59 protein-coding genes (2 of these 59 only partly in view) are annotated in these 57,671 nt (G+C 38.8%); 46 read left to right on the forward strand and 13 right to left on the reverse strand.

What is annotated here, in order from left to right:
* The 5 genes from pdhA to AC1D0Y_RS09270 form a co-directional block, all read left to right on the forward strand.
* Positions 1 to 742, forward strand: partial view of a pyruvate dehydrogenase (acetyl-transferring) E1 component subunit alpha gene (pdhA, locus tag AC1D0Y_RS09250; protein ID WP_013056054.1) — the 3' portion only. Its footprint begins 374 nt before the window's first position; the window shows 742 of its 1,116 coding nt (coding positions 375–1,116); its start codon lies off the left edge, out of view; it ends in the stop codon at positions 740 to 742.
* Positions 743 to 745: 3 nt separating this feature from the next.
* A complete protein-coding gene (locus AC1D0Y_RS09255) occupies positions 746 to 1,723 on the forward strand; it encodes an alpha-ketoacid dehydrogenase subunit beta (RefSeq protein WP_013056055.1) in 978 nt (325 codons plus the stop codon).
* Positions 1,724 to 1,825: 102 nt separating this feature from the next.
* Positions 1,826 to 3,127, forward strand: a complete 1,302-nt coding sequence (locus AC1D0Y_RS09260) for a dihydrolipoamide acetyltransferase family protein (RefSeq protein ID WP_028407941.1) — start codon at positions 1,826 to 1,828, stop codon at positions 3,125 to 3,127.
* Positions 3,128 to 3,130: 3 nt separating this feature from the next.
* Positions 3,131 to 4,543, forward strand: a complete 1,413-nt coding sequence (gene lpdA / locus AC1D0Y_RS09265; protein WP_028407942.1) for a dihydrolipoyl dehydrogenase — start codon at positions 3,131 to 3,133, stop codon at positions 4,541 to 4,543.
* Between the two features lie 249 nt (positions 4,544 to 4,792).
* Entirely contained in the window at positions 4,793 to 5,035 is a 243-nt protein-coding gene (locus AC1D0Y_RS09270) for a hypothetical protein (protein ID WP_028407943.1), read from the forward strand.
* A gap of 49 nt (positions 5,036 to 5,084) precedes the next feature.
* On the opposite strand, the gene AC1D0Y_RS09275 is transcribed toward AC1D0Y_RS09270, so the two are convergent.
* On the reverse strand, positions 5,085 to 6,605 hold the full coding sequence (locus AC1D0Y_RS09275; protein ID WP_028407944.1) for a glycine betaine uptake BCCT transporter: 1,521 nt from the start codon (positions 6,603 to 6,605) through the stop codon (positions 5,085 to 5,087).
* 393 nt (positions 6,606 to 6,998) lie between these two features.
* On the opposite strand from AC1D0Y_RS09275, the gene AC1D0Y_RS09280 reads away from it, so the two are divergent.
* A complete protein-coding gene (locus AC1D0Y_RS09280; protein WP_013056059.1) occupies positions 6,999 to 7,124 on the forward strand; it encodes a GapA-binding peptide SR1P in 126 nt (41 codons plus the stop codon).
* 38 nt (positions 7,125 to 7,162) lie between these two features.
* Here the strand turns inward: AC1D0Y_RS09280 and AC1D0Y_RS09285 are convergent, their stop codons facing one another.
* On the reverse strand, positions 7,163 to 8,638 hold the full coding sequence (locus AC1D0Y_RS09285) for an aminotransferase class I/II-fold pyridoxal phosphate-dependent enzyme (protein ID WP_028407945.1): 1,476 nt from the start codon (positions 8,636 to 8,638) through the stop codon (positions 7,163 to 7,165).
* A 531-nt stretch (positions 8,639 to 9,169) separates the two neighbouring features.
* Between AC1D0Y_RS09285 and AC1D0Y_RS09290 the strand changes: the two genes are divergently transcribed.
* Positions 9,170 to 9,439 (forward strand): UPF0223 family protein, encoded by a 270-nt coding sequence (locus tag AC1D0Y_RS09290; RefSeq protein WP_013056061.1) that lies wholly within the window; start codon positions 9,170 to 9,172, stop codon positions 9,437 to 9,439.
* A 49-nt stretch (positions 9,440 to 9,488) separates the two neighbouring features.
* Here AC1D0Y_RS09290 and AC1D0Y_RS09295 read toward each other — a convergent pair whose 3' ends face one another.
* Complete coding sequence (locus AC1D0Y_RS09295) at positions 9,489 to 10,124, reverse strand: YktB family protein (RefSeq protein ID WP_328240914.1); 636 nt, start codon at positions 10,122 to 10,124, stop codon at positions 9,489 to 9,491.
* A gap of 267 nt (positions 10,125 to 10,391) precedes the next feature.
* Between AC1D0Y_RS09295 and AC1D0Y_RS09300 the strand changes: the two genes are divergently transcribed.
* A complete protein-coding gene (locus AC1D0Y_RS09300; protein WP_013056063.1) occupies positions 10,392 to 10,577 on the forward strand; it encodes a hypothetical protein in 186 nt (61 codons plus the stop codon).
* A gap of 195 nt (positions 10,578 to 10,772) precedes the next feature.
* Positions 10,773 to 11,579: an inositol monophosphatase family protein gene (locus tag AC1D0Y_RS09305; RefSeq protein WP_016763440.1), complete on the forward strand. Its 807-nt coding sequence runs from the start codon at positions 10,773 to 10,775 to the stop codon at positions 11,577 to 11,579.
* Between the two features lie 108 nt (positions 11,580 to 11,687).
* On the opposite strand, the gene AC1D0Y_RS09310 is transcribed toward AC1D0Y_RS09305, so the two are convergent.
* Complete coding sequence (locus tag AC1D0Y_RS09310) at positions 11,688 to 11,873, reverse strand: YlaF family protein (RefSeq protein WP_016763441.1); 186 nt, start codon at positions 11,871 to 11,873, stop codon at positions 11,688 to 11,690.
* 113 nt (positions 11,874 to 11,986) lie between these two features.
* Between AC1D0Y_RS09310 and typA the strand changes: the two genes are divergently transcribed.
* Complete coding sequence (gene typA, locus AC1D0Y_RS09315; protein ID WP_028407947.1) at positions 11,987 to 13,825, forward strand: translational GTPase TypA; 1,839 nt, start codon at positions 11,987 to 11,989, stop codon at positions 13,823 to 13,825.
* Positions 13,826 to 13,985: 160 nt separating this feature from the next.
* Positions 13,986 to 14,303 (forward strand): YlaH-like family protein, encoded by a 318-nt coding sequence (locus AC1D0Y_RS09320; protein WP_013056067.1) that lies wholly within the window; start codon positions 13,986 to 13,988, stop codon positions 14,301 to 14,303.
* 24 nt (positions 14,304 to 14,327) lie between these two features.
* Here AC1D0Y_RS09320 and AC1D0Y_RS09325 read toward each other — a convergent pair whose 3' ends face one another.
* Both AC1D0Y_RS09325 and AC1D0Y_RS09330 read right to left on the reverse strand, forming a co-directional pair.
* Complete coding sequence (locus tag AC1D0Y_RS09325; protein ID WP_050690670.1) at positions 14,328 to 14,762, reverse strand: hypothetical protein; 435 nt, start codon at positions 14,760 to 14,762, stop codon at positions 14,328 to 14,330.
* A 1-nt stretch (position 14,763) separates the two neighbouring features.
* Positions 14,764 to 14,964 carry a YlaI family protein gene (locus tag AC1D0Y_RS09330; RefSeq protein WP_013056069.1) on the reverse strand — a complete coding sequence of 67 codons (201 nt, stop codon included), beginning with the start codon at positions 14,962 to 14,964 and terminating at the stop codon, positions 14,764 to 14,766.
* A gap of 185 nt (positions 14,965 to 15,149) precedes the next feature.
* Between AC1D0Y_RS09330 and AC1D0Y_RS09335 the strand changes: the two genes are divergently transcribed.
* Positions 15,150 to 15,605 (forward strand): pyridoxamine 5'-phosphate oxidase family protein, encoded by a 456-nt coding sequence (locus tag AC1D0Y_RS09335; RefSeq protein ID WP_028407949.1) that lies wholly within the window; start codon positions 15,150 to 15,152, stop codon positions 15,603 to 15,605.
* Between the two features lie 26 nt (positions 15,606 to 15,631).
* On the opposite strand, the gene AC1D0Y_RS09340 is transcribed toward AC1D0Y_RS09335, so the two are convergent.
* The gene (locus AC1D0Y_RS09340) at positions 15,632 to 16,231 is read right to left on the reverse strand and encodes a YhcN/YlaJ family sporulation lipoprotein (protein ID WP_013056071.1); all 600 of its coding nucleotides are present in this window, start codon (positions 16,229 to 16,231) and stop codon (positions 15,632 to 15,634) included.
* A gap of 216 nt (positions 16,232 to 16,447) precedes the next feature.
* On the opposite strand from AC1D0Y_RS09340, the gene AC1D0Y_RS09345 reads away from it, so the two are divergent.
* Entirely contained in the window at positions 16,448 to 17,776 is a 1,329-nt protein-coding gene (locus AC1D0Y_RS09345; protein WP_013056072.1) for a PhoH family protein, read from the forward strand.
* Here the strand turns inward: AC1D0Y_RS09345 and AC1D0Y_RS09350 are convergent.
* Positions 17,773 to 18,153, reverse strand: a complete 381-nt coding sequence (locus tag AC1D0Y_RS09350; RefSeq protein WP_477707518.1) for a peptidyl-prolyl cis-trans isomerase — start codon at positions 18,151 to 18,153, stop codon at positions 17,773 to 17,775. The two genes, AC1D0Y_RS09345 and AC1D0Y_RS09350, sit on opposite strands and share 4 nt — an antisense overlap.
* Positions 18,154 to 18,437: 284 nt before the next feature.
* Between AC1D0Y_RS09350 and AC1D0Y_RS09355 the strand changes: the two genes are divergently transcribed.
* The 3 genes from AC1D0Y_RS09355 (at position 18,438) to pyc (ending at position 23,621) form a co-directional block, all read left to right on the forward strand.
* Positions 18,438 to 18,704 (forward strand): Fpa/YlaN family protein, encoded by a 267-nt coding sequence (locus AC1D0Y_RS09355; RefSeq protein ID WP_370506486.1) that lies wholly within the window; start codon positions 18,438 to 18,440, stop codon positions 18,702 to 18,704.
* Between the two features lie 143 nt (positions 18,705 to 18,847).
* Complete coding sequence (locus AC1D0Y_RS09360) at positions 18,848 to 20,038, forward strand: FtsW/RodA/SpoVE family cell cycle protein (RefSeq protein WP_028407951.1); 1,191 nt, start codon at positions 18,848 to 18,850, stop codon at positions 20,036 to 20,038.
* Between the two features lie 133 nt (positions 20,039 to 20,171).
* Positions 20,172 to 23,621, forward strand: coding sequence for a pyruvate carboxylase (pyc, locus tag AC1D0Y_RS09365; protein WP_477707519.1), 3,450 nt, complete (start codon positions 20,172 to 20,174; stop codon positions 23,619 to 23,621).
* Positions 23,622 to 23,660: 39 nt separating this feature from the next.
* Here the strand turns inward: pyc and AC1D0Y_RS09370 are convergent, their stop codons facing one another.
* Positions 23,661 to 24,563, reverse strand: a complete 903-nt coding sequence (locus AC1D0Y_RS09370; protein ID WP_098332291.1) for a COX15/CtaA family protein — start codon at positions 24,561 to 24,563, stop codon at positions 23,661 to 23,663.
* 504 nt (positions 24,564 to 25,067) lie between these two features.
* Between AC1D0Y_RS09370 and cyoE the strand changes: the two genes are divergently transcribed.
* The 6 genes from cyoE (at position 25,068) to ctaG (ending at position 31,052) form a co-directional block, all read left to right on the forward strand.
* Positions 25,068 to 26,006, forward strand: a complete 939-nt coding sequence (gene cyoE, locus AC1D0Y_RS09375; protein WP_060745783.1) for a heme o synthase — start codon at positions 25,068 to 25,070, stop codon at positions 26,004 to 26,006.
* Positions 26,007 to 26,143: 137 nt separating this feature from the next.
* Positions 26,144 to 27,199 carry a cytochrome c oxidase subunit II gene (gene coxB, locus AC1D0Y_RS09380; RefSeq protein ID WP_028407955.1) on the forward strand — a complete coding sequence of 352 codons (1,056 nt, stop codon included), beginning with the start codon at positions 26,144 to 26,146 and terminating at the stop codon, positions 27,197 to 27,199.
* A 34-nt stretch (positions 27,200 to 27,233) separates the two neighbouring features.
* Positions 27,234 to 29,099 (forward strand): cytochrome c oxidase subunit I, encoded by a 1,866-nt coding sequence (gene ctaD / locus AC1D0Y_RS09385; RefSeq protein ID WP_013082312.1) that lies wholly within the window; start codon positions 27,234 to 27,236, stop codon positions 29,097 to 29,099.
* Positions 29,099 to 29,719 carry a cytochrome c oxidase subunit III gene (gene ctaE, locus AC1D0Y_RS09390; protein ID WP_013056081.1) on the forward strand — a complete coding sequence of 207 codons (621 nt, stop codon included), beginning with the start codon at positions 29,099 to 29,101 and terminating at the stop codon, positions 29,717 to 29,719. The genes ctaD and ctaE overlap by 1 nt, the downstream gene beginning before the upstream one ends.
* 4 nt (positions 29,720 to 29,723) lie before the next feature.
* Positions 29,724 to 30,056, forward strand: coding sequence for a cytochrome c oxidase subunit IVB (ctaF, locus tag AC1D0Y_RS09395; protein ID WP_028407956.1), 333 nt, complete (start codon positions 29,724 to 29,726; stop codon positions 30,054 to 30,056).
* A gap of 57 nt (positions 30,057 to 30,113) precedes the next feature.
* The gene (gene ctaG, locus AC1D0Y_RS09400) at positions 30,114 to 31,052 is read left to right on the forward strand and encodes a cytochrome c oxidase assembly factor CtaG (RefSeq protein WP_063611553.1); all 939 of its coding nucleotides are present in this window, start codon (positions 30,114 to 30,116) and stop codon (positions 31,050 to 31,052) included.
* A gap of 36 nt (positions 31,053 to 31,088) precedes the next feature.
* On the opposite strand, the gene AC1D0Y_RS09405 is transcribed toward ctaG, so the two are convergent.
* Positions 31,089 to 31,448: a YugN family protein gene (locus AC1D0Y_RS09405; protein WP_013056084.1), complete on the reverse strand. Its 360-nt coding sequence runs from the start codon at positions 31,446 to 31,448 to the stop codon at positions 31,089 to 31,091.
* A gap of 185 nt (positions 31,449 to 31,633) precedes the next feature.
* Between AC1D0Y_RS09405 and AC1D0Y_RS09410 the strand changes: the two genes are divergently transcribed.
* From AC1D0Y_RS09410 to AC1D0Y_RS09425, 4 genes are all read left to right on the forward strand, one after another.
* On the forward strand, positions 31,634 to 32,053 hold the full coding sequence (locus tag AC1D0Y_RS09410; RefSeq protein WP_013056085.1) for a CBS domain-containing protein: 420 nt from the start codon (positions 31,634 to 31,636) through the stop codon (positions 32,051 to 32,053).
* Positions 32,054 to 32,243: 190 nt separating this feature from the next.
* A complete protein-coding gene (locus AC1D0Y_RS09415; protein WP_477707520.1) occupies positions 32,244 to 33,260 on the forward strand; it encodes a CAP domain-containing protein in 1,017 nt (338 codons plus the stop codon).
* Between the two features lie 84 nt (positions 33,261 to 33,344).
* Positions 33,345 to 34,121 (forward strand): sporulation protein YpjB, encoded by a 777-nt coding sequence (locus AC1D0Y_RS09420; RefSeq protein WP_060745785.1) that lies wholly within the window; start codon positions 33,345 to 33,347, stop codon positions 34,119 to 34,121.
* A 64-nt stretch (positions 34,122 to 34,185) separates the two neighbouring features.
* Positions 34,186 to 34,863 carry a zinc metallopeptidase gene (locus tag AC1D0Y_RS09425; protein ID WP_013056088.1) on the forward strand — a complete coding sequence of 226 codons (678 nt, stop codon included), beginning with the start codon at positions 34,186 to 34,188 and terminating at the stop codon, positions 34,861 to 34,863.
* A gap of 29 nt (positions 34,864 to 34,892) precedes the next feature.
* Here AC1D0Y_RS09425 and AC1D0Y_RS09430 read toward each other — a convergent pair whose 3' ends face one another.
* Complete coding sequence (locus tag AC1D0Y_RS09430) at positions 34,893 to 35,759, reverse strand: YitT family protein (RefSeq protein ID WP_013056089.1); 867 nt, start codon at positions 35,757 to 35,759, stop codon at positions 34,893 to 34,895.
* 312 nt (positions 35,760 to 36,071) lie between these two features.
* On the opposite strand from AC1D0Y_RS09430, the gene AC1D0Y_RS09435 reads away from it, so the two are divergent.
* The 19 genes from AC1D0Y_RS09435 (at position 36,072) to AC1D0Y_RS09525 (ending at position 53,866) form a co-directional block, all read left to right on the forward strand.
* Positions 36,072 to 36,401: a nucleotide pyrophosphohydrolase gene (locus AC1D0Y_RS09435; RefSeq protein ID WP_013056090.1), complete on the forward strand. Its 330-nt coding sequence runs from the start codon at positions 36,072 to 36,074 to the stop codon at positions 36,399 to 36,401.
* Between the two features lie 13 nt (positions 36,402 to 36,414).
* Entirely contained in the window at positions 36,415 to 37,215 is an 801-nt protein-coding gene (gene dapB, locus AC1D0Y_RS09440; protein ID WP_060745786.1) for a 4-hydroxy-tetrahydrodipicolinate reductase, read from the forward strand.
* A 12-nt stretch (positions 37,216 to 37,227) separates the two neighbouring features.
* Positions 37,228 to 37,626, forward strand: a complete 399-nt coding sequence (gene mgsA / locus AC1D0Y_RS09445) for a methylglyoxal synthase (protein WP_013056092.1) — start codon at positions 37,228 to 37,230, stop codon at positions 37,624 to 37,626.
* A 10-nt stretch (positions 37,627 to 37,636) separates the two neighbouring features.
* Positions 37,637 to 38,347 (forward strand): bacillithiol biosynthesis deacetylase BshB1, encoded by a 711-nt coding sequence (bshB1, locus tag AC1D0Y_RS09450; protein WP_102813967.1) that lies wholly within the window; start codon positions 37,637 to 37,639, stop codon positions 38,345 to 38,347.
* The gene (bshA, locus tag AC1D0Y_RS09455) at positions 38,348 to 39,475 is read left to right on the forward strand and encodes an N-acetyl-alpha-D-glucosaminyl L-malate synthase BshA (protein ID WP_028407960.1); all 1,128 of its coding nucleotides are present in this window, start codon (positions 38,348 to 38,350) and stop codon (positions 39,473 to 39,475) included. It abuts the gene before it with no gap.
* Between the two features lie 15 nt (positions 39,476 to 39,490).
* Complete coding sequence (locus tag AC1D0Y_RS09460) at positions 39,491 to 40,684, forward strand: CCA tRNA nucleotidyltransferase (protein ID WP_477707521.1); 1,194 nt, start codon at positions 39,491 to 39,493, stop codon at positions 40,682 to 40,684.
* On the forward strand, positions 40,669 to 41,658 hold the full coding sequence (locus AC1D0Y_RS09465) for a bifunctional biotin--[acetyl-CoA-carboxylase] synthetase/biotin operon repressor (RefSeq protein WP_028407962.1): 990 nt from the start codon (positions 40,669 to 40,671) through the stop codon (positions 41,656 to 41,658). Before AC1D0Y_RS09460 ends, AC1D0Y_RS09465 begins: the two co-directional genes overlap by 16 nt.
* A 271-nt stretch (positions 41,659 to 41,929) precedes the next feature.
* The gene (panB, locus tag AC1D0Y_RS09470) at positions 41,930 to 42,763 is read left to right on the forward strand and encodes a 3-methyl-2-oxobutanoate hydroxymethyltransferase (protein ID WP_028407963.1); all 834 of its coding nucleotides are present in this window, start codon (positions 41,930 to 41,932) and stop codon (positions 42,761 to 42,763) included.
* A gap of 1 nt (position 42,764) precedes the next feature.
* Positions 42,765 to 43,622 carry a pantoate--beta-alanine ligase gene (gene panC, locus AC1D0Y_RS09475; RefSeq protein ID WP_477707522.1) on the forward strand — a complete coding sequence of 286 codons (858 nt, stop codon included), beginning with the start codon at positions 42,765 to 42,767 and terminating at the stop codon, positions 43,620 to 43,622.
* Positions 43,623 to 44,006 carry an aspartate 1-decarboxylase gene (gene panD, locus AC1D0Y_RS09480; protein ID WP_028407965.1) on the forward strand — a complete coding sequence of 128 codons (384 nt, stop codon included), beginning with the start codon at positions 43,623 to 43,625 and terminating at the stop codon, positions 44,004 to 44,006. It begins immediately after the preceding gene.
* A 202-nt stretch (positions 44,007 to 44,208) separates the two neighbouring features.
* A complete protein-coding gene (gene dinG / locus AC1D0Y_RS09485) occupies positions 44,209 to 47,010 on the forward strand; it encodes an ATP-dependent DNA helicase DinG (RefSeq protein WP_217599216.1) in 2,802 nt (933 codons plus the stop codon).
* A gap of 88 nt (positions 47,011 to 47,098) precedes the next feature.
* Positions 47,099 to 47,896, forward strand: coding sequence for a ComEC/Rec2 family competence protein (locus tag AC1D0Y_RS09490; RefSeq protein WP_060745789.1), 798 nt, complete (start codon positions 47,099 to 47,101; stop codon positions 47,894 to 47,896).
* A gap of 188 nt (positions 47,897 to 48,084) precedes the next feature.
* Entirely contained in the window at positions 48,085 to 48,255 is a 171-nt protein-coding gene (locus AC1D0Y_RS09495; RefSeq protein ID WP_013056102.1) for a YpmA family protein, read from the forward strand.
* A gap of 11 nt (positions 48,256 to 48,266) precedes the next feature.
* A complete protein-coding gene (locus AC1D0Y_RS09500) occupies positions 48,267 to 48,755 on the forward strand; it encodes a cell wall elongation regulator TseB-like domain-containing protein (protein WP_477707523.1) in 489 nt (162 codons plus the stop codon).
* A gap of 133 nt (positions 48,756 to 48,888) precedes the next feature.
* On the forward strand, positions 48,889 to 50,073 hold the full coding sequence (locus AC1D0Y_RS09505; RefSeq protein ID WP_060745790.1) for a pyridoxal phosphate-dependent aminotransferase: 1,185 nt from the start codon (positions 48,889 to 48,891) through the stop codon (positions 50,071 to 50,073).
* 157 nt (positions 50,074 to 50,230) lie between these two features.
* Positions 50,231 to 51,523, forward strand: a complete 1,293-nt coding sequence (gene asnS / locus AC1D0Y_RS09510; RefSeq protein ID WP_028407969.1) for an asparagine--tRNA ligase — start codon at positions 50,231 to 50,233, stop codon at positions 51,521 to 51,523.
* Between the two features lie 336 nt (positions 51,524 to 51,859).
* Positions 51,860 to 52,567, forward strand: coding sequence for a DnaD domain-containing protein (locus AC1D0Y_RS09515; protein WP_028407970.1), 708 nt, complete (start codon positions 51,860 to 51,862; stop codon positions 52,565 to 52,567).
* Positions 52,568 to 52,707: 140 nt separating this feature from the next.
* The gene (gene nth / locus AC1D0Y_RS09520; RefSeq protein ID WP_060745791.1) at positions 52,708 to 53,379 is read left to right on the forward strand and encodes an endonuclease III; all 672 of its coding nucleotides are present in this window, start codon (positions 52,708 to 52,710) and stop codon (positions 53,377 to 53,379) included.
* Positions 53,366 to 53,866, forward strand: a complete 501-nt coding sequence (locus AC1D0Y_RS09525; protein ID WP_060745792.1) for a YpoC family protein — start codon at positions 53,366 to 53,368, stop codon at positions 53,864 to 53,866. The genes nth and AC1D0Y_RS09525 overlap by 14 nt, the downstream gene beginning before the upstream one ends.
* Before the next feature lie 35 nt (positions 53,867 to 53,901).
* On the opposite strand, the gene AC1D0Y_RS09530 is transcribed toward AC1D0Y_RS09525, so the two are convergent.
* A complete protein-coding gene (locus tag AC1D0Y_RS09530; protein WP_477707524.1) occupies positions 53,902 to 56,754 on the reverse strand; it encodes a transglycosylase domain-containing protein in 2,853 nt (950 codons plus the stop codon).
* 63 nt (positions 56,755 to 56,817) lie between these two features.
* Positions 56,818 to 57,417: a Holliday junction resolvase RecU gene (recU, locus tag AC1D0Y_RS09535; RefSeq protein WP_060745794.1), complete on the reverse strand. Its 600-nt coding sequence runs from the start codon at positions 57,415 to 57,417 to the stop codon at positions 56,818 to 56,820.
* A gap of 73 nt (positions 57,418 to 57,490) precedes the next feature.
* On the opposite strand from recU, the gene AC1D0Y_RS09540 reads away from it, so the two are divergent.
* A protein-coding gene (locus AC1D0Y_RS09540; RefSeq protein ID WP_060745795.1) for a DUF2515 family protein crosses the window boundary here: on the forward strand, positions 57,491 to 57,671 show its start. The gene runs 812 nt beyond the window's last position; only the first 181 of its 993 coding nucleotides appear in the window; its start codon is at positions 57,491 to 57,493; the stop codon falls past the right edge of the window.

Below are 57,671 nucleotides of genomic sequence, written 5' to 3' on the forward strand. Positions count from 1 at the left end.
TCGTGGTCATTTCCACGGTAACCAAGCGCCAGAAGGTGTAGACGTACTTTCTCCACAAATCATCATCGGTGCACAAATCGTGCAAACTGCTGGTGTGGCACTAGGTCTTAAAAAACGCGGTAAAAAAGCAGTAGCGATCACTTATACAGGTGACGGCGGAGCTTCACAAGGTGACTTCTACGAAGGTATGAACTTCGCAGGTGCATTCAAAGCTCCAGCAATCTTTGTTGTACAAAACAACCGCTTTGCAATTTCAACACCAGTTGAAAAGCAATCTGCAGCACGTACAATCGCTCAAAAAGCAGCGGCTGTTGGTATCCCAGGCGTTCAGGTAGACGGTATGGATGCACTAGCAGTATACGTTGCAGTAAGCGAAGCTCGTGAGCGTGCAGTAAACGGTGAAGGTCCAACTTTAATTGAAACATTAACTTACCGTTATGGTCCACATACAATGGCTGGTGACGATCCAACTCGTTATCGTACAGCTGAGCTTGACACTGAGTGGGAAAAGAAAGATCCACTTGTTCGCTTCCGTAAATTCTTAGAAGCTAAAGGCATCTGGAATGAAGAAGAAGAAAATAAAGTAATCGAGCAAGCTAAAGAAGATATCAAACAAGCTATTAAGAAGGCTGACGATTATCCAAAACAAAAAGTTACAGATTTAATGGAAATCATGTACGAAACTATGCCTTCAAACTTACAAGAGCAATATGAAATCTACAAAGAGAAGGAGTCGAAGTAAGCCATGGCGCAAATGACAATGATTCAAGCGATTACTGATGCGTTACGCACAGAAATGAAAAACGACGAAAACGTATTAGTTTTTGGTGAAGACGTTGGCGTAAACGGTGGAGTATTCCGTGCGACTGAAGGTCTTCAACAAGAATTCGGCGAAGATCGCGTATTCGATACGCCATTAGCTGAATCTGGTATCGGTGGTCTTGCTGTAGGTCTATCGACTCAAGGTTTCCGTCCGGTTCCTGAAATTCAATTCTTTGGTTTCGTATACGAAGTACTTGATTCTGTATCAGGTCAAGCTGCACGTATGCGCTACCGTTCTGGCGGTCGCTGGAATGCACCAATCACATTCCGTTCACCATTTGGTGGAGGCGTTCATACACCAGAACTTCACGCTGATAGCTTAGAAGGTATCGTAGCATCTCAACCTGGTTTAAAAGTTGTAATCCCTTCAACTCCATACGATGCAAAAGGTCTTTTAATTTCATCAATTCGTGATAACGATCCGGTTGTATACTTAGAGCACATGAAGCTTTACCGTTCATTCCGTCAAGAAGTACCTGAAGAATCATACACAATTGATTTAGGTACAGCTGATGTGAAACGTGAAGGTACAGACGTAACGCTTATCGCTTACGGTGCAATGGTACACTCATCATTAAAAGCAGCTGAAGAACTAGAAAAAGAAGGTATCTCTGCTGAAGTAGTGGACTTACGTACAGTTCAACCTTTAGATATCGATACAATTCTTGCATCAGTTGAAAAAACTGGTCGCGTAGTAGTAGTTCAAGAAGCTCAAAAACAAGCTGGTATCGCAGCTAACGTTGTAGCTGAAATTAACGATCGTGCAATCTTAAGCTTAGAAGCACCAGTATTACGTGTAACAGCACCGGATACTGTGTTCCCATTCTCTCAAGCTGAGGGCGTATGGTTACCAGACCACAAAGATATCGTTGAAACAGCTAAGAAAGTACTTGAATTTTAATTAGCATTTTACTGTGATAGAAATCAGCTTTGTGCTGATTTCTGTCTTAGATAAAATAAACACTAACAAATTGAACGCAACTAAGTAGGAGGGTGAAGACACGTGGCATTTGAATTTAAACTGCCGGATATCGGTGAAGGTATCCACGAAGGTGAAATTGTAAAATGGTTCGTAAAAGCTGGAGATGAAATTGATGAGGATGATGTACTAGCAGAAGTACAAAATGACAAAGCTGTTGTTGAAATCCCATCTCCTGTAAAAGGTAAAGTATTAGAAGTAAAAGTTGACGAAGGTACAGTAGCTACTGTAGGACAAGTTATCGTTACTTTTGATGCTCCTGGATACGAAGACTTAAAATTCAAAGGTGACGATCATGATGATGCACCAGCAGAAGAAGCTAAAGAAGAAGCTTCAACTGAAGAAGTGACTGAAGAAGCAACAGCTCCTGCAGCACAAGCTGATGTTGATCCTAACCGTAAAGTAATTGCTATGCCTTCAGTGCGCAAATATGCTCGTGAAAAAGGTGTAGACATTAAAGCTGTTCCTGGTTCAGGTAAAAACGGACGTATTGTTAAAGATGATATCGATAGCTTCCTATCTGGTGGTTCTACAGCTACAGCAACTGCTGAAGCTCCAGCTAAAGAGGAAACTGCTTCAGCTGAACCAAAAGCAGCAGCAGCACAAGCTATTCCTGAAGGCGACCTACCAGAAACTCGCGAGAAAATGAGCGGTATCCGCCGTGCAATCGCAAAAGCTATGGTTAACTCTAAACACACTGCTCCACACGTAACATTAATGGATGAAATCGATGTAACAGCTCTTGTTGCTCATCGTAAAAAATTCAAAACAGTTGCAGCAGATCAAGGTATTAAATTAACATTCTTACCTTACGTGGTAAAAGCGTTAACTTCAGCACTTAAGAAGTTCCCAGCTCTTAACACTTCAATCGATGACTCTACAGATGAAGTAATTCAAAAACATTACTACAACATCGGTATCGCTGCTGACACTGAAAAAGGTCTTTTAGTACCAGTTGTGAAAAATGCTGATCGTAAATCTGTGTTCGAAATTTCTGATCAAATTAACGACCTTGCTGGAAAAGCACGTGATGGTAAATTAGCTCCTGCTGAAATGAAAGGCGCTTCTTGTACAATCACAAATATCGGTTCTGCTGGTGGACAATGGTTTACTCCAGTTATCAACCACCCAGAAGTTGCAATTCTAGGTATCGGACGTATCGCTGAAAAACCAGTTGTACGCGACGGTGAAATTGTAATTGCTCCAGTATTAGCATTATCACTAAGCTTTGACCACCGTATTATCGATGGCGCAACAGCTCAAAACGCTCTTAACCAAATCAAGCGTTTATTAAATGATCCAGAATTATTATTAATGGAGGCGTAATAAATGGTAGTAGGAGATTTCCCAATCGAAACTGATACTCTTGTCATTGGTGCTGGCCCTGGTGGCTACGTTGCAGCAATTCGTGCAGCTCAATTAGGTCAAAAAGTTACAATCGTAGAAAAAGGTACTCTTGGAGGCGTATGCTTAAACGTTGGTTGTATTCCTTCAAAAGCATTAATCGCTGCAGGTCACCGTTTTGAACATGCTAAACATTCTGAAGACATGGGGATTATCGCTGAGAACGTAACAGTTGATTTCTCTAAAGTTCAAGAATTCAAAAACGGCGTTGTAAACAAACTTACTGGCGGTGTTGAAGGCCTTCTTAAAGGTAACAAAGTTGACATCGTAAAAGGTGAAGCTTACTTCGTTGACAGCGAAACTGTACGTGTAATGGATGAAAATTCAGCACAAACGTACAAATTCAAAAATGCAATCCTTGCAACTGGTTCTCGTCCAATCGAGATCCCTGGATTCAAATTCTCTGAGCGCGTAATCAACTCTACAGGTGCATTAGCGCTTAAAGAAGTTCCTAAAAAATTAGTTGTAATCGGCGGAGGTTACATCGGTACTGAGCTTGGTACTGCTTTTGCTAACTTCGGTACAGAAGTTACATTTGTAGAAGCTGCTGATGAAATCTTAGCTGGTTTTGAAAAACAAATGAGTTCACTTGTTAAACGTAACCTTAAGAAAAAAGGAAACGTTGAAATCTATACAAAAGCAATGGCTAAAGGTGTTGAAGAAACTGCTGACGGCGTACAAGTTACGTTTGAAGTAGGCGGAGAGTCAAAAGTAATCGATGCTGACTACGTATTAGTTACTGTAGGTCGTCGTCCTAACACTGATGAGCTTGGTCTTGAGCAAGTTGGCGTTAAAATGACTGACCGTGGTCTTATCGAAATCGATAACCAAACTCGTACATCTGTAAGCAACATCTTTGCAATTGGTGATATCGTAACTGGGCCACCACTTGCACACAAAGCTTCTTACGAAGGTAAAATCGCAGCTGAAGTAATTGCTGGCGAACCTGCTGAAATTGACTACTTAGGAATTCCAGCAGTTGTATTCTCTGAGCCTGAGCTTGCATCTGTAGGTTATACTGAAGCACAAGCGAAAGAAGAAGGGTTAGCTGTTAAAGCTTCTAAATTCCCATTTGCTGCTAACGGACGTGCACTTGCACTTAACGCTGCAGAAGGCTTCTTGAAGCTTATCACTCGTAAAGAAGACGGAGTAGTTGTTGGTGCTCAAATCGCTGGACCTAGCGCATCTGATATGATTGCTGAGCTTGGTCTTGCTATCGAAGCTGGCGTAACAGCTGAAGATATCGCATTAACAATTCACGCTCACCCAACATTAGGTGAAATCACAATGGAAGCTGCTGAAGTAGCTATTGGAAGCCCAATTCACATTGTAAAATAATGTTTTTAAAAAGCTGATGCGTATGCATCAGCTTTTTTTTTGAAGAAAACGTTTTTCATAAAGTATCAGATGCTTGTCAGACAGTTTTTGTTGATGATGAGTAACTCCTTTAGAGGAAACGTGTAAAAAGCGCTGAGGCAGTCTTAAATGAGCTCTAGATGCATACATATGAAGTGGGACGTGCTTTCCTTATAGGTAGATAAAAAAATTGCTCTTTTGGATAACGAATGAAAAGGCGGCGAAGGAGCTATGAAGACGTATTTTGTTTGGAGCTTACACATTGTTATTTGGGTGGGTTATTCACTGGTTGAATTGCTATCAAAACGTGATCAGTTGACATCTAAAATTATTTTATTTTTAGTATTTGCTTATTTAGCTTACGGCATAGCAGAAATGAACGTCAAATCTAAAAGACTGGCGCTTATGATGACGGGTATGACTTCAGCTGTCTGCTTGACATGTTATCAACTAATTTTATTTTGTACAGCGTAAGATTGCATAAAAAAAGCGTTAGCTTATATAAGCTAACGCTTTTTTTGTCTTACACAGATTTCTTTTCTCTTTTTAATGCGCCTTCTTCTTTAAATGCTTTCATTAATGAGAAGACGGTTAGCACCAGCACAATTGAGAATGGAAGTGCTGCTATAATCGCAGCTGTTTGGAGCGCATCCAAACCACCTGTCCAAAGCAGAATGATTGCTGTTAACGATTGAATTAATCCCCACGTAAGTTTAATAGAGCCTGAAGGATTTAGATCACCATTTGTTGTCTGCATTCCTAAAACAAATGTAGCTGAGTCAGCTGATGTAATAAAGAACGTAGCAATTAAGCAAATAGCGACAATGGACATGAACGTACCAAATGGAAACTGTTCAAGTACATAGAATAAAGCAACTTCTGTTCCTTTATTGTTGATAACATCCATAACAGGAAGATCCTTAAAAAAGTCTAAGTAGACCCCAGAACCTCCGAATACAGCAAACCATAATCCACCAAATACGGTCGGAACAGCTAGTACACCAATTAAAAATTCTCGAATGGTTCTGCCTCGTGAAATACGAGCAATGAACGTACCAACGAACGGTGCCCAAGCGATCCACCATGCCCAGTAGAAAATTGTCCAATCTTGAACCCAGGTGCTGTCATCAAACGGGCTCAATCGAAAACTCATTGACGGCAAGTTTTGAATGTAGCTGCCAATGGTTGTAACGAATAAGTCCATAATAAAGTTGGTTGGACCTGCAAATAACAAGAACAACATTAGCAGAATAGCTAAAACAATATTAATGTTACTCAAATACTTAATACCTTTGTTCAGCCCCGTCTGTGCTGACAGCATGAACAAGAACGTCACGATAATAATAACAATTAATTGAGTCGTGAAATTATTATCAATACTTGGCGACAAGTAAGAGGCTCCACCGGTAATTTGAATAGCACCCAGTCCTAGAGATGTTGCTACCCCAAAAACAGTTGCAAATACGGCGATGACGTTTATGATCGTTCCAAGAGGTCCATCAACACGTTTGCCTAATAGTGGACGTAAAATATTACTGATGATGAACGGGTAACCTTTTCTAAATTGAAAATATGCAAGGGCCAGTGCAAGAACGGAATAAATAGCCCAAGGATGTAAGCCCCAGTGGAAAAACGAATAACGTAGAGCAGCGCGAGCTGATTCTGCTGTACCGCCTTCACCAGAAGGTGGAGTATGAAAATGATTGATTGGTTCTGAAACACCCCAGAATACAAGTCCAATCCCCATACCAGCACTAAATAACATGGCAAACCACGAGATATAACCATACTGAGGTTTTTCGTCAGGTTTACCTAGTTTAATATTTCCGTACTTTGAAAAAATTAAGTACAGCGTAAAAACTAAGAATAATGTAGCTGCTAATAAGTAGTACCAGCCAAATTTCTCGATGATAAAACTATGTATTGCCGATGTGACAGGTGTAAGCGCTGCGCTTCCTAGCACAGATTCTGGAATAACACCCCATACGATAAATACTGCAGCAATAATAACCGAAATGATAAAAACAGGAGTCAGTTTTTTCATCGATTATCGCTCCTTTCCTATTCTATTTTACATAACATAGTTTCTCATATAACCTTTTTAGGTATACATGAAACCATATGGTTATACATTCTAGTAAAGTTTGCATGAAATGTCTACCCTATTAGTAAGAAAAAACGGCAAGAGCTCCAATTCTTATTTTTCGTAATTATTTTAAAGTGCGGAAATAGATGTGAAAGTAGACATTGTTTTTTCATATGAATAGAGATGATGCTAAGCATTCAGATTTTTGAAAACAAATATAACATTTATGAGAAAAATATTTTTAATGTGACATACTAATTAGTTGTTGACATATTTAATGTGACATAATAATATAATATCAAGAGTTGTAAAACGCTTACAAAAAAAGACGGTTAAAGGGGAGTTTACACAATGGGAACAATCGTATGTCAAACATGTAACTGCACAATTGATCATTTCGAAGATGAGAAAGTGACGCGATTATACTCAACATGTAAAAGCGGAGAATGTCAAAAAGCAGATGAAGATTTAGATTAATTCAATAAAAAAAAGGTGCGGAACTTCGCACCTTTTTTTTATTGAATTGCTTTATGCTCTTTAATGACACGAAATGTTTTTAATTCAAAGTCTTCCGGACCCTGCACGGGTAAACCTGCCTCTAAGTTCGTTTCAATATAGGTTAAATTTTCCTCAGTGATGATTTCCCCAGGAATAAAAATAGGAATACCAGGAGGGTAGACCATCACAAATTCCGCAATAATACGGCCTGCCGATTCATGAAAAGGTACCACTTCGGTTTCAGCGTAAAAAGCATCGCGAGGTGTTAAAGCCAATACAGGAATATCAGGCAATAAAATAGCGGGTTTTGCCGTTGTCTCAGAAAGATTATGGAATTTTGCAGATAGCTCACGCAGAGCTGTGACCAGACGTGACAGATCTTCTTCTGTATCTCCAGGCGTGATAATACATAAGATATTATAAAGGTCAGACATTTCAACTTCGATATTATGAGCTTCACGCATCCATTTTTCTACGTCATAGCCCGTAATTCCTAAATCTGAAACAGAAATAATTAGCTTAGTAGGGTCTAAATCATACGTAGCTTTTGTCCCTAAAATTTCTCTGCCTATACATCGGATATGCTCAATTGTATTAATTTCTTTTCGTGCTTTTTCAGCAAGAGAAATTGCACGTTCAGCCAGCTCTTTCCCTTCTGTAGCTAAACGTTTTCGTGCAACATCTAAAGAAGCCAGCAGCAGATAAGATGTTGATGTTGTTGTCAGCATGCTTAAAATAGACTGTACACGTTTTGGAGAAATTAAGCCTTCGCGTATGTTTAGAATTGAACTTTGCGTCATAGAGCCACCTAATTTATGCACGCTTGTTGCTGCCATATCTGCACCGGCCTGCATAGCAGACAGAGGCAAATCATCATGGAAGTGAATATGAACGCCGTGAGCTTCATCAACAAGTACAGGTACTTGATACGAGTGGGCAATTTCTACGATTTTACGAAGGTCTCCCGAAATTCCAAAGTAAGTTGGATTGATAACAAGCACTGCTTTTGCTTCAGGGTGCTGCTTCAAGGCTTTTTCTACAGAGTCCGATGTGATACCGTGAGAAATGCCAAGCTTTTCGTCAATTTCAGGATGAATAAAAATAGGCGTAGCTCCTGAAAAAACAATCGCACTCATAACAGATTTATGCACGTTTCTAGGAACGATAATTTTATCTCCAGGCCCACATGTCGCCATAACCATTGCCATAATTGCTCCGCTCGTTCCTTGAACAGAGAAAAAAGTATGGTCAGCACCAAATGCTTCTGCAGCTAAATCCTGTGCTTGTTTGATAATGCCTTTTGGCTGGTGAAGGTCATCAAGAGGACCGATATTAATTAAATCAATGGATAAAGCATCATCGCCAATAAATGAGCGGAATTCAGGATCCATTCCATTTCCTTTTTTATGTCCAGGGATATGGAATTGTGTTGGATTTTTCTTAGCGTGATTAACCAATCCAGTAAATAATGGAGTTGAAAATTGAGAAGACAACTTTGCTATACACCTCTTTTATCATAAATTGTCAGTCCCTCTAAGCAAAGCTTAGAGGGACTTTGATTGTTTTTTTATCAAATTACAGCATTCAATTTTATATACCCAAAACTAGTGGCTGTTGAATTCTACATATTAAAATATCGGATCTTTTTTCTATAAAAGAAATTCAACAGAAATTCTACTCGGCAGTTTTCTTGATTTTAACCATTATATAAATGAATGAAACGTGTATGTTTACTACTGTTTGATAATATAAATACAATTTTTAGTTAAAAAAATACAAGTAATTGTAAACTGCTTATTACTCATTATTTTATAGTTCTTTATGTTTTGAAAATCCCCATAAAACAAAAGAATTATAGCACTTATTAACCCATTTGCAAAGATATTTTAAAGAGAAAATAAAAAGAAAAAAAAGGAGAAATTCTTTTGTGTGAAAAGAGAATAAATTTTGTGTACATTATAGATTGTGATAGAGTTAAGAATATAGATATACATAGATTGAAGAAATAAATGGAGTGATGAGAAGTGGAATATCAATACCCTATCTCCCTTGATTGGAGTACAGAAGAAATTATTGATGTAGTGAAGTTTTTTGAAAGCATTGAACGCGCTTATGAAAAAGGTATTGAGCGTGATCATCTAATGGCAGTCTATCGCCGATTTAAAGAAATTGTGCCAAGTAAAGCAGAAGAAAAAACAATCTGTAACGATTTTGAAGACCAAAGCAAATACTCTTCTTATCGAACGATTCAAAAAGCAAAGGCTGCTTCTTCTGGAGACATCATAAAAATGTAAAAAATGGAGCCAAGCTTGGCTCCATTTTTTTTATATCAATTCGTTAAAATTATGCATATGCTTTTTTAGTTAGTTCATATAATGGAGTTACCGTATGAAATGTTTGTTCAATACGAGCTATCCATTCTTCGCCGTTCATTGCAATCGCTTCTTCTTTTGGAATCGTAATGCCGCATAGGATCTCAGCTTTTTTAACCGTCTCTAGACGTTCAAACAAACTCTCTAAGTCTTCAGAAGATAAGTCGCCCATTTTTTCACTATCAGGTTTTGTATGATCTTTCGACCAAACAAACGAGGCTGGGATGTGTTGACGAATCTCCTCAATGTTTTGTTTTAGCAGCTTTCCAAATTGTTCTTTAATAGGTGATTCGTAAATGACGGCGAACCACACAAAGACGTGTGTTTCCCAAAGGCCAACTTGAAAATGAGGGAGCTTTTTATACCCGCGTTTACTATTAGCAAAGGCTACCCACGTATCTGCTGGCGGGTTAACTGTTCTTCGTGCATGTTTGGCAATGTGTATGAACATTTCATCTCCACAAAGTGAAGAAAGAGTAGGAGCAAAATGATTGCTCAATTGTTCGAATTTTGGGCGTATCGTTGTCTTGATGGCTTCCATACGTGTATCAAGTCCCTCGATACGGAATACGTTAAAGTCATCTTGTGAAAATCCTGAGAATGCCATGTGAAACCTCCGTTTTTTAGTGAATATGTATAGCTGCTGTGCATCTATGCAAGTAAGTATGATTTACGCGAAGATTCTACCACATGAAAAGCATAAACACCAATTAATTCGCATATGCTTGTCAAAACGTGTCTATCATTTTTTTATAGGTAATCACACAATTTAGTTACATGAGATTAGGTTTCGACATAGACTATATCAATCAAAATATCTGAAAATTTAGTTTTCTATAAGCGGGTTCAATAATTTGAGAGGGGTGTTTGAAGAATGAAACAAGTGGTGAATATGTATAAGAAGAATGATGGACAAAAAAGATTAGGTGTAATTCGTTTGGAGTTAGATTACGAGTTAGCGACATTATATGAAGCCATGATGGAGAATAATGAGGAACAAAAACAAAAATGTAAGCGAAAGCTCGAGAAACTTCGTGAAGAAATGATATCTCTTCAGTAGCAGATACGGGAATAAAATAGAACAAATAAGGGTAAACTGTAAAAAAGGATTAAACTGAATGAGCAGATTCATAAGTGGTAACAGAGCACGTGGGAGAAGAAGCGGCAGTTCTTCTCCCACGTGCTCTGTTAATTGACATCTTGCAGAGGTTTTTTTAAGCTTAAATAAGAGACGTATTTTTGAGGGGGAATTGAGATGACGCAACGCTGGAAAGAAATCGATACATACGTTAAAGAGTGGCTAAAAGAAGCTGGACAAAAAATTCAACAGTCGTTTAGTAAAGAACTTCTCATTCAAACGAAATCGAATCCAAATGATTTAGTAACAAATATGGATAAAGAAATTGAACAGTTTTTTATCTCAAAAATCAATGAAACCTTTCCGGAACATCATATTCTCGGAGAAGAAGGATATGGAGAAGAGCTTGAATCAGAAGAAGGAACGATTTGGATTATCGATCCAATCGACGGTACGATGAACTTTGTTCATCAGCAGCGAAATTTTGCTATTTCCATCGGTATATTTGAAAATGGTGTAGGACAAGCAGGTTATATTTATGATGTTATTCATAATGAGTTGTATCATGCTTTAAAAGGACAGGGCGCGTTTATGAATGATATCCAATTGCCGAAACTTGAACCTGTACCAGTTGAACAAGCTATTATTAGCCTAAATGCAACATGGGTGACGGAGAACCGCCGTATTGATCCTTCCGTATTAAGTCCGCTTGTGCGTAAAGTAAGAGGGACCCGTTCATATGGATCCGCAGCTATTGAGCTTGCTTACGTAGCGGCTGGACGCTTGGATGGATACATTACTTTACGTTTGGCTCCATGGGACTTTGCTGCCGGTAAAGTATTGATTGAAGAAGTTGGAGGAGTTATGACGGATTTAGAAGGAAAGCCGTTAGAGATTCTTGAAAAAAGCAGTGTATTTGTAAGCAAACCAACATTACATGACGAAATCTTTCGTACGTACCTTGAAGGAAAGTGGAATAAATAAAATAGAAGTGAAGACTTACGTGTAGTCAAAGAATTTTGTGATGAAAAAACGTCATGAACCATTTTGATGTTGCAAATGGCCATGACGCTTTCAATCATCGCAAAAAAATTACAGCTGCCCTTTTTCTCGCATTTTTTTCTTAGTCGTAAAGCCAAGGCCCATTACAACAATTAAAGCTGCGATAGCTAAAATGACCCCGAGAGCGCTTCCTTCTCCGATAAATATGCCGATTGACATAATTGCTGCAGTTGCGATAAATGCATATAAAACAAATACCCACTTAATGTTTCTCATGTTGATTCCTCCCATTTATAACGGATATTTATAGTGTACAACAAAATCATTCTGCAATTCTAGAGTTAGTGTGATATAATAGCTTAGTTATTACAAGCATAGGAGTGAAATGCGTGAACATTCGTAAAGATTTACGTAATATTGCCATTATTGCCCATGTAGACCATGGGAAAACAACGTTAGTAGATAAATTATTACATCAGTCCGGAACATTCCGTACTAATGAGCATGTTGAAGAACGTGCGATGGATTCAAATGACCTTGAGCGTGAGCGTGGAATTACAATTTTAGCGAAAAACACAGCTATTAATTATAAAGATACGCGTATCAACATTATGGATACGCCGGGACATGCTGACTTCGGTGGAGAAGTTGAGCGTATTATGAAAATGGTAGACGGTGTTCTACTTGTAGTAGATGCATACGAAGGATGTATGCCTCAAACTCGCTTTGTATTGAAAAAAGCATTAGAGCAAAACTTAACGCCGATTGTTGTTGTTAACAAAATTGACCGTGACTTTGCTCGTCCAACTGAAGTAGTTGATGAAGTAATTGACTTATTTATTGAACTAGGTGCAAGCGAGGAACAAATTGAGTTCCCTGTTGTTTATGCTTCAGCAATCAACGGAACAGCTAGCACGAATCCTGAAAAGCAAGATGAGAACATGTCATCTCTATTTGACTCAATCATCGAGCACATTCCAGCACCAGTAGACAACAGCGATGAACCACTTCAATTCCAAGTGGCAATGCTTGACTACAATGACTATCTTGGTCGTATCGGTGTAGGCCGCGTATTCCGCGGAACAATGAAAGTAGGCCAGCAAGTTGCATTAATGAAGCTTGACGGTACGGTAAAACAATTCCGTGTAACAAAATTATTCGGTTTCCTAGGCTTAAAGCGTGTTGAAATCGAAGAAGCAAAAGCAGGAGACCTGATCGCTGTATCAGGAATGGAAGACATCAACGTAGGTGAAACAGTATGTCCGTTTGACCACCAAGATGCACTGCCAATTTTACGTATTGATGAACCTACTTTACAAATGACGTTCTTAGTAAACAATTCACCGTTTGCTGGTCGTGAAGGTAAATTTGTTACATCTCGTAAAATTGAAGAGCGCTTAATGTCTGAACTTGAGACGGATGTAAGTTTACGCGTGGAAAATACTGATTCACCGGATGTATGGGTTGTTTCAGGACGTGGAGAACTTCATTTATCTATTTTAATTGAAAACATGCGTCGTGAAGGATATGAGATTCAAGTATCAAAACCTGAAGTAATCGTTCGTGAAATTGATGGCGTTCGCTGTGAGCCAGTTGAACGTGTGCAAATCGACGTGCCTGAAGAACATACGGGTTCTATTATGGAATCAATGGGTGCTCGTAAAGGTGAAATGGTTGATATGATTAACAACGGCAGCGGTCAAGTTCGTCTGATCTTTATGGTTCCTGCACGTGGTTTAATCGGTTATACAACTGAGTTCTTATCGTTAACTCGTGGATTCGGTATCATTAACCATTCATTTGATAGCTACCAACCAATGCAGCAAGGTCAAGTTGGAGGTCGCCGTCAAGGTGTGCTTGTTTCTATGGAAAGCGGTAAATCATCTACTTATGGAATTCAAGGCGTAGAAGACCGCGGTACAATTTTCGTTGAGCCAGGTACAGAAGTATACGAAGGTATGATCGTAGGAGAACACACTCGTGAAAATGATATCGTTGTTAACATCTGTAAAATGAAGCAAATGACGAATATGCGTTCTGCTAATAAAGATCAAACAACAGGTATGAAAAAACCTCGTATTATGTCTTTAGAGCAATCACTTGAATATTTAAACGAAGATGAATATTGTGAAATCACACCAGAATCTATTCGTCTACGTAAAAAAGTTCTTGATAAAAATGAACGTGAAAAAGCAGCGAAAAAGAAAAAATACGCTGACACGAAATAATAAAAAAAGTAAGTCGTTAGCTCTATTTGCTAGCGGCTTGTTTTTTATCTATTATATCAGAATTTTCTATTTTTTGAAAGCGTTTTATAAAGAAGGAATTTGGAAAGGAAAAAGGTGGCTTATATCGAATAATGTAAAGTAAGGAATAGGGGGAAGAAATATGGATGTAAAAGAACACCTTTCATTTTTTGCAGCTTTGTATCAAGTAGATGAACATGCAAAAATAGGAATGTGGCTGTTATACTTTACCATTTTAGGGCTATCTGTTCTCGTGTACAAACTCGGGTTTGCAAAGAAGCTGCCGCTTTTAAAATCTGTGGTTATTTATCTGTTTTTAGCTTTTGGATGTACGATATTAACGTTTTTAGGCATTTTTTTACCTGTAGCTGAAGGGCTTGTGGTTGCAGCGCTTGTGTTGATTATTTATAAAATACGGCTGTATCAGGCTAAGAAGCAAAACTCCACGTTGGGTTCATAAAACTACATAAAAAGACGCTTGTAGCTACAAGCGTCTTTTTAGTATGATATAGCCGAAGACAAGAGCGGCTGCGAAAATTAAATGGCCAGCTGTCCAATAAAAAATCGCTACTGCATCATCCACCGCAGGCGTAGGCTTGAGCGCAAGCAGCGTCAACGGAAAATACAAAGGAATGGTTGGAAGTGTTAATAAAAAGGAACACAATACGATTTTTCGAATAGACATATTATTTAATTTACCTACTATGTAAACAAAAACGATCCCAATTGCAGCGGCAATGAGTAAATGAAAAACAAACTCTACCCATTCAGGCCATTGAATAGGGCCAATGATAGGAATAAAATCAACATTTAATAAAAGGGTATAAACTTGTTTGCCGGTTAGCCACTCTATCCATTTTAAACATAACCCAAGGATAATCCCGCTTAACATGCCAATACTTATTCCTAATCGGAGCACCTTACCAATCCTCCTCTGTCTTTTTCGACTCATATAGTTTAAAGTTACCAGTAGCTATGCGTTCTTTTGTTCGTTTTTCAATCCGTTCAGAACATTCATTGCACATATATGTATGGATAGGACGGTTGCGCAGTCGTTTTGCCACAAGCGTTTCATCCTCAATTGTTTCAATTTTATCGCACATGACACATTGTACTCTCATTTCTATCACCTCAACTTCTCTATACATCATTCTAGCCGAAAATTCTTGTTTTATAAAGTTTTTTTGCGGTGCTGTCTTTCAGTAGAAAAGAAACGATAGGAAAACATTCCTAAAGAAGCAGGTAATTTTGCTTGTTAGCTCGAAGATAGTAACTAGTAAGTACATAAACAGTAGGAGGGATGAAAATGGCCAACGAAGTCGAGACTCAACTAGTAGATGCATTATACGATGAGCTACAGACAGAAAGATTTGCAACCATTTCAACTATTGATTTTGAAACAAACGGTCCAAATGTTAGTGCCATTTCGTGGTTAGTAGCTCCGACTAAACAAAAAATTCGATTTGCCGTAGATGTCAAATCGAGGATTGTAGAAAACATTAAACATACGAATAAAGCAGTGGTAAATATTCTTGCTAATGAATCATGCTACTCAATCAGCGGAATAGCTGAGGTAGTGCAAGAAAAGTTAGAAGGAGTAGCTTTAAAGCTGACGCTAATTGAACTAGATATTAATGAAGTAAGAGACGTTATGTTCTATGGTTCTAAGATTTCAGTAAACCCTTCATATGAAAAGACCTATGATCCAGTAGCAGCTGCTAAACTCGATAGGCAAGTAATTGAAGCGATAAAAAAAGCTTAGCAGCAGCCTGCCGCTAAGCGACTTTCTTATTCGTTTTTTTGAAGATGATTATTAGATTGTTTTTCCTGCTCATTCTTTAAATTTTGCTCTTGTTTATTATTTAATTTTTGATTATTTGTATCTGTTGAGCTAGGATTTCGGCGGATTTCTTCTGCAAATTCAGGCATCACTCGGTTTACAATGGCTGCTAATTCATCTAAAAACCCTGTAACCGGACGACCTTTGCGAATTTCATTTCCAATTTGTTTTAGCCGAGCGACCGTATCAGGATCTGCAATAACAACAGAATTAGCGCCGTACGGATCAGCTTTCAGACCTTCGGCAACTGTATATTTGATGGAACTTACTTCTGAACGATCAATATCTTTGCCGACGTCAATGCCTACGATTGCATACTTACCGAGCACAATGGCAGTAGCATCATTTACATTCGGAACGCTTGAAGCCAGTTCAACTAAATGAGCTGATATTTCATTAGCAGTACGCTTGTGAGAGCGTTCAGGAGATGAATTTTTAACCTGTACAATTCGATCTGTTTTTTGCCCTTCTTCAACGTCTGCTTGGTTATTGTTGCAGCCGGTTAGTGTAATAAAACATAAGCTAATGGATAGAAAAAATTTGTTCATGTGGGAGACTCCTCCTTATGAATGACTCATTTTTTGTAGTAATTTGTATTTAGTTTCTAATAGTTCTTCTATCTTTATACACGTGTTCATATATTTAAAGAAAATGGTCCGTCCATTTAAGGTCACTTCACACATGTGCGTTACATAGTATATAAATGGATGGGTGCCTTGTTTCACTCCTTACAGGAAAAACAATCGGAGTAGGAGGCTGAATTATTGGGAAAAATTTATGTATTAGATACGAATGTTTTATTACAAGATCCGCATTCAATTTTTTCATTTGATGATAACGAAGTAGTGATTCCGGCCGTTGTGCTAGAAGAAGTTGATTCGAAAAAAAGAAATATGGATGAAGTCGGACGAAATGCAAGGCAGGTATCCAAACTCATTGATAACTTGAGACAACATGGAAAGTTATATGAGAAAATCCCTTTAGAAAATGGGGGCCATTTGCGAATTGAACTCAATCATCGCTCTTTTCAACAGCTTCAAGAAATCTTTGTGGAAAAAACAAATGATAATCGAATTTTAGCTGTTGCTAAAAATCTATCTCTTGAAGAGGAAACAAAAGAAGATGGACGTGAAGTGATACTAGTGAGTAAAGATGTGTTGGTACGTGTGAAGGCTGACGCAATCGGCTTAAGAGCAGAAGATTTTTTAAGTGATCGAGTAGTGGAGTTCAATAGTATTTATACAGGCTTTTCGGAAGTCTATATTGCAAAAGAACTGCTGAGTCAATTTTACGAAAAAGGAGAACTGCTAACGTCTCAAATTGCGAACCACTCCTTTTTTGCAAATCAATTCTTAGTGATGAAAGATGCATTTGGGGGATCCGGATCAGCAATCGGCATTGTCGATCAAACAACAACAAAAGTAAAAAAGCTTTTATTTGAATATGATCATATCTGGGGAATCAAACCTCGAAATGTTCAGCAAATTATGGCTTTAGAACTTCTTCTTAGAGACGACGTTCAACTGGTCACGTTAATTGGAAAGGCAGGTACGGGTAAAACGCTGCTTGCTTTAGCTTCAGGACTTATGCAGACGGAAGATCTAGGATGTTTTAAAAAGCTACTTGTAGCTCGTCCAATTGTTCCTTTAGGGAAAGATATTGGATTCTTGCCAGGAGAAAAGCAGGAGAAGCTTCGTCCATGGATGCAGCCAATTTACGATAACCTAGAGTACTTATTCAACACTAAAAAGCCTGGAGAACTGGATGCGATTCTAGCGGGGCTCAGTTCAATAGAAGTGGAAGCCTTGACGTATATAAGAGGCCGAAGCATTCCGGAACAGTTCATTATTATTGATGAAGCGCAAAATTTAACGAAGCATGAAATTAAAACAATTTTAACAAGGGTAGGGGAAAAGAGTAAAATTGTCCTTATGGGAGATCCGGCTCAAATTGATCATCCTTATTTAGATGAGTATAACAACGGATTAACGTACGTAGTCGAAAAGTTTAAAGAGCAAAAAGTATCGGGCCACGTTCGGTTAATCAAAGGAGAGCGCTCAGGACTGGCACAATTAGCAGCTGATATTCTTTAAAAGAAGCGGGGCGCTTCTTCTAATGAAAAAGAAATCAGCGCGTCTTTTGTTTTAAATGAAACGTTGGTAGCTTCTTCAGTAGGTGAAGCGTTAGCTAGAAAAGGTGCAAATAAAATGCCGAATGTCCCATTTACTAGCTCCTGTTTTTTGAATTTCTTTTCAGTTTTTAACGTAGGAGGAAAGACGGCTCCCTCTTGAATTTCACGGTCCCAATGCTTGGAAACAGCCTTTGTGTACGCTTCTGTCTCGTCTTTTTGCTCCGGTGGATGTTCAAAGAAAACGTCCATATCGAGCTTGCGGTCATCGAAAATCCACACGCTTGGGTCGAGTGTCAGCGTATATTTTACTTTTCCTTTTAACATAATAATTGAATTCATTATAAATGCCCCCTTGCTAAAAGTATAAGCGCTTTCTACTTATTTGTCACTTTGATGAAAAAATTTAGTTGAGAGTGATTCTCGTATGATATAATGTAAGGGTCAACGAAAGTGCGAAATTTCCTACATCTATGGTAACGGTTTTGAGAAAGTAACAGTATAAAAAAGACGGCCAGCCTCACGGACATGTTTATCCTTGCTTTTTTGGAGCATAGCCTTTAAAATTGAGAGATAGATTAGGTAATCGCTCGCGAACGGAGGGATTGAGTTTGACGCCTGAGACAATGATAGATCATCGTGAAAAAGCGTATGCGTTGTTAAAAGCTGATGCAGATAAGATTTTGCAATTAATTCAAGTTCAAATGGATAACTTAACAATGCCACAATGTCCTCTTTATGAAGAGGTTTTAGATACACAAATGTTTGGTTTATCAAGAGAAATTGATTTTGCAGTTCGTCTTGGTTTAATTGATGAACGTGTTGGAAAAACATTGCTAGACCGCCTCGAGCGTGAACTTTCTGCACTGCATGAAGCGTTTACAAAAAAATAAAAATCACGCGATCGAAACTCAAACTATATATAAACGTAGTTTGAGTTTTTTATTACAGGTGGTTGAAATTTCCTAATTTACTCAAATTTGTACATAAAAGATGAAACGAAACAGAAACACGTCATTTTTAAAGGAAGAGGGTTATGGTAAAAAAAATATTTAGGCATTTTGACTATTCAATTGTAATTCCAGTGCTGCTTCTTTGTGCGGTTGGACTAGTTATGGTTTACAGTTCAAGTATGATTGTAAGTATTACAAGATATCATACGTCAAGCGATTTCTTTTACAACAGACAAAAAATGTGGCTTGCTTTTACGCTTGTATTGTTCATTTTAACAATGCTAACACCTTACAAGCTGTATCCTAAAATACTGCCTTATGCGATTCTGGGCATTTTTGTACTGCTTTTGCTTGTGTTTGTAATGGGGCATACGAGTAACAATGCCCAAAGTTGGCTGCAGCTTGGCGGCGCAAACATGCAGCCGGCTGAGTATGCCAAGCTTGTTGTCATTTTATACTTATCGTATGTTTTGTCTAAAAGGCAAGAGTATATTGACAACATCAAAAAAGCTTTTTTTGGACCTATGGGTCTTGTATTTCTAATATTAGGCTTTGTAGCTATTCAGCCTGACCTTGGAACGGGATCAATTATTTTTGCTATTGCCGTTACCATTATGCTGTGTTCGGGAATCTCTAAAAAAACCTTTTTCCGCATGCTAGCACTAGGTCTCATTTTGCTTACGGTAATTATTACAATTGGGTTTTTTACAGGTCAGTTTACTGCCAATCGAATTGGCCGTTTTACCGGTGCATCAGATCCGTTTGCCAATGCTCAAGGAACTGGTTATCAGCTTGTTAATTCATATTTAGCAATAGGTACAGGAGGCTTAAAAGGCCTTGGTTTAGGAGAAAGTGTACAAAAGTATGGTTACCTTCCGGAGCCCCATACCGATTTCATTATGGCTATTATTGCAGAAGAATTAGGGTTCTTTGGAGTTATGCTCGTGCTGGGTCTTTTAGGCTTCTTAATTTTCAGGATTTTAATGCTGGCTAAAAAATCTCAGGATCCGTTTGCTAGCATGATTTGTATTGGAGTAGCCAGTATGATAGGTATTCAAACAGGCATTAACCTTGGAGGGCTTACGGGACTCATTCCGATTACCGGCGTCACGCTTCCGTTTATCAGTTACGGGGGGTCTTCGCTGCTAACGCTGATGGTATCTATGGGAATTATTGTAAATATTTCGTTTTTCGTAAATTATCAAAATAAAAAACAGAAAAATACGGAAAATATTGTGCTACATCCGAACAATACATCAACAACAAGCGATTGATTTTCGTGAAAAAATTGTGTAAAAAAAGCAAAAATTTATTGGAATTTTATCATTTTCCATTGATTTTTGCTTTTCTTTTATCTAATTTTGCTATATATTGAAGTTTATACGAAATTGAGAGGAGATTAGCAACATGAGTTTTGTAACTAAAAAAATCAAAAAAGTATTAGTAGCAAACCGAGGAGAAATTGCGATTCGTGTATTTCGAGCATGTACTGAACTGAATATTCGGACTGTTGCGATTTATTCTAAGGAAGACGCAGGTTCTTATCACCGTTACAAAGCGGATGAAGCCTATTTAGTAGGAGCGGAGAAAAAACCGATTGATGCTTATTTGGATATAGAAGGCATCATCGACATTGCTAAGTCTCATGATGTAGATGCTATTCACCCTGGCTATGGTTTTTTGTCAGAAAATATCCAATTTGCGAAACGTTGCGAAGAAGAAGGCATTATTTTTATTGGTCCAAAATCCAAGCATCTTGATATGTTTGGAGATAAAGTAAAAGCACGTCACCAGGCTATTCAAGCAGATATTCCCGTTATTCCTGGTACGGATGGTCCTATTGATTCAATTGACGAAGCAAAAGAATTTGCTAATCAGCATGGATATCCTCTAATGATCAAAGCTGCTTTGGGCGGAGGCGGTCGAGGCATGCGTATCGTTCGCGATGCAGACAGCCTAAGTGAATCTTATGACCGTGCCAAATCAGAAGCAAAAGCGGCTTTTGGTAATGATGAAGTGTATGTCGAGAAACTAGTTGAAAATCCAAAACATATTGAAGTGCAAATTTTAGGTGATGAACAAGGAAATGTTGTGCATCTTTATGAACGCGACTGTTCTGTGCAGCGTCGTCACCAAAAAGTGGTAGAAGTAGCACCAAGTGTTTCTATAGATGAAGACTTACGTCTCCGCATTTGTGAAGCAGCTGTGCAGCTGATGGAAAAAGTGCAGTACATAAATGCTGGTACAGTAGAATTTTTAGTATCAGGAAACGATTTTTATTTTATTGAAGTAAATCCACGTGTTCAAGTAGAGCACACAATTACTGAAATGATTACAGGTATCGATATCGTTCAATCGCAAATTTTAATTGCAGACGGCTATGCGCTTCACAGCAAGGAAGTATCCATTCCTGCACAAGATCAAATTCACGTACATGGATATGCGATTCAATCTCGTGTAACGACAGAAGATCCGTTAAACAATTTTATGCCGGATACGGGTAAGATTATGGCTTATCGTTCTGGTGGCGGTTTTGGCGTACGCTTAGATACGGGAAACAGCTTCCAAGGTGCTGTAATTACGCCTTATTATGATTCACTGTTAGTAAAAGTAACAACATGGGCATTAACATTCGATCAAGCCGCATCAAAAATGGTACGGAATTTAAAAGAATTTCGTATTCGTGGAATTAAAACAAATATTCCGTTTCTTGAAAATGTAGTGAAGCATGATAAGTTCTTAACAGGTGCTTATGATACATCATTTATTGACACAACGCCTGAACTTTTTGTTTTTCCGAAGCGAAAAGACCGCGGAACTAAAATGCTTACATACATTGGGAATGTTACGGTAAACGGATTCCCAGGTGTATCGGAAAAGAAAAAGCCGATCTTTACGAAACCGCGCGTTCCTAGTGTGGATATAAGCAAACCAATTCAAAACGGAACAAAGCAGATTTTAGATGAAAAAGGCGCTGAAGGGCTAGTAAATTGGGTGAAAGAACGCAAGGAAGTACTATTAACGGATACAACCTTCCGTGATGGCCATCAGTCTCTTTTAGCAACGCGTATTCGTACAAACGACTTAAGACAAGTAGCTAACCCAACTGCACGCTTGCTTCCAGATTTATTTTCTATGGAAATGTGGGGGGGAGCAACGTTTGATGTTGCTTATCGATTCTTAAAAGAAGATCCGTGGGATCGCTTGCTTACTTTACGTCAACAAGCGCCAAACGTTCTTTTCCAAATGCTTCTTCGCGCGTCAAATGCGGTTGGATATAAAAACTATCCTGATAATGTAATTAAGGAATTTGTTGAAAAATCAGCTTATGCAGGTATTGATGTTTTCCGTATCTTTGACAGCTTAAACTGGGTGCAAGGAATGACTCTTGCAATTGACTCTGTTCGTCAAACAGGAAAGATTGCAGAAGCAGCGATGTGTTATACAGGTGATATTTTAGATCCGACGCGCCGTAAGTATGATTTGGATTACTACAAGAACTTAGCAAAAGAGCTTGAGCAGTCTGGAGCACATATTCTGGGTATTAAAGATATGGCGGGTCTTTTAAAACCACAGGCAGCTTATGATTTAGTATCGGCTCTAAAAGAAACGGTTGAAATTCCAATCCACCTTCATACGCATGATACAAGCGGAAACGGTGTATACACGTATGCAAAAGCAATTGAAGCAGGCGTAGACATTGTAGACGTAGCCGTAAGCTCAATGGCAGGCTTAACGTCTCAGCCAAGTGCTAACTCTCTTTATTACGCATTAGAAGGTGCGGACCGCAGACCAAATCTGGATATTAAAAATCTAGAACAGCTTTCGTACTATTGGGAAGACGTGCGAAAATATTACCAAGACTTCGAAAGCGGCATGAACGCTCCTCATACGGAAGTGTACGAGCATGAAATGCCAGGCGGTCAATATAGCAACTTACAGCAACAAGCAAAAGCAGTTGGTTTAGGAAACCGCTGGGATGAAGTAAAAGATATGTATTCACGCGTGAATTTGTTATTTGGTGATATTGTAAAAGTTACGCCATCATCAAAAGTAGTTGGAGATATGGCATTGTTTATGGTCCAAAACAACTTGACAGAAGAAACGCTGTTTGAGCGCGGTGAAACGCTTGACTTCCCGGATTCAGTTATTGAATTGTTTGAAGGGTATTTAGGACAGCCTCACGGGGGATTCCCTAAAGAGCTTCAGCGCATCATTCTAAAAGGCAGAAAACCTATTACAGTTCGTCCTGGAGAACTGTTAGAAGATGTGGACTTTGATGCAGTGAAAGAAAAGCTGTTTAAAGACTTAAATCGTCAAGTAACGAGTTTTGATGCCATTGCTTATGCGCTGTATCCAAAAGTATTTATGGATTATCACAAAGCAGTCGAACAATACGGGGACATTTCTGTTCTTGATACCCCGACTTTCCTATACGGCATGCGTTTAGGAGAAGAGGTTGAAATTGAGATTGAAAAAGGAAAAACCTTAATTGTCCGCCTTGTATCCATTGGAGAACCGCAGGCAGACGGTACGCGAGCGGTATACTTTGAATTGAACGGTCAGCCTCGTGAAGTCGTGATTAAAGACGAAAGTGTCAAAACAACCGTTACGGCAAAACAAAAAGCCGACCAAGCAAATCCGGCCCACATCGGCGCTTCAATGCCTGGAACCGTTATTCGAGTAGTAGTAGAAAAAGGCGATAAAGTCTCAAAAGGTGATCACTTAATGATCACAGAAGCAATGAAAATGGAAACAACCGTGCAAGCACCATTTGACGGCGTGATTAAACAAGTACATGTGTCGAATGGAGATGGCATCCAGCCGGGAGATTTATTAATTGAATTAGAAAGCTAATCAAAAAAGGTACGAGCTCTGAGCTCGTACCTTTTTTGATCAATTATGTGTATGACGCGTTGCAAGTAAGGTTAAGTAGCTTAATACACCGAATAGGAAAGAGATAATTAAAGAATGAGCAAGCGCGAGCTCTAGCTGCAGACGTGTGACAACAACAAGCATACCGGAAACCGCCTGAAAAATAACTAGAACGAGAGCGGCTAACCATCCGTAAAAAATATTTTTTTGATGGCGATAATATTTAACTGCATGGATAAAGGCAGCTAATATCCATACAAACGTTAAAACAGCAGCGAATCGATGTCCCATTTGAATCCACTGATTCAAATCAACAGGTAGCCAACCGTTTCCGTTTGAACAAAATGGAACGTCTGGACAAGCCAAGCTAGCTTCTTTATGGCGAACAAGCGCGCCCGTGTACACAACGGCATACGTGTATAAGATAACCCCGTAAATGTGTTTTTTCATTTTAGAGCCTAGCTGTATATTAGTTGAGTCGAGCTTTTGATCCACTTCAAAGATAATAAGTGTTAACAGCAGCACAGAAGCAAACGAAATAAGGGAAATACCAAAATGAAGAGCAAGCACTGCGTCTGATTGCCCCCACATAACAGCGGCAGCTCCAATTAATGCTTGCAGTACTAGGAAGAAAAAAGAGATAAACGCTAAAGGTCTAACTTCTTTTATATGTCCTAGTGAAATCCATGCCCATACGCATAAAGCGAGCACAAGAAAGCCCGACACGCCAGAAACTAAGCGGTGGCTTAGTTCAACAACGGTTTCAAATGTTAAAGGGTCGGGAATGAGCTGTCCATTACACAGAGGCCAAGAATCTCCGCACCCGTCTGCTGAACCAGTTTTCGTGACAAGGGCACCGCCAAGCAGAATAAGTAACATGGCCATGCTCGTCACAACGGATAAAAATTTTAATCCAAGTCGCACAATAATCACCATCCTAAAAGCAAAGTAAGTAATATAACGAGCTAAACAATTTATCCTAATCTTTTTGTATATTAAACATAAATTTCATTTATTCTCCATAAACTTGATTGAATTTGTTATAATGGTAGAAAGTGTAAGGTTTGTTCATGAGTTTGACTCTGCAGATATGTAAAAGGTACCGTACAGAAAACTATTTTACTTGCACAAATATCTTTTAACAAGTGACAGGGACATGCATTTAGCTCATGACAAAAAAAATCCATATTTTTTTCATGAATTCTTCACAAAGTAACGGCAAAATATGGTTTAATAAACATGAGAAATAGATATTTCTCTACTATTTTATCGTTTACATGTGAAGCTTTTAAGTAGCTTTGGTGAGAGGAATATGACTTCTTTGTGAACAAAGAGGAGATTTTTGTAAAATTATGTTGAAAACGCCTTCATTGATAGACTCTTTATTTACTAGATAAAAGTCTGTGGATGAGTAAAGGAGGAAGCGCCATGGAAGATTCAAAAATGGTGGAAGATTCAACGCTTTCTGCATCGCCTAACACAGCTCATGTAAGCGAAAATAGTTCCGTTTGGTCAGATTTTTTAGCTACGATTAAAATTGGAATAGTCAACTCAAATTTCATCACCACCTTTACTGGTTTTTGGCTAGCTCTTTTCTTCAACGAACAACACTTCTTAGAAAACCTGGATAAAGCATTTTTTACTTTAATAGGTTCTTCACTTATCATCGCCGGTTCATGCAGTTTGAACAATTACATAGATCGTGACATTGACCCTCTAATGGAACGAACAAAGGGACGACCTACAGTGACAGGGAGTTTTGCACCTTTGACGGTCCTTGGGATTGGAATCGGTTTTACGTTAACCGGCTTGCTTATGCTACTAGTTGTTTCTTCCGTAGCCGCTCTCATCGGATTAGCAGGAATACTTACATATGTAGTTCTTTACACCATGTGGTCCAAAAGACTATACACAATTAATACAGTAATCGGAAGTATATCAGGCGCTGTTCCGCCTTTAATTGGATGGGCCGCTATCGATCCCAATTTACATGTAGTAGCTTGGGTATTATTTCTAATCATGTTTATTTGGCAGCCGCCTCATTTTCTAGCTCTTGCTATGCGAAGATGTGAAGAATACCGGGCAGCGGGAATCCCTATGTTGCCTGTTGTACACGGATTTGAGCTGACAAAACGACAGATTCTCATTTGGATTGCTTGTTTGTTGCCATTACCTCTTTATTTATACGAATTAGGCACTCCATTTCTAATTTTGGCCACTGTTTTAAACATAGGATGGCTATTTTTAGGATTTGCTCAATACAATAAACAAGAAGACACAAAGTGGGCTAGCATGATGTTTGTCTACTCACTAAACTATTTAACTATTTTATTTGTCTCAATGATTGTCGCAACGCTTTTTGCCTAGATAAAATCTTTCACTGAATGCGACACTGCACAAGGGGGATTTCTTCTACATGTAGAATTCATTATAGAAGGAATAAGTTTTATGCTCAAGAGGGCATAGATGAAATCACGTCAATGAAAGAGAGGTTGGGGAATGGTATGAAAAAATGGCGATTGAACTTTCGTGTTTTGTCGTTATTTACGCTGCTTGCATTCGTGTTATCGGCCTGTGGAAAACCGTTTTTGTCAACACTTAAACCTGCAGGTGAGGTAGCTGAAGAACAATATTCGCTTATGCTGCTTAGTACAGCCATCATGGTTTTAGTTATTATTGTTGTCACCATTATCTTTATATTTGTTATTCTGCGCTTTCGTCGTCGCAAAGGCGAAGAAAATGTGATTCCAAAGCAAGTAGAGGGGAGCAGAAAGTTAGAAATTATATGGACAGTGATTCCTATCTTGCTGCTGATTATTTTGACTGTTCCAACGGTCATCTCAACATTTAAGCTAGCGGATGTAAAAGGAATGAAGGACAAAGATGCTGTCGTAGTAAATGTGCGAGCTAACTTGTACTGGTGGGAATTTGAGTATCCTAATCAAAAAATTATTACATCGCAAGATCTAGTTGTTCCAACGGATAAAAAAGTCTACTTTAATATTAAAGCTTCCGACGTCAAGCACTCATTCTGGATTCCTTCAGTTGGAGGAAAGCTCGATGCTAACACAGAAAATGATAATAAATTCTGGCTAGTGTTTGATTCTGAAAAATCGAAGGAAGCTAACGGGGTTTTCTACGGAAAATGTGCTGAGCTTTGCGGTCCATCTCATTCTCTTATGGACTTTAAAGTACGGGCTGTATCAAGCGGTGAATTTGATACGTGGGCAAAAGATTTGAAAAAAGCAAAGCCTGATGTAGAAACAGCATCCGCAAAAGCTGGTCAAGAGGTCTTTAATGAAAGCTGTATCGGATGTCATGCTGTTGACGTTAAAGATAATCGTCCAGAGCAAGCCCGTCAAGCACCAAACTTAGCCGGTTTTTCTGAACGTGAGCGTGTAGCTGGAGTGCTTCCTCACAACAAGGAAAATATCAAAAAATGGTTAAAAGACCCTGAAAAAGTTAAGCCGGGTAATAAGATGAGTGGTACATATCCTGACTTAACAGATGAACAAGTGAATGAGCTAGCAGACTATTTAATGAGTTTAAAAGAAAAATAAACGTCCAGTCGTTTTTAAAAGGGGAGGTTTAGCGATGAGTACACTCAGTCAAAAGAAGGGTGTAGGTGGAACAATTTGGGACTTTATGACAACCGTTGACCATAAGAAAATCGCCATTCTTTATTTAATTGCCGGCGGTATCTTTTTTCTAGTCGGAGGAGTGGAAGCGCTATTTATACGTATTCAGCTGGCTATACCAAGCAATGACTTTGTCAGTGCAGGAACGTATAACGAAATTTTAACAATGCATGGAACAACAATGATTTTCTTAGCCGCAATGCCGCTTCTTTTTGCCATGATGAATGCAGTTGTTCCACTGCAAATTGGAGCTCGAGATGTAGCATTTCCATTTTTAAATTTGTTAGGTTTTTGGTTGTTTGCCTTTGGGGGACTCTTTTTAAATCTAAGCTGGTTTTTAGGAGGAGCACCTGATGCAGGTTGGACATCATATGCTTCGCTGTCTATTGCATCACCTGGTCACGGAATTGATTTTTATGCGATAGGTTTGCAGATTTCCGGAGCCGGGACATTGATTTCAGGTATCAACTTTCTCGTGACCATCATTAACATGAGGGCGCCAGGTATGACTTATATGCGTATGCCGCTGTTTACGTGGACGACGTTTGTTGCATCAGCTCTTATTTTGTTTGCGTTTCCAGCACTAACGGTTGGATTGTTTTTAATGATTTTTGACCGCTTATTCGGGGGAAACTTTTTTGACGCCACAATGGGTGGGAACACCATTATCTGGGAACATCTTTTCTGGATATTCGGTCATCCGGAAGTATATATTTTAATTCTTCCAGCGTTTGGTGTTTTCTCTGAAATTTTACCTACTTTTTCAAGAAAGAGATTATTCGGGTACTCGTCGATGGTTTTTGCCACCGTATTAATCGGATTTTTAGGGTTCATGGTGTGGGCTCACCACATGTTCACAACCGGACTTGGTCCAATTGCAAATGCCATTTTTGCTGTCGCTACGATGGCTATAGCCGTTCCAACTGGAATTAAAATTTTCAACTGGCTGTTTACGCTTTGGGGAGGAAGTATTGAGTTTACTTCTCCAATGCTGTATGCTGTCGCCTTTATTCCATCATTTGTTATCGGGGGAGTAACAGGAGTTATGGCAGCTGTAGCACCTGCAGATTATCAATTTCAAGATTCTTATTTTATCGTTGCTCACTTCCATTACGTTATCGTAGGCGGTGTCGTATACGCTATATTAGCAGGTGTCACATACTGGTGGCCAAAAATGTTTGGGAAGATGTTAGATGAAAAGTTAAGCAAAGCAACGTTTTGGCTCTTTTTGATTGGTTTCCATTTAACGTTCTTTATTCAGCATTTCTTAGGCCTAATGGGGATGCCTCGCCGCGTATGGACGTTCTTGCCTAATCAAGGTCTCGACCTTGGGAATGCAATCAGTTCATCAGGAGCTGCTTTCATGGCGGTTGCTACGCTCATTTTACTGGTTAATATTATAAAAACAACTGCCAAAGGACAAAAGGTAGGAGGAGACCCTTGGGGAGACGGACGTACATTAGAATGGGCTATTTCATCTCCGCCTCCAGAGTATAACTTTAAACAAACACCGCTTGTACGCGGGTTAGATGCATATTGGATTGAAAAAATGGCAGGAAATAAAGAAATGACGCCAGCCGAACCTCTTGGTGATATTCATATGCCAAACTCGTCGTTTATTCCATTTATGATATCGCTTGGAATGTTTATTGCAGGGATTGGCTTTTTGTATCGAAATGATCATGCGTGGGGAGATATTGTAGGGATTATCGGAATGATCGTCATGTTTTTATCGATGTTCTTCCGTTCATGGATTGATGATCACGGCTTTCATATTCACAAAGAAGACTTAGTTGATGATGACAAGGAGGCGAAGATGTAATGGAGACTGAACAAAAGCTAACTGCTGAAACTTTCCCTGCTTCGCCTGAAAAAGCAACGCTTGAAGGGAAAAATAAATTTACTGGCTTTTGGCTCTTTTTAGGCGGAGAGACGGTTTTGTTTGCTTCACTTTTTGCTACTTATTTAGCTTTACGTAATTCAACGATGTCAGGACCTAAGCCAGAAGAATTGTTTGATATTAAGCTTGTTTTTGCAGCCACCATGATTTTATTAACAAGTTCACTAACAAGCGTATATGCTATGTATCATATGAAAAATTTTGAATTTAAAAAGATGCAGCTATGGTTAGGCGTTACGTGGCTTTTAGGTTTAGCGTTTTTAGGGCTAGAAATTTATGAGTTCAGGCATTATGTTCATGAAGGCCATACGTTTACAAGCAGCGCATTCGGTTCTTCTTTCTACGCGCTGGTTGGGACACACGGAGCTCACGTAACGTTCGGATTGCTTTGGATTGGTTCTTTGATGATTCGAAATGCGAAGCGGGGGTTAAACTTATATAACGCTCCTAAATATTATGTCGCAAGTTTATACTGGCACTTTATCGATGTTGTGTGGGTCTTTATTTTCACGGTTGTATATTTAATGGGAATGGTGGGATAAGCTGATGACGACAAATCAATCAAACTCAGATAACCCAAGGCTCAATTTAGATTATCGTAAAAAAAGAAACGCAGAAGATATGAAGATGCAAGTTATTTCTTTTGCGATGATGTTGTTTCTAACGCTAATTGCTTTTTTTGCGGTTTATCAAGAGTTTAGCGGATGGTACATTATGCCGGTGATTGTGCTCTTGGCCGTTGTTCAAGTCATCTTTCAACTTTATTATTTCATGCATATGAACCACAAAGGACATACCATACCAGCATTTTTCTTGTATTCAGGCGTATTGGTAGCTCTTTTAACCATTTTAGCTTTTGTAACCATTATTTGGTGGTAAAGAGAAGGGCTGGCATGCGCCAGTCCTTTTCATCATCTGTAGAAGGAGGAATAGACGTTGATTAACAATTTGCAGATGTTTGGTTTTGAAGCACTTTGGAGTCCTTATTATTTTTTAACCATTTGTCTGGTGACCGTATTGTATTTTTTCATCGTTGGGAGATGGAGAGAGAATTTTATAGGAGCGGTGGCCGTAAACAGAAAAACAAAAGCGTATTTTGTTATTAGCATGGTTCTTTTATATATATGTAAAGGAGGACCTGTAGATTTACTAGGGCACTTTATGTTTAGTGCTCATATGACGCAAATGGCAATCGTTTACTTGATGATTCCTCCGCTTTTTATTTTAGGAATTCCGCCGTGGTTAGCTCGTTCTGTTATTTATGTAAGAGGGGTTAAACCTATTTTTAAATTCTTTACAAAGCCCTTAATTGCGCTACTGTTATTCAATGGGTTATTTTCTTTGTATCATATTCCGCTGCTTTTTGATTTTATTAAAACGGATATGATGCTCCACGGAATTGTGAGTGTTGTATTATTTATCGCTGCATTTTGCATGTGGTGGCCACTCGTTAATCAGCTAGAAGAAGAACAAACGCTAAGTTCTTTAAAAAAGCTTGGCTATATTTTTGCAGATGGCGTACTCCTTACTCCAGCGTGCGCGTTAATTATTTTTGCAAATCATTCTTTATATGCAACGTATACAGACTCAAGCGCTTGGGTACAAGCTCTTTCCCTTTGTGTACCGCCTTCTATGATTGCAAGTTTAGGACAGCTTGCTCCCGAGATGTTTAATACGCTGCCGCCCGTGGAAGATCAGCAGCTAGGCGGCGTTATTATGAAGATCATTCAAGAAATTGTGTATGGAACGGTTTTAGGCTTTATTTTTTTTCAGTGGGCTCGAAAAGAACGAGAGAAAGATACGTACATGCCTGATTTTAGTGAACGTCAAGATATAAAAGCAAAGGAGATTCCATCTACTCCTCCTTTGAATTAAAAAAAGCGCAGTGTAATTACTGCGCTTTTTCTAATTCTATAGCTGAACGGTTTCAAGCTGTGATTTGATTTGTGTTAATATCTTTTCACACTGTTCTACAAGGGATGGCGGAAAATATTCGCCGTCTCCATATTCTACACCGTGAGGATAATAATGTTTGCCCAGTAGAGGTGTCATAAGATGAATAACAGCATGCCTGCCCCCTACGTCGCCTGAAATAGCATGTCCTTGGACTCGCAAATAGAAGGTATCTCGCTGAAACTCGAATTTTCGATCGTACGTGACGCGTTCATAATCCCATTGTCCGGCGCGGACCAGACCAAATTGATGCATAATCTCATCTAATAAATCTAAATCAACCTTTAATGAATCAAATTTTGCATATTCAAATTTCATATGAACTCCCTCCCAAAACAGATATACCCCAATTAAATCATAAGCCGAATGGATAAAACTTGCAATATCTAATAAAGAAAAATGTAAACGTTATCTATTTTTATTTAAACGTTTTAAATACGAAAGTTTACTAAAAAGTTGGTCACACTATAAAACGAGCACACGATGTAAAGGAGGATAAAACAATGAAAACTGTACAAGAGGTAATGACAGCTGATACGGAAACATGCACCACGCTTGATAACGTATATGAAGTAGCAGTGAAAATGAAGGAATGGAATGTAGGAGCAATTCCAATTGTCGATAGAGATCAGCTAGTAGGAATGATTACAGATCGAGACTTAGTTATAAAAGGCATTGCAGAAAAGAAGCCGAATTCAAGTAAAGTAACGGATGTTATGAGTGAAGAGCTTATAACTATTACAGCGGAAGCCTCTGTAGAAGAAGCTTCTAAGCTTATGGCTCAACATCAAATCCGTCGTCTTCCCGTTGTGGAAAATCAAAAGCTAGTAGGGATTGTATCGCTAGGTGATTTATCAACGTTTCGCTATGCAAATGAACGTGCAGGAGAAGCGCTCTCAGACATTTCACAACAAACGCATTAAAAAGCGAAAGTCAACTGTTTGCAGTATACTCGTAAATAGTTGGCTTTTTCTTTTGTTTCCTTCATACCGATAGCTATTTTTTTTTGAATGCATGTATAATAGAGATAAAAATAAGTTAAACAGGTAAAGAAAACAGGTGTAAGGAGAGGAAGAAAAGCTGAAAAAAGTTATTTTTATTCTCGTATTAATAGTGGCATTTGTATACGCGGAGGATTATTTACCTCAGCTAGAAAAATATCTAACGGGTCAAAATAGTGAGCAAAACCAAACGGATTCCAAAAGTCAGCCCACACAAGAAGTGGCTTCTTATGAAAAACAAAGTGAAAATATGATGAGACTCATTGGAGATCATTCAGAACAGTTAATTGGAATGCTTGGAGAGCCGGATCGTATTGATTCTTCTGCATATGGCTATGACTGGTGGATTTACAAAAAGAATCGTCAAACGTATGCGCAGGTAGGAGTAGAAAATAATCAAGTCGTATCTGTATACGTCATTGGCTCAAAAACAAATACAGATCCTTTTGAGATTGGTGAGAAGCGAGAGGAAGTAGAAAAAAGAGTTTCACTTCCATCCGAACTCACGCTTCAAAAAGACGGAAATGAATACCGATTTCGTCTGAGTGAAGAGGATATGAAAATGCGTCCCATTATTAAATATGGAGATGTATACGTCCAACTATATTTTGATCAGTTCCTTAATACAATCTCAAGTATTCGAATTATGGACATGGACACGCTATTAAAACAGCGTCCATACGAAATTGTTTATCGCGGCGAGCTTCCCACAGCTCCGTCATTGACATCGGAGGAGTGGAAAAGTGTCCAAGAAGGAGAAGAGCAGCAAATTATCGATATTACAAATGTAATTCGAGACCGGTTTCAGCTGTCACCTTTAGCTTGGGACGAAGCCACTGCCGGAGTAGCTTATTTACACAGCAAAGAAATGAGCGACTTAAACTATTTCTCTCACGTTTCACCAGCACAAGGTGATTTAGGCAACCGTCTGCAAAAAGGTGATGTAGTATACCATATCGCGGGCGAAAATATTGCCTCGAATTATCAGGATGGAATCGCTGCTGTTGAAGGGTGGCTTAATAGTGAGGGACATCGTAAGGCTTTACTCAATAAAGAGTTTACGCGTCTTGGTGTAGGTGTATATGAGAAATATTATACGCAAAACTTTATCACTCCCATGAATGAATAGTAAGTTTAAAACTTCCTTTTGAAAATAGGTCTACTCTTGTCCTCTTTCTCATAAGTTTTAGTAGAGGTTAGAGGAGGGACGAGAATGAAAGGAAGAATAGTAGGAATATTGCTCGTACTTTTCTTTGCATATACGACTACTGTACATGCAGCTGAAGGGCCGTGGGAAAAGCTTGATAACTTATCTGATCAAACGCTATCGCTTGTAGAGCAAAAGGAGTATAAAGCAGCCCAACATTTGTTCAGAAACTTTTCGAATGAATTTACCAGTCTCAATACAGCTTCTTTGGGCGTATCGGCCGAAGATATACGTATTTTAACTCTTTGTTATGAACAGGTAGAAAGGTCTCTTTTATCTTCTGATTCCAGTGATGAAGAACGTCTTCAAAAAGCTACTCAATTTCGATTATTAGTCGATGCGCTGCACAGCAAGCATCAGCCTATGTGGACTGAGCTTGAAGGCAGTATGCTAGCAACATTTAAAGAGATGCGAAATGAAGCGGTAAAAGGAGAACAAGCGGCTTATGAAGCGCAGCTTAAGCAATTTTTGAAGGAATATGATATGATCTTACCGAGCGCGCAGGTAGACGTGTCGTCTCCCTACGTACAGCGTGTGAGCGCGGACGTTCACTTTTTACAAACTGAAGGAACGCTAAGTGAGATTAACGATGAGCAGTTTAACCAAATGGAACAAAACTTGAAAGATTTTTTTGAACAAGTAAAAGAAAATCGTACAGACCCGTCTTTTATTTGGGTTACAATTACCACCGGAAGTATTATTATTGCTACACTTTTTTATGTAGGAGCGCGAAAATATTTCGCTGATCAGAAAAGAAAGTCAGCTAGAGGGCGTAATGATTGACGTAAAAGCGCAGAATTGTCTAAAATAAAAGAGTAGTCAAACACATAATGAAAGGTGTGGGTAAATGAGCTTTTTGATTTATTTTCTCATTATTATCCTTGTGCCAATTTGGGCACAGTTTAAGGTGAGAAGTGCTTACAAAAAATATTCACAAGTAAGCAACTCATCAGGAATGACAGGCGCAGAAGTAGCAAGAAAAATTTTGGATGAAAACGGGTTGTACAACGTTCACGTAGAGCCTGTAGGCGGATTTTTATCAGATCACTATGATCCTCGTTCAAAAGTCATTCGTTTGTCAGAAGACAACTATTACGGAACGTCTGTCGCAGGCGCTGCCGTTGCGGCTCACGAAGTGGGACACGCGATTCAAGACAAAGAAAACTATTCGTTTTTACGTCTTCGCCACTCGCTTGTGCCGGTGGCAAGCCTTGGATCAAACGCTTCTTGGATTTTAATTATGATTGGAATTATCGCGTCGATTAAGCCGTTGCTATTGTTAGGTATTATCTTCATGGCAGCAGCGGTCGTATTCCAAGTTGTAACACTGCCTGTTGAATTTAACGCTTCAAGCCGAGCGATGACGCAAATCGTCTCAGTCGGAGCGATTCGAAATGACGAAGAGCGCGAAACGCGCAAAGTGCTTAACGCAGCGGCTTTAACATACGTAGCAGCTGCAGCAGTAGCAGTTCTTGAGCTGGTTCGTTTAATCATGATTTATACAGGAATGAATAACGACGACTAATAAAAAAATACCGCATTAGCGGTATTTTTTTATCTTTCAAGCGGTTTTTTATTTTCATCAAGGGTAAAGCCTTCGCCTAAGACATCATGAACATCCGTAACTGCAACGAATGCGTGTGGATCTACAGAAGTAATAACTTGCTTTAAACGGAAAATTTCATTTTTACTAACCACGCAGTATAGCACGTTGGTATCTTGCTTAGAAAAAGAACCTTGGCCTTTTAAAATCGTCACGCCTCGATCCATTTCTTTCATAATTTTATCCGATATGGCTTCGTTATGATTTGAAATGATCGTTGCTCCTTTAGCGGCATACGCGCCGTCTTGCATAAAGTCAATAACCCGTGCAGCGACAAAGACTGCAACAAGTGTGTACATAGCTTCTCGGTAGGATAAATAAATGAGAGATGCACTAATCACAATAAAGTCAAAAAGAAACATCGTTTTCCCCATATTCCACCCGATATATTTTTGAACAACACGTGCGATGATATCGACTCCTCCAGTTGTTCCTCCAAACCTGAAAATAATGCCAAGGCCCACTCCAATAAAAACACCGGCAAAAAGAGCTGCTAGAGTCATATCATGACGCAGGGGCATATTCACCGGGAAGCGCTGGAATATCCATAAAAATAGCGATAAGCTGACGACTCCGAGCATGGTATAAATAAATGCTGTTCTCCCTAATAGTTTCCACCCTACAAAAAACAAAGGAATATTTAACACTAAGTTAGAATAAGAAGGATCAATGTTAAATAAGAAAAATAAAAGCAGGGTAATGCCTGTGAATCCACCTTCAGCTAAATTGTTTTGCATGTTAAAATTAACAAGTCCAAACGCAAATATGGCAGCACCAAGCAGTATAAAAATAATATTTTTAAATCTGAGACCTTTCATACTTACAAACCTCCTATGACCGTTTTTGCACTACCTTATCATAAAGGAATATATTTCATTTCGTAAATAACTATCGAAAAGATTTTTGAAAATAGTAAAAAGTGATGATGTTTCTTCTAGTGCTATGTATTAGTAGTATCCTCAATTCGTAAAATATAGACAGATTTTTGAGAATTAAGGGAAACGTGAGGAATATTGTGAAAGAGCATCTGACAAAGGCTTGGTAAGAAGAAGTAATTACACTAAATAATTTGAAGTAAAGATGTTATAATAGTAAGCTGAGTGTACTTCTAAAAGAGGTGAAATAAAAAGATGTCAAAAAAAACGATGGAGCAAATGCAGCAAGAAGTTGATGCATATATTAGCCAATTTAAAGAAGGATATTTTAGTCCTCTTGCTATGCTTGCGCGAATGTCGGAAGAAGTGGGCGAATTATCGCGCGAAATTAACCACTATTATGGTGAAAAGCCGAAGAAAACGACTGAAGCAGAACGTACGGTCGAAGAAGAAATGGGCGACATTTTATTTGTATTAATTTGCTTTGCAAATTCATTAAATATTGATTTACAAGAAGCGCATGATCGCGTTATGAATAAATTTAATACGCGTGACAAAGATCGCTGGACGAAAAAAGAAGACTAAGGAGAGAAAAACAATGGACAAAATTCGAATTGTACTTGCAGGACCAAGAGGTCGTATGGGAAAAGAAGCTGTATTATTAATAGAAGAAACAGAGCATTTTGAATTAGTAGCAGCGGTAGATCGTATCAATGAAGGAAAATACATAAGTGATATTGAAGGAATGCCAAATGTAGAAGCGCCAATCTACACGGATATTGAAAAATGTTTTGAAGACGTTAAGGCAGATGTTTTAGTTGATTTGACAACACCTGAAATTGGGCGCGTTCATACTAAAACAGCCCTAACATATGGAGTAAGACCTGTTGTAGGAACAACTGGCTTTTCAGAAGAAGATTTAAAAGAATTAAAGCAGCTTGCTGAAGAGAAGGAACTTGGCTGTATCATTGCACCTAATTTTGCGATTGGCGCTATTTTAATGATGAAGTTTTCACAAATGGCAGCTAAATACTTTGATGATGTTGAAATTATTGAAATGCATCACGATCAAAAGTTAGATGCACCATCAGGAACAGGCTTAAAAACAGCGGAGCTTATCAGTGAAGTTCGTGAAGCAAAAAAACAAGGTCATCCTGAGGAAAAAGAATTGCTAGAGGGCGCACGCGGTGCAGATTATGAAGGAATCCGCCTACATAGCGTACGTTTGCCGGGACTGATTGCTCACCAAGAAGTGATGTTCGGAGGATTTGGACAAACATTAAAAATCCGTCATGATTCATACAACCGTGCTTCTTTTATGTCAGGTGTGAAGCTAGCTGTTGACACAGTTATGAACGTAGACACACTTGTATATGGGTTAGAAAATATTATTGACTAAGGAGCGAGAAAAATGAAAATCGCCTTAATTGCACATGATAAAAAGAAAAATGATATGGTACAATTCACAACAGCCTATCAAGCGATTTTACAGGAACATTCGCTGTTCGCAACAGGAACAACAGGAACGCGTATTTCAGAAGCAACAGGTTTGAAGGTTCACCGCTTTCAATCAGGACCTCTTGGAGGAGATCAGGAGATAGGAGCTTTAATTGCTCAAAATGAAATGGATATGGTTATTTTTTTCCGCGATCCATTAACAGCTCAGCCTCATGAACCTGATATTTCAGCTCTGATGCGTCTCTGTGACGTCTATGCGGTTCCTCTTGCAACGAATATGGGAACAGCAGAGATTTTAATTCATGGACTTGAACGAGGCGATTTGCATTGGCGTTCAATTATAAAAAAATAGGGTGAAGATAATGAAAGAAACAATAGATATCCTTGCCTTTGGTGCTCATGCCGATGATGTAGAAATCGGCATGGGTGGAACCATTGCAAGAATGAGTGAACAAGGTTTGAAGGTAGTTATTTGCGATTTGACGCAAGCTGAACTTTCTTCAAATGGAACGGTTGAAATTCGAAAACAAGAAGCGTCCAAAGCTGCTGATGTCTTAGGTGTTCATGAGCGAATTCATCTGCATTTGCCAGACAGAGGTTTGGTTTTAAAGGCAGAGTATATAGCTGAAATTGCATCAGTTATTCGCACGTATCAACCAAGGATTATATTTGCTCCTTACTTCGAAGATCGTCATCCTGATCATGGAAATTGTGCAAGGCTTGTAGAAGAGGCTATGTTTTCCGCTGGCGTTAAAAATTATATCGATTATAAAAAGCAAAAAGCTCATCGTGCTGAGTCTCTTTATTTCTATATGATAAATGGATTTCATAAGCCAGATTTTATTGTAGATGTATCAAGCACGTTTCAAAAGAAAGTAGCTAGTCTAGAGGCTTATGAAAGTCAATTTATAAAAACAGCAGATACGTTTGATACGCCGCTGGTAAACGGATATATTGAAACGGTAGAGAGCAGAGAGCGATTATTTGGCAAAGAAGTCGGGGTAGCATACGGTGAAGGTTTTTTATCTAAAAAACCGATTTTGATGTACGACGATTTAGTAGGTGGAAAATAAATGAAGTTAAAAATTGGTATTACATGTTATGCTTCCGTTGGAGGTTCAGGAGTGGTAGCAACGGAGCTAGGGAAGCTGCTGGCTGAAAAGGGGCACGAAATTCATTTTATTTCCTCTAGCATGCCTTTTAGATTGACGAAAGTATATCCAAATATTTATTTTCACGAAGTAGATGTAAATCAGTACTCCGTCTTTAAATACCCTCCGTATGATCTTGCTTTATCCAGTAAAATGGCTGAAGTGGCTAAAAGAGAAAAGCTTGACATTATTCATACGCACTATGCAATCCCCCACGCCGTTTGCGGGATTTTAGCTAAACAAATGGTGGAGCACGAAGTGAAAATTGTGACGACTCTTCATGGGACAGATATTACGGTTCTAGGAGAGGATCCGTCGTTAAAAGATTTAATTAAATTTGGAATTGAGAAATCAGATGCAGTGACGGCTGTATCTCAGTCACTTGTTGATCAAACTCACCATTTAATTAGTCCAGATAAAGAAATTGAAACGATGTATAATTTTATTGATGAACGAGTTTATCATAAAAAAGAAGTTCAGTATTTAAAAGCGGAGTATGGCATATTAGAAAATGAAAAAGTCGTTATTCATATTTCAAACTTTCGTCAAGTCAAACGAGTTACAGATATAGTCAAAACATTTGCTATTATTAATAAAAAGCTTCAGTCTAAGCTGCTGCTTGTAGGAGACGGCCCTGAAATGACGGTTGTGTCTCAATTAGTAAGAGAGCTAAATCTTCAAGATTCTGTGTTATTTCTTGGGAAACAAGAAAATGTAGCAGAATTATATTCGATTAGCGATTTAAAATTGTTATTATCTGAAAAAGAGAGCTTTGGGCTTGTACTTTTAGAAGCTATGGCTTGCGGTGTTCCATGCATCGGAACAAATACAGGCGGAATTCCTGAAGTAATTGAACACGAAAAAACAGGATATATTTGCGAAGTGGGAGACGTCGAAGAGGCAGCGAGCAAAGCAATTCAGCTACTTGAAAATGAACAGCTGCATCACCAAATGAGGGAAGCGTCTCTAAGCGCAGTTAATCATAAATTTCATTCAACAGAGATTGTGAGTCAATATGAAAAACTTTATTATAAATTGGTACAGGGTTGAAGAATGGAGGACGTTATGAAAGAACCGTTCATTCATCCGCTTTATATTATTGAAAAACTGGAGACAGCCGGTTACGAAGCGTATTTTGTTGGAGGAGCGGTCCGGGATCTCATTTTAAATCGGACGATTGGAGATATTGATATCGCTACGTCAGCTAGGCCTGAACAAGTGATGGAACTCTTTCCTAAGACGATTCATGTAGGAATCGAGCATGGTACGGTTGTCGTTGTCCATGAGAACGAGACCTATGAGGTAACCACTTTTCGCTCTGAGGGAGAATATGATGATTTTCGTCGTCCCTCGTCCGTTACGTTTATTTCGTCTCTTATAGAAGATTTGCAGCGTCGCGATTTTACAATCAATGCAATGGCTATGAATGCAAAAGGGGAAATTATTGATCCATTTAATGGAAGAGAAGATTTGCGAAACCAGTTAATTCGCACTGTTGGAAATGCTAAAGAACGCTTTCATGAAGATGCTCTTCGTATGATGAGAGCCGTTCGCTTTGTCAGTCAGCTGGCTTTTTCGCTGTCTGATCAAACTAAAAGAGCCATTCAGCAATACGGTGAACTGCTGAGGCATGTTTCTATTGAACGTATTACAGTTGAATTCGAAAAAATGCTGAGCGGAAAGCGTCCGTCTTTAGCATTAGCACTTGTAGCAGATACGGAGCTGTATCGCTACTTGCCCCAATTGAATGTAGATCCGCAAAAATTCCGATCTGTTTGTGCACACGATTGGATGATGCTTCAGCGAGTATCGGAGTCATGGACACTTCTGGTACATCTACTCGACATTCAAGACAAGCAGGCATTTTTTAAAAGCTGGAAATTATCTAATAAGCAAATTAAAGATATTCAGCTTCAGTCTATTGGTCTTCAAGACGTTTTGGAAAATGGATGGTCAAAACGCATCATGTATACAATTGGAGAGCAGGCCAGCGTAAGCGTGAATCGTATTTTACAACTTCTTCGAAGCAATGAGCATATGAATGAACATGAGCTTCTTTACATCTATAGCGAGCTGCCTATTCATTCTTTAAAAGATTTAGATATAAATGGTCAAGATCTTTTAGTGTGGACAGGTAAAAAGGGTGGTCCATGGGTGTCTCAACTGTTAAAAGAAATTGAGGAGAAAGTTCTATACAATGAGTTAATGAACACGAAATCTTCAATAAGAAAGTGGGTGCAGTCTTGCAGTCAGATATAAGAAGAACGCTGCTTGAAATGTTTACGAACGCAGATGGGGACTATGTCTCCGGCCAAAAGATCAGCGATTTATTAGGCTGTTCAAGAACAGCTGTATGGAAGCATATCGAAGAGCTGCGAAAAGACGGCTATGAACTTGAAGCTGTTCGTAAAAAAGGCTATCGCATTGTAGGGAAGCCGAACAAAGTAAGCAGCAACGAGCTTTTATTAGGGCTCCAAACAACAAAAATCGGTCAGTATATTCATTATGAGGAAAGTGTACATTCTACTCAAAAAATTGCTCATCGAATTGCTCAAGAAGGAGCAAAAGAAGGAACGGTTGTAGTTGCTGAAGAGCAAACGGCAGGGAGAGGAAGACTTGATAGAGCGTGGTATTCCCCAAAATATACTGGTGCCTGGATGAGTATTATACTGCGTCCTTCTATCCCTCCGCAACAGGCTCCTCAGCTGACTCTACTATCAGCAGTGGCTGTTGTACAGGCCATTCAAGAAGTGACGAACCTTTCTCCAGACATTAAATGGCCTAATGATGTTTTATTAAATGGGAAGAAGCTAGTTGGGATTTTAACAGAAATGCAGGCTGATTTTGACCGGATTCATTCGGTCATCATTGGAATCGGCATCAATGTGAATCAGCAGGAAACGGATTTTAATGAACAAATCAAACACATTGCCACATCTTTACGTATTGAAAAAGGTGAAGAAATTAATCGTGCAGCTTTGATGCAAGCGTTTTTCTTAAAGTTAGAAACCCTTTACGAAGAATACTTAAAAAATGGCTTTGGTTTAATTAAAGTTCTTTGGGAAACATATGCGATCAGTATTGGCAAGCGAATTATAGCACGCACGATGACAGCCAACATTGAAGGCTTTGCAAAAGGTATAACAGATGAAGGTGTTTTATTGATTGAAGATGATAAAGGAGTTATACACCGAATTCATTCTGCAGATATTGAGCTCTCTGCTAAAAAATAGTAGAAAAATAAAGAAATTTTTATTATAATACGAGTATCAAGGTAGTATCGCAAGAACTTCACTTGATACTCGTTTTTTATTTTTAATACGACAATAAATCTGCCTTGATCCATTAAGGACTAGGACAGAGGGATGACGCGTAGGTAAGCACATTAGGTAAAGTGTGCTTTTTATAGATGAAGTCTGTCAAAGTCCTTCTTCCTTTTATAGGTAGAAGGACTTTTTGTGTGCAGACGTGCGCTCATCTCCTCTGAGAAGGAGGAGAAAGTTAGTGAAAACAAAATTAGATTTTTTACGTATGAAACAGAACAATGAACCAATTGTGATGCTGACTGCGTACGATTATCCGTCAGCTAAGTACGCTGAGGAAGCAGGCGTAGACATGATTTTAGTAGGCGATTCTCTCGGAATGGTCGTTTTAGGATATGACTCTACGATTCCTGTAACGGTAGATGATATGATTCATCATACAAAAGCAGTTAAAAGAGGAGCTGCTGATACATTTATCGTCACCGACATGCCATTTATGTCCTATCACGTGTCGAAAGAAGACACGATGAAAAATGCTGCTCGCATTATGCAGGAAAGCGGAGCTCATGCTTTAAAAGTAGAAGGTGCAAAGGATGTTCTTTATACAATTTCAGAATTGACGCAAGCTGGTATTCCGGTTGTTGCACATCTCGGGTTAACACCTCAGTCTGTCGGTGTCCTGGGCGGTTATAAAGTGCAGGGAAAAGAAGCAAAAGAAGCCAAACAGCTAATCCAAGACGCGATCAAGTGTGAGCAAGCGGGAGCTATTGCTGTTGTATTAGAATGTGTTCCTAAACAAGTAGCAAAACAAGTAGCTGAACGCTTGAGCATTCCAACAATCGGAATTGGAGCAGGAGCTGATACGGATGGTCAAGTACTTGTATACCACGATGTATTAACGTACGGAGTAGAGCGTGTGCCAAAATTCGTTCAGTCATTTGCGAAAATAAATGAGCCTATTTTACAGGGGCTTTCTCAGTATGTCAGTGAAGTGAAAAAAAGAGAGTTTCCGAAAGAAGCACATACTTTTTCAATGAAAGAAGAGCAGTTAACGGCGCTGTACGGAGGAAAATAAGATGAAAGTCATTACAACAATTAAAGACATGCAGCAGGAGATGAAAAAAGAAAAGCAGCTTGGACGTTCAATTGGATTTGTCCCGACGATGGGCTATTTGCATGAAGGCCACGCTACTTTGCTTGGAGCGGCCCGCACAGAAAATAAAGTAGTGGTGCTAAGTATTTTTGTGAACCCGACTCAATTTGGACCAAATGAAGATTTTGATACGTATCCAAGAGATTTTGAACGCGATGAGCGCGTGGCAAAAGAAGCTAACGTCGACTATTTATTTTATCCTTCAGTAGAGGAAATGTATAAGTCAAGCCGTTCAGTTGCTATAACCGTGACCGATCGTGTAGACGTATTGTGTGGACAGAAGCGCCCCGGACATTTTGACGGAGTAGCCACGGTACTAACAAAGCTTTTTCACATTGTAACACCGGATCGTGCATACTTTGGTAAAAAAGATGCACAGCAAGTTGCTATGGTAGATGGCTTAATTGAAGACTTTAATTTTCCTGTGGAGCTTAGAGCAGTAGATACGGTGAGAGAAGCAGATGGATTAGCTAAAAGTTCTCGTAACGTATATTTAACAGATAAAGAAAGAGAAGAGGCACCTGTTTTATTTAAGAGTTTACAAAGCGCTCTGCAGCTTCTTGAAAGCGGAGAGAAGCAAGTAGAAATTCTTAAAGAGACCATTCGAAAAGAAATTGAGCAATATACGAGCGGTAAAGTGGATTATATCGAGGTTTATACGTATCCAGAGCTAAAAACGATTAAGCAAACCGCTGGAAAAATCATTATTGCTTTAGCTGTTCAATTCTCTAAAGCCCGTTTAATTGATAATGTAATTGTAGACGTACAGGGGGATAACTAAATGTTTCGCACGATGATGAATGCTAAAATACACAGAGCTCATGTAACTGAAGCCAACTTAAATTATGTTGGCAGTATCACCATTGATGAAGATATCATCGACGCAGTAGGAATCGCAGCAAACGAAAAAGTCCAAATTGTAAACAATAATAACGGAGCGCGCTTGGAAACGTACGTGATTCCCGGCGAACGCGGGAGCGGGGTAGTTTGTTTAAATGGAGCTGCTGCAAGACTCGTGCAGCCTGGAGATATCGTCATCATTATCTCTTATGCGCTCGTAGCAAATGAAGAAGTAGCTCACCATCATCCAACCGTAGCGATTATGAATGAGCAGAATAAAATCCAACAATTGCTTAAACAAGAACCAGCTGGTACAATTCTATAAGAACAGTCCCCCTTTATGAGGGGGATTTTTATTTGAATACATACGCTAGTAAGTGAACGGTATAAACCTCTATACACACTAAAGTAAAACTTCTATGTATGAAAGCCTCTCTGTTTTTCACGAGAAGGAGTTGCGCTTTTAAAGCATATAGAGCAGGCTTTCACTTTATACTATAAAAAGACAGACTTGCGAGGTGTTGACCGTGAATAAACGCTTTGTTGTGGTAGATCTTGAAACGACGGGACATTCTCCAAAACAAGGAGATAAAATGATTCAATTTGCTGCTGTCATAGTAGAAGACGGCAAAATTGTTGAACGTTTTTCTAGTTTTTTAAATCCTGGTATGGATATTCCGCCTTTTATTACACAACTAACTAACATTCAAAATGATATGGTGAAAGATGCGCCTTTATTTGAAGAAATTTCACCTAAAATTATAGAATTGCTAGATGATGCTTATTTTGTTGCACATAATGTGGCATTTGATTTAACTTTTTTACAAGAAGAACTCTATCAGTGCGGAGAGGAGACGCTTTATAATTCAACCGTAGACACCGTCGAACTGGCTCGGATTCTGCTGCCTACAGTTGATGGGTACAAACTTAGCCAATTAGCTGAGTATTTACATATTGAACATGAAAACCCTCATCAAGCAGATAGTGATGCAGAAGTAACAGCACGTATTTTACTGTTACTAATTGAAAAATTGAAGAAGCTACCTCTAACAACCTTAAAGCAGCTGTATGCGCTAAGCTTGCACTTTAAAAGTGAAATTGGAGAACTGATTCAACAAGTTATAGATGATAAAAGCTATGCTGAGGATGATTCTTATGAATTTATACATGGGATTGCGCTAAACAAATATCAGCCGCATTCAGCTAATGAAAAGCAGAACTCTCATACTTACGAAATATTTGAAACTGAAAAGCAAAAGCTGTTCCATCAGGCTCTGCCATTGTTTGAAGAACGAAAAGGGCAGTGGGAGATGATGAACTTTGTACAAGAGTGCTTTGCGGGTAATGAGCATGCTTTAATTGAAGCCGGGACCGGTATTGGTAAAACCTACGCTTATTTAGTTCCTGCCGTGTTTTATGCTTCTGTTCATCATCACCCAGTCATTATCTCAACTAACACGGTAACGCTTCAGCAGCAAATCATCGAAAAAGATGTGCCTATTCTAGAAAAGATTGTTCCGTTTCCTGTTACAGCAGCTGTTTTAAAAGGAAGAGAACACTACATTAGTATAAGAAAATTTATTCAGCTCTTAAAAGAGCGCAATAATAATTACGATGCGATCCTAACAAAAGCGAAGCTGCTTATCTGGCTGACGGAAACGGAAACGGGCGACAGCGATGAAATAAACCTGCCTTCTGGCGGCAAACTTTTTTGGGAACAGCTAAATGAAAGCAATCCGTCTCCAAGTGATTTTAAGCATCCTTGGAAACTTTATTCTTTTTATGAACGAGCGCAGAACAGAGCGCAAAATGCCCACATAGTAGTGACAAATCATCGCTTGCTGTTGATGGATGTGATGAGTAATCATGAGCTGCTGCCTGAGTATGAACAGATTATTATTGACGAGGCTCATCACTTAGAAGACATTGCCGGAGAAGAGCTGGGGGAGCGCTTAGATTATTTTGCGGTTCATGCGCTATTAAACCGAATCGGAACTATTCAAGACAAAGGGCTGTTAAAAAAAGTTCATCATACCTTTGTAAAATATAGCATCGAGCTTAACACTGAACTGCTTCAAAACCTGTTTGTGCAGCTTCATTCTGAGTGCGATGACTTATTTCGTTTGATTCATTCTTTTGTCCAAAAAAGAATCGGCAATCAGCAGGGCGAGATTGGAAGAAGCAGCTATCGATATAAAGTGGAAAAAGAGCATGGGCATTACTGGACGGCTATTCAAGAAGCAGCGTCGCGCATTCGTTTTTTAATTCACGATCTTTTTACATGGAATGATGGGGCAAGACATTCCTTTGACGAACTATATGACAAAGTCACAAAAAATGAACAGTCGTCTCTTCATGAATTTCAAACGGCTGTTAAAGGATTTGAACACATATCTCAGCAAATAGAAAAGCTTCTGTTCAAACAGCAGAGTCATCACGTAACGTGGTTTGAGATTGAACCAAAAGGAGCAGCGAATGCTACGTATATCTATAGTCAGCCTACTTCCATTGCCGATACGCTGGCTGATGAATTTTTCGCTAAGAAACAAAGCGTTATTTTAACATCGGCTACATTGACGGTGAATGGAACATTTGATTATTTAATTCAAGAGCTAGGGTTATATGACTTTCAGCCTGCTCAACTCATTCTACCTTCCGAGTTTGATTATGAGAAGCAAGCTAGAGTCTATATTCCTCAAGATATGCCTGCTGTTAACGAAGTATCATTATATGAGTATAGCGCTATGATGGCAGAAAGTATTCTTGACGTAGCTAAAGTAACAAATGGTCGTATGCTGGTGCTTTTTACTTCATATGACATGTTGAAAGCTACGTATGGTTATTTAAAAGAGTTAAACGATCTTGAAGAGTTTGTACTGCTCGGTCAAGGAGTCACAACTAGAAATCGTAATAGACTGCTAAAGGACTTCAGCCAGTTTGAGCATTCCATTCTATTAGGTACAAATAGCCTGTGGGAAGGAATTGATCTGCCAGGAGATTTATTATCATGTCTCGTAATTGTCAGACTTCCTTTTTCATCGCCTAATCAACCTCTGCTGACAGCTAAATTTGAGCAGATGAAAAAAGAAGGAAAAAGTCCTTTTATGAATTATTCACTTCCTCAGGCCGTTATCCGTTTTAAACAAGGATTTGGACGGTTAATTCGTTCCAAAAGTGACCGAGGAGCTATATTTATTTTTGATAATCGCATTACGCGAACAGCATATGGATACCATTTTCTTCATTCACTTCCAAAAGTCCAGGTTGTTCAAAAAACGTTTTCGAATATCTTACTGGACTACAAAGAATGGTGGAATGAAAAGACTTGAGCATACGCTTAAGTCTTTTTTTATGCATACTGTTTCTTCACTTGAGAGACGATAGTAATATACTATGATAAGCAAATGAGGGCAGTGTATGATTAAAATATTGCTAAGTGCTGTACTGTTTTTTAGTTTTATGAACTGTTCGGCTTCAGCAGCTGTCATTAAAAACGTAGATTTTGGTTTGCAAGCTGATGAAGTAGTGATTACCTTTCTGCCTCTTTCAGCTGGAGAAGCGAGTCTGATTCAAGACGGAAGCGGTGAGACTATTTTGATAAATACCGGTAATGCATCTTCCTATCTCGAGCTAAAGAAGTGGTTGAAGCGATATAAAGTAAAAAAAATCAACCAATTAGTGATTACAAAACAGCAAAAATACTATGATTCAAATGTTCAGCGTGCTGTGAATGATTATCATATAAAGCGCATTATTGTCCCGGCTCAGTACCAGGCGGAATTTCAAACAGAGAAGTGGAAAGAAAATGATTTATTTCAGTTAACAGATAATATACACGTTGATGTCTTGCATGCATCGAAACAAAAAACAGCGGCTATGGATCTATTATTTACGATTGGAGAACATCGGATTCTATATGCAATGAGCAGCTCAGATGAAGTAGAAGAAAAGTTTTTACGCATTCCTCTTACCCATGTAGATGTATTAAAAATTCCTAATTTTGGAGAGGGAACGTTTTTTTCGAATACATTTTTGAAGCAATTAGATACACAGCTTGCCGTTATGTTTACGAAACCAGGCCGTTCCTATTCCCCTCGACTGCTTTCAAATTTAACAGCTGAATGGATTGAATTATATGATGTAAGAGAAGGGAGCGCTTACTCTATTAAAATGTCGCTAAAATCCTATGATGTGATGAAATTTTCTGCAAAATAAACAAATTTCCTTTTGCAAAAAGAGGTAAATTCCTTATAATATTATATATGTTTACTTATTTATTCGGTTTTTACGCAAAACGTACAGATGGGATTGATGAGTGAAAAAGATGACGATGGTTTTTGATACCTGTTATAATACGGATATCGTCATTTTTGCGTCGTGATAGACGAGCTAGGAGGTTTACAATGGAAAGTAGGATTGAAGTATTATCAACTGTCCGCGTGGAAAATTCCTCGGATTTATATAAAATTGTTGATAGTTTGAATCGCACGTTGAAAAAGCAAGATTTGATGTTCGGATTAGCGTTAGATGAAGAAGATCAAAGCAAAGCTGTATTTACAATTTATCGTACATAAGTAGGGGTTTTATGAAAAAGTTAATTATTGTAGCGGTAGCTGCTGTGCTTTTAATTATCGGGGGCATTTCTTTTAGCATTTATCACTCGTCCGTGAAGGATGTGCAGTCTGCTGAGGAAAAAGCAGCATCTCAAGCAAAAAAAGAATTTAATTTGAAATCTGTCACAAGCACCCAGCCATATTTCGGCAATCATGCATTTTATGTAGTAGAAGGTACAAACCGAAGCAATCAAAAGGTAATTGCTTGGATGCCTAAAAGCAAAAAACAAACAGCAGTTTTAAAGAAAGCAAGAAGCGGGATCACAAAAGAAAAAGCCATTTCCATTGTGAAAAATGATAAAAACCCGCAGGAAATTAAGTCGGTGCGCCTAGGCATTGAAAAGAAAAAGCCGCTGTGGGAAGTAACATATGTGGATAAAGATAAGAAACATTTAACATACTATTATCTTGATTTCTCTAGCGGTGAATTTATAAAACGATACAGCTTATCTCAATCATAAATCGTTTATACCATATGAAATGCCATATGTGTCATAATATAAGATTTCAGCGCTTTATGAAAATGAAGCCAATTTTTTATCTATAATCAGCCCGCGGGCTGATTATAGCTTTAGTTCATAGGGGGAGATTTTAGTGAAGTTAGCAAAACGTGTATCAGCATTAACGCCATCATCAACATTAGCGATTACAGCAAAAGCGAAAGAATTGAAAGCGGCTGGTCATGATGTGATTGGACTTGGAGCAGGGGAACCTGATTTTAATACGCCGCAGCACATTTTAGAAGCGGCTGTCACAGCAATGAATGATGGTCAGACAAAATATACGCCAGCAGGCGGCCTTGCACCATTAAAAGAAGCGGTAATTGAAAAATTCAAACGCGACCAAGGCCTGACGTATTCACCTTCTGAAATTATTGTTTGTACAGGTGCTAAGCACGCACTGTATACGTTATTTCAAGTTCTGTTAGACGAAGGTGACGAAGTGATTATCCCAACTCCTTACTGGGTAAGTTATCCTGAGCAAGTAAAGTTAGCAGAAGGTACACCAGTATTCGTTGAAGGTTCTGAAAATAACGAATTTAAAATCACACCTGAACAATTAGAAGCGGCTATTACTGCTAAAACCAAAGCTGTTATTATCAATTCACCAAGCAACCCAACAGGTATGATTTACACAAGAGAAGAGCTTCAAGCTTTAGGGGAAATTTGCTTGAAGCACGATATTTTTATCGTATCAGATGAAATTTATGAAAAGCTTGTATACGGTCAAAATGAACATGTATCGATTGCACAGCTTTCACCAGCGTTAAAAGAAAAAACAATTATCATTAACGGTGTTTCTAAGTCACATTCCATGACGGGCTGGCGCATTGGATATGCAGCTGGTGATGCTACAGTTATTAAAGCGATGACAAACCTAGCGAGTCACAGCACGTCAAATCCAACATCTATTGCTCAATATGCAACAATTGCTGCGTATAACGGCACTCAAGAGCCGGTGGAAATGATGCGACAAGCTTTTGAAGAGCGTCTAAACGTGATTCATGAAAAGCTGATTAACATTCCAGGGTTCTCATGCTTAAAGCCACAGGGTGCTTTCTACTTATTCCCTAACGCAATTGAAGCTGCAAAGTTAACTGGCTTTGATACAGTTGATGCTTGGGTAGAAGCTATTTTAGAAGAAGAGAAGGTAGCCCTAGTTCCTGGATCAGGATTCGGTTCACCTGAAAACGTACGTCTTTCTTATGCTACATCACTAGATCTGCTAGAAAAGGCATTAGAACGAATTCAATCATTCATGACTCGTCACATGAAATAAAAAAGTAACAATAGGTAGAAACAAAAGAGCTTTTTAGCACAAATTACACGTGTTAGAAGGCTCTTTTTGTTTGTTACTTGTTATTATGTTTGTCGAAATGTATAATAGGATGGCATACATAATTACGAAATGTAAGTTTTTTGGAGGGATATTAATCGTGAAAATTACGATTTCAGAAGCAAGCAAGCATGTAGGAAAAGAAGTAACAATTGGTGCTTGGTTAGCGAATAAACGTTCAAGTGGTAAAATTGCCTTTTTACAGCTGCGCGATGGATCAGGATTCATGCAAGGGGTAGTTGTAAAAGCTGAAGTAGAAGAAGAAACTTTTAAATTAGCTAAATCTATGACGCAAGAATCATCACTATATGTAACAGGTGTAGTACGTGAAGATGAGCGCTCACCGTTTGGCTATGAGTTAACAGTTACAAGCCTTGAAGTTATTCATGAAGCTGTTGATTATCCAATTACGCCAAAAGAACATGGAACAGAGTTCTTAATGGATAACCGTCATTTATGGCTGCGTTCTAAACGTCAACATGCTGTTATGAAGGTTCGTAACGAAATTATTCGTGCAACGTATGAATTCTTTAACGAAAACGGGTTTACAAAAGTAGATCCGCCAATCCTAACAGGAAGTGCTCCTGAAGGAACAACAGAATTATTCCACACGAAATATTTTGACGAAGATGCATATCTTTCTCAAAGTGGACAGCTTTATATGGAAGCAGCGGCAATGGCGCTTGGAAAAGTATTTTCATTCGGTCCAACGTTCCGTGCTGAAAAATCTAAAACACGCCGTCATTTAATTGAGTTTTGGATGATTGAACCAGAGATGGCTTTCTACCAATTCGAAGATAACTTGAAAGTACAGGAAGAGTATGTGTCTCATGTTGTACAGTCTGTTTTAACAAACTGTAAGTTAGAGTTAAATGTACTAGGCCGTGATACATCTAAGTTAGAACAAATTAAAGCGCCATTCCCTCGTATTTCGTACGATGACGCTCTTAAATTCTTACATGAAAAAGGATTTACAGACATTCAGTGGGGAGATGACTTTGGAGCACCGCATGAAACGGCTATCGCAGAAAGCTATGACAAGCCGGTATTCATTACACACTATCCAACGTCATTAAAACCATTTTATATGCAGCCAGATCCAACAAATGAAGACGTAGTATTATGTGCAGACTTAATCGCACCAGAAGGCTACGGAGAAATCATTGGAGGCTCTGAACGTATTCATGATCAAGAGCTTTTAGCTCAGCGTGTAGAAGAGCATAAATTAGATACTGAAACGTATAAGTGGTATTTAGAGCTTCGCAAGTATGGCTCAGTTCCACATTCAGGATTTGGTTTAGGCCTTGAGCGTACGGTAGCATGGATTAGCGGTGTAGAACACGTTCGTGAAACGATTCCATTCCCACGCTTATTAAACCGTTTATACCCGTAAGGAAGTGAAAAAAGTATTCTGACTCTTGTAGTCAGGATACTTTTTTAGCTTTTTTTATGAATCATAAAAAGAAAAGATAAACGAGGCTTTTACTTATATCATAAGGAAACAAAGGCAAACATAGAAAAGAGTCTAACTTAAAAGGGAGTTGCAATTCTCGAAAAAATAAGTTAGTGTAATATTCTTGGAAGGAAGTCATCGTTCGTATATATTTTATATGTGCAGAGCAATGGTACGGTTTCAGCGGAAAGTTTTACATAGAAGCTTTTTTAGCTTCGAATAATTATTACTTTGACTATAAACTTCATGATATACTAACTACTGAGGTGTTCGGATATGAAAAAAGAAACGTTAATTGAATGGTTTGAACAAGGCACAGTTTCAATTCCGAAGCTGCTGTTTAATCACTATAGCGATTTGGGAATGAACGAAACGGAATTCATGACGTTAATGCATATTTATGTTTCCATTGAAGGCGGTGAAGGTTTCCCGACACCTAACGAATTGGCGGCAAAAATGAGTATTTCAAGTGCTGTCTGCATGGATACGCTGCGAGCATTAATTCAGCGCGGCTTTTTATCTATTGAGCAAGATCAACAGCAAAACGCCCTTATTTGTGAACGTTATTCACTAAAACCGCTTTGGGAAAAGCTTATTCATCATATGATGCAAGAAACAAGAGAAGTAGAAAAAAACGAAGAAGAACAAGAAGAGCTTAATTTATATACAATGTTTGAAAAAGAGTTCGGCAGAGCATTGTCTCCGTTTGAATGCGAAACGCTAGCGATGTGGATTGATCAAGATCATCATGATCCCATTATTATTAAAGCGGCACTAAGAGAGTCGGTGATGTCTGGAAAATTAAACTTCCGGTATATTGATCGTATTTTATTTGAATGGAAGAAAAATGGTATTCGGACCATTGATCAAGCCCGCAAGCATAGCCAAAAATTTCGTCAAAATCAACAGCCCAAAAAACTATCTTCTGTTAACCCTTCTCAGTCTACATCAGCCATTCCTTTTTTTAATTGGCTAGAGCAATGACAGGATAAAAAGCTGCTTCAAGATCCAAGTAATTGAATCTTGAAGCAGCTTTTTTAAAAGAATACGGACAAGAGTAGCATTTGACAGGAACCCTATTGTAAAATAGGAGGGAACTACCTGTAAGAAGAAGGAGAACTAGTATGTTAACGTTAAAACAAATCAGACAGTGTCTAGATGCTATGGCGGAAATGTTTCCTGACGCTCACTGTGAGTTAAATCATCGGAATCCCTTTGATTTAGTCATTGCTGTAGCGCTATCTGCTCAGTGCACAGATGCTTTAGTCAACCGCGTAACAACAGATTTATTCAAGAAATATCAAACGCCTGAAGACTATTTAGCCGTTTCGTTAGAAGAGCTGCAGCAAGATATTAGATCAATCGGCTTATATAGAAATAAAGCTAAAAATATTCAAAAGCTCTGCCGTATGCTCATTGATGAATACGGAGGAGAAGTTCCAAGAGATCGTGATGAGCTGACTAATCTTCCAGGAGTAGGGCGTAAGACGGCTAATGTTGTTGTATCCGTAGCTTTTGGAGTACCGTCAATAGCAGTAGATACGCATGTAGAACGTGTAAGTAAACGCCTTGGGATTTGCAGGTGGAAAGATTCCGTTTTGGAAGTAGAAAAAACGCTGATGAGGAAAATTCCGAAAGATGAATGGTCCGTTACGCATCATCGACTTATCTTTTTTGGACGCTATCACTGTAAAGCACAGTCTCCTCAATGTCATGTCTGCCCGCTTCTTGATCTTTGCCGAGAAGGAAAGAAACGAATGAAAGGAAAAGAGAAGAAGACAGATGTTACCAATTGAAGTGCCGTCACATTTCCTATGCGAACCATTCTATTCAAAAGAAGATCGGGTTTTTGAAGTGGATGAAAAAAATGGAAGAAGTTATTTTGCTTATGATATTTTATACGATGTACATAAAGAAACGAAAACACCTTGGAGGGATGTTCAAAATAATATACGGCCATTTTTTGAGAAGTGGGAAACTCAAAGGGAAGAACTGTATACGCTTTTTTCTCAGCGAAAAGCAAAAGAAGCAGCTCCTTGGATGAAACAAGCTGCTGCTATGTATATTAGTTTACTGTTTTGGATTAATGGACAGCCCGTTCGGCGTTTAAATCGGCTGCAAGAAGATATAGCAGACCTAACCTATAAGCCTATTAACTGTGCTGAGAGACTTATGTTTTTGCTGCAGCGAGTTTCTTCTTATCAAGCGTATATTCAGCTGACAGAATTATTTAATGAGCTGCGTAAGCAATATGCAAAAATGCTTATTCTTCAGAAGCAATAAAGCCCCTACACGTGTAGGGGCTTTTTACTGCTACGTTAATTTTCAGTTGTTGGCTCTTGCTGCGGTGTAGCAGGTGTTGACGGCGTCGATGGTGTAGCAGGTGTTGTTGGTGGTGTTTGGCTTCCTGAGTCACTTCCACCGTTGTCTGCTGGAGGAGTTGTTGCGCCTCCGTTATTATTGTTGTTGCCGCTATTACCATCGTTAGCATTGCCGCTATCATTATTGTTATTATCGGTGTTGCCGCTATTGCCGCTATTGCCGCTATTGCCGCTATTGTTACCGCCGCTATTGCTGCCATTATTGCTGTTTTGGTTATCATCCGGCTGAGTAGATGAATCGTCACCTTGATCAGAGCCGTTGTTTTGATCAGTGTTGCTATTGTCTTCATTTTGATTATCGTCCGTTGTTCCGTCATCTTCAGGCTTAGTAGAATCATCTTCGGTAGCTTGATCTGATGAATCAGGGACTTTTACAGAAGAACTAGCGCTTTCGCCCGTATTTGTTGTTACGGTGAAACTATACGTTGCGCCTGGTGCTGGGTTGGAAATTGTTTTTCCACCGGCTCCTGCGCCAGATGCGAGTTGTTCAGAACCGTTAGGAGATGACATTGTGACTGTAAAGGTCGTATCGCTGGCTGCGTTTGACGCTGACCAGTTAACTGAAATTGCTCCTCCGCTATACGAAGCAGTAATTTTTGGCTTCACATCTTTATTGTCATTTTTCTCTTTTTTGTCCTCTTTTTTATCTTCTTTCTTTTCTTCTTTTTCTTTCTTCACAAATGTTTGAGATACTTTTGTCGGTGCAGTACCGCGCACAAAGTATTCTTTAGTAATTAAGCTCGAAGGAGTAGAGCCGCTTGGGCGTTTTAAGTCTTTGCCCGTTGGTTTTTCCACGGAACGTTCAACTACGCTGTCCGGCTGCTTGAAACTTCCTTTAGGTTTGCCTTCAGAAATATGAGTAATAACATGCTTAAAGATATTTTTTGCCATGCCTGTTTCATTAGCACTTAAAATATAGCCGTCTTTGGCAGTTTCATAGCCTGTCCATACAGAAATCGTATAGTTTGGCGTAAACCCATTAAACCAAACGTCTTTTTCACCAGCGTCTGGAATATTGTATCGTTGTTTTTCTGCAGCACTAAAGTTCGAAGTTCCTGTTTTACCCGCAATTTCTAACCCTGGTGTACGAACAGCACGAGCTGTACCATATGATTCGTTTACAACAGATTTCATCATGTCCGTCATCATAAATGCCGTGTAATCTTGCATTGCGCGTTTTGGTTTTGGCGTTAAATCAATTTCTGTTCCATCTGGGAATTTTACCTTTGTCACTGTATGCGGTGCATTGTACATACCTTCATTTGCAAAAGCACTATAGGCTCCAGCCATTTGTAGAGGTGTAACACCCGTACGGAAGCCTCCGATAGAATAAGCCTCAGAGTAAGCTTCGCCGTCTTCTTTGTCTAATTTTAGACCAAGACCTGTAGCGAACTCTTTTGCTTTGTCCGCACCAGTTGCTTGGAACGCTTTTAAAGCAGGGATATTTAGTGAACGCCCTAAAGCTTCACGTGCTGAAACCCATCCTTTATAGTTACGTCCAAAGTTTCGGATTGGCGTGCCGTCTGAATAATGATATTCTTCATCTTTTAACGGTTGTCCTGTAGACCACTTTAAGTTCTCGATCGCCGGACCGTAATCTAAGATCGGCTTAATTGTTGAGCCGGGCTGACGTCTCATATTTGTTGCAAAGTTTAAGCCGCCTGATACACGATTACGTCCGCCTCCAATTGCTTGAATACCGCCTGTTTCATTATCTACAACGACAAGACCTGCTTGGAATTTATCGTTCGGGAAGTTGACTACTTTGTTGTTCATCACATCATCCACATAGTCCTGAGCATTAGTGTCAAGCGTTGTATAAATTTCTAAGCCCGCAGAAAATGGATCCGCGTCTGTTTTCTTTTTTACTTCCTCGATTACTTGATCAATAAATACATCGTACTTAGATGTTGATTCAGTTTGTTTAGCTAAATGAGCCTGTACATCTACTTGTTTTGCTTTGTCGGCCTCGGCTTGTGTAATGAAGCCGTTTTTAGCCATTAAGTTTAATACTGTGTTACGGCGTTTAGTAGCATTCTCTGGGTTTGTAACTGGGTTATAAGTAGTTGGCGCTTTTGGTAAGCCTGCCAACATAGCAGCTTCATCAAGAGTTAAATCTTTTACGCTTTTAACTCCGTAAAATTTCTCAGCTGCTCGTTCAATACCGTATACTTCACCTGATGCGAAATATATTTTGTTTAAATACATTTCAAGAATTTGTTGCTTCGAATATTTACGCTCAAGCTGGTAAGCTAACCACATTTCTTGTACTTTACGTTTAACCGTCTTCTTTGGTGATAAGAACGAATTCTTTACCACTTGCTGAGTAATCGTACTACCGCCCTCAGCACCGAAACCGTTTTTAAAGTTCGCCATTAATGCTCCGCCAATTCGGTAAAAGTCGACGCCGTGATGCTTATAAAAACGAACGTCTTCCGTAGCGATAAATGCGTTTTTGACGACTTGAGGGATTTCATCGTATTGCACATATGTACGTTTTTGAGCTCCAATTTCTTTTACAACTGTCTTTCCATCGTTTGCATATACTTTAGATGAAAAAGAGTTTTTTAATACCGAGTCATCAACTTTTGGAGCATCGCTTACCATAGCAAAAAAAGTTCCCACTCCGGCAATGAGCCCGATGATTCCTATCAGTAAAACTGCGGCAACAATTTTACGAAATAGGCCTCCTTTTTTCTTCTTTTTCGGTTTTCCTTGAGATTTACCTTCTGGTTTGTTGTCATTCATAGCTCTTCGTCGTTCTTCACGAGAGCGATAATTATCTGACATAAAAACTCCTACCTTTCAACGCATTGTAAGAGAATGATTTCCGTAAACATATATATCATACTCTTAAAAGTATAATTTATCTATAGTTTTTATGTAATCGATTCTCGGATGGTAACCAAGTTCGATGAAATGTCCTTTTTTTTCAATATCTGCCTTAGGGATTGATTTTCGTCCATCTTTTTTCATGGCATCCCAATAAGGAAAAAGGAACTGTGCTTCGAACAAGTATATTTCTTGTAAAGTAGAGAACATTAATATAACGAAACAAATCCCGTTTTGTTTCACAATTTGCTTCATATGTTTAATTTGATGTTCATGAAAATTACGCAGCGGAAATGAGGTTTTATTTCTCGTTTCTTTTGCTTCAAAGTCAAGGTGTTTTCCTTTATAGACTCCATTATAGTCTGTAGTAGAAGCCTGTTTAAAATAAGCTTCTTTGATAACAGCGGCACTTCTCTTCGGATAGTCTACTTTTACAATTTGAACAGGGGTTGGTTTTTTGTGAACAATGGCTATTCCTTTTGAAACATAGTATTCGTTTGTTTCGTTTAAATCGTCCTCCAGCGTCATACCACGATTGCTATAGCTAGCTTCTAGCTTTTTAGGGGAAGGACTGCTGGTATTCAATGGCTTATAGGCCTTTCCGTTAGGATAGCGAATCATAACCATCACTCCTTTAGTGTAAATCTATTAAACAAACAAATTCTATTATACCAAATCCTACAAATAAAAATAGATGAAAGAAGATGAAGAGATGTCACTCAATAGTTCGGAACAAGCGCTGTTGACGGCGATTAAAAAAACCACAGACAAGCTGAATATTGATAATATATCAAGAACCCAGGCTTATGCAACTTTTTATCATAGATATCCTGAAGTAAAGTGGGCATTTCTCGCAAGTATGGTATCACGAAATG

This window comes from Priestia sp. P1_B12_1 (assembly GCF_056406695.1).

Bases quoted from the DNA above. Each gene is read 5' to 3' on its own strand.
- AC1D0Y_RS09255 (WP_013056055.1), top strand. From the start codon at position 746: ATGGCGCAAATGACAATGATTCAAGCGATTACTGATGCGTTACGCACA.
- lpdA (WP_028407942.1), top strand. From the start codon at position 3,131: ATGGTAGTAGGAGATTTCCCAATCGAAACTGATACTCTTGTCATTGGT.
- AC1D0Y_RS09270 (WP_028407943.1), top strand. From the start codon at position 4,793: ATGAAGACGTATTTTGTTTGGAGCTTACACATTGTTATTTGGGTGGGT.
- AC1D0Y_RS09275 (WP_028407944.1), bottom strand. From the start codon at position 6,605: ATGAAAAAACTGACTCCTGTTTTTATCATTTCGGTTATTATTGCTGCA.
- AC1D0Y_RS09280 (WP_013056059.1), top strand. From the start codon at position 6,999: ATGGGAACAATCGTATGTCAAACATGTAACTGCACAATTGATCATTTC.
- AC1D0Y_RS09295 (WP_328240914.1), bottom strand. From the start codon at position 10,124: ATGGCATTCTCAGGATTTTCACAAGATGACTTTAACGTATTCCGTATC.
- AC1D0Y_RS09300 (WP_013056063.1), top strand. From the start codon at position 10,392: ATGAAACAAGTGGTGAATATGTATAAGAAGAATGATGGACAAAAAAGA.
- AC1D0Y_RS09305 (WP_016763440.1), top strand. From the start codon at position 10,773: ATGACGCAACGCTGGAAAGAAATCGATACATACGTTAAAGAGTGGCTA.
- AC1D0Y_RS09310 (WP_016763441.1), bottom strand. From the start codon at position 11,873: ATGAGAAACATTAAGTGGGTATTTGTTTTATATGCATTTATCGCAACT.
- AC1D0Y_RS09320 (WP_013056067.1), top strand. From the start codon at position 13,986: ATGGATGTAAAAGAACACCTTTCATTTTTTGCAGCTTTGTATCAAGTA.
- AC1D0Y_RS09330 (WP_013056069.1), bottom strand. From the start codon at position 14,964: ATGAGAGTACAATGTGTCATGTGCGATAAAATTGAAACAATTGAGGAT.
- AC1D0Y_RS09335 (WP_028407949.1), top strand. From the start codon at position 15,150: ATGGCCAACGAAGTCGAGACTCAACTAGTAGATGCATTATACGATGAG.
- AC1D0Y_RS09340 (WP_013056071.1), bottom strand. From the start codon at position 16,231: ATGAACAAATTTTTTCTATCCATTAGCTTATGTTTTATTACACTAACC.
- AC1D0Y_RS09350 (WP_477707518.1), bottom strand. From the start codon at position 18,153: ATGAATTCAATTATTATGTTAAAAGGAAAAGTAAAATATACGCTGACA.
- AC1D0Y_RS09355 (WP_370506486.1), top strand. From the start codon at position 18,438: ATGATAGATCATCGTGAAAAAGCGTATGCGTTGTTAAAAGCTGATGCA.
- AC1D0Y_RS09360 (WP_028407951.1), top strand. From the start codon at position 18,848: ATGGTAAAAAAAATATTTAGGCATTTTGACTATTCAATTGTAATTCCA.
- pyc (WP_477707519.1), top strand. From the start codon at position 20,172: ATGAGTTTTGTAACTAAAAAAATCAAAAAAGTATTAGTAGCAAACCGA.
- cyoE (WP_060745783.1), top strand. From the start codon at position 25,068: ATGGAAGATTCAAAAATGGTGGAAGATTCAACGCTTTCTGCATCGCCT.
- coxB (WP_028407955.1), top strand. From the start codon at position 26,144: ATGAAAAAATGGCGATTGAACTTTCGTGTTTTGTCGTTATTTACGCTG.
- ctaD (WP_013082312.1), top strand. From the start codon at position 27,234: ATGAGTACACTCAGTCAAAAGAAGGGTGTAGGTGGAACAATTTGGGAC.
- ctaE (WP_013056081.1), top strand. From the start codon at position 29,099: ATGGAGACTGAACAAAAGCTAACTGCTGAAACTTTCCCTGCTTCGCCT.
- ctaF (WP_028407956.1), top strand. From the start codon at position 29,724: ATGACGACAAATCAATCAAACTCAGATAACCCAAGGCTCAATTTAGAT.
- AC1D0Y_RS09405 (WP_013056084.1), bottom strand. From the start codon at position 31,448: ATGAAATTTGAATATGCAAAATTTGATTCATTAAAGGTTGATTTAGAT.
- AC1D0Y_RS09410 (WP_013056085.1), top strand. From the start codon at position 31,634: ATGAAAACTGTACAAGAGGTAATGACAGCTGATACGGAAACATGCACC.
- AC1D0Y_RS09420 (WP_060745785.1), top strand. From the start codon at position 33,345: ATGAAAGGAAGAATAGTAGGAATATTGCTCGTACTTTTCTTTGCATAT.
- AC1D0Y_RS09425 (WP_013056088.1), top strand. From the start codon at position 34,186: ATGAGCTTTTTGATTTATTTTCTCATTATTATCCTTGTGCCAATTTGG.
- AC1D0Y_RS09430 (WP_013056089.1), bottom strand. From the start codon at position 35,759: ATGAAAGGTCTCAGATTTAAAAATATTATTTTTATACTGCTTGGTGCT.
- AC1D0Y_RS09435 (WP_013056090.1), top strand. From the start codon at position 36,072: ATGTCAAAAAAAACGATGGAGCAAATGCAGCAAGAAGTTGATGCATAT.
- dapB (WP_060745786.1), top strand. From the start codon at position 36,415: ATGGACAAAATTCGAATTGTACTTGCAGGACCAAGAGGTCGTATGGGA.
- mgsA (WP_013056092.1), top strand. From the start codon at position 37,228: ATGAAAATCGCCTTAATTGCACATGATAAAAAGAAAAATGATATGGTA.
- bshB1 (WP_102813967.1), top strand. From the start codon at position 37,637: ATGAAAGAAACAATAGATATCCTTGCCTTTGGTGCTCATGCCGATGAT.
- bshA (WP_028407960.1), top strand. From the start codon at position 38,348: ATGAAGTTAAAAATTGGTATTACATGTTATGCTTCCGTTGGAGGTTCA.
- AC1D0Y_RS09460 (WP_477707521.1), top strand. From the start codon at position 39,491: ATGAAAGAACCGTTCATTCATCCGCTTTATATTATTGAAAAACTGGAG.
- panC (WP_477707522.1), top strand. From the start codon at position 42,765: ATGAAAGTCATTACAACAATTAAAGACATGCAGCAGGAGATGAAAAAA.
- panD (WP_028407965.1), top strand. From the start codon at position 43,623: ATGTTTCGCACGATGATGAATGCTAAAATACACAGAGCTCATGTAACT.
- AC1D0Y_RS09490 (WP_060745789.1), top strand. From the start codon at position 47,099: ATGATTAAAATATTGCTAAGTGCTGTACTGTTTTTTAGTTTTATGAAC.
- AC1D0Y_RS09495 (WP_013056102.1), top strand. From the start codon at position 48,085: ATGGAAAGTAGGATTGAAGTATTATCAACTGTCCGCGTGGAAAATTCC.
- AC1D0Y_RS09500 (WP_477707523.1), top strand. From the start codon at position 48,267: ATGAAAAAGTTAATTATTGTAGCGGTAGCTGCTGTGCTTTTAATTATC.
- AC1D0Y_RS09515 (WP_028407970.1), top strand. From the start codon at position 51,860: ATGAAAAAAGAAACGTTAATTGAATGGTTTGAACAAGGCACAGTTTCA.
- nth (WP_060745791.1), top strand. From the start codon at position 52,708: ATGTTAACGTTAAAACAAATCAGACAGTGTCTAGATGCTATGGCGGAA.
- AC1D0Y_RS09525 (WP_060745792.1), top strand. From the start codon at position 53,366: ATGTTACCAATTGAAGTGCCGTCACATTTCCTATGCGAACCATTCTAT.
- AC1D0Y_RS09530 (WP_477707524.1), bottom strand. From the start codon at position 56,754: ATGTCAGATAATTATCGCTCTCGTGAAGAACGACGAAGAGCTATGAAT.
- recU (WP_060745794.1), bottom strand. From the start codon at position 57,417: ATGATTCGCTATCCTAACGGAAAGGCCTATAAGCCATTGAATACCAGC.